General features: G+C 64.2%; 53 protein-coding genes (2 of these 53 only partly in view). 18 read left to right on the top strand and 35 right to left on the bottom strand.

Annotation, left to right across the window (positions count from 1 at the left end; genetic code table 11):
- From BM066_RS07625 to BM066_RS07605, 5 genes are all read left to right on the top strand, one after another.
- A protein-coding gene (locus tag BM066_RS07625; protein WP_018062428.1) for an SDR family oxidoreductase crosses the window boundary here: on the top strand, positions 1-243 show its 3' portion. 429 nt of this gene lie to the left of the window's left edge; the window shows 243 of its 672 coding nt (coding positions 430-672); the start codon falls outside the window, past its left edge; the stop codon is at positions 241-243.
- A 297-nt stretch (positions 244-540) separates the two neighbouring features.
- Entirely contained in the window at positions 541-1050 is a 510-nt protein-coding gene (locus BM066_RS07620) for a flavin reductase family protein (protein ID WP_026176623.1), read from the top strand.
- 858 nt (positions 1051-1908) lie between these two features.
- A complete protein-coding gene (locus BM066_RS07615; protein ID WP_143093685.1) occupies positions 1909-4167 on the top strand; it encodes a TonB-dependent receptor in 2259 nt (752 codons plus the stop codon).
- A 110-nt stretch (positions 4168-4277) separates the two neighbouring features.
- Complete coding sequence (locus tag BM066_RS07610) at positions 4278-5522, top strand: acyl-CoA dehydrogenase family protein (RefSeq protein ID WP_049801134.1); 1245 nt, start codon at positions 4278-4280, stop codon at positions 5520-5522.
- On the top strand, positions 5522-6331 hold the full coding sequence (locus BM066_RS07605) for a DUF8021 domain-containing protein (RefSeq protein ID WP_018062433.1): 810 nt from the start codon (positions 5522-5524) through the stop codon (positions 6329-6331). Before BM066_RS07610 ends, BM066_RS07605 begins: the two co-directional genes overlap by 1 nt.
- A 492-nt stretch (positions 6332-6823) precedes the next feature.
- On the opposite strand, the gene BM066_RS26390 is transcribed toward BM066_RS07605, so the two are convergent.
- The 5 genes from BM066_RS26390 to BM066_RS07585 form a co-directional block, all read right to left on the bottom strand.
- On the bottom strand, positions 6824-6976 hold the full coding sequence (locus tag BM066_RS26390; RefSeq protein ID WP_018062434.1) for a hypothetical protein: 153 nt from the start codon (positions 6974-6976) through the stop codon (positions 6824-6826).
- A 126-nt stretch (positions 6977-7102) separates the two neighbouring features.
- A complete protein-coding gene (locus BM066_RS07600; RefSeq protein ID WP_013078862.1) occupies positions 7103-9181 on the bottom strand; it encodes a TonB-dependent receptor in 2079 nt (692 codons plus the stop codon).
- Between the two features lie 83 nt (positions 9182-9264).
- A complete protein-coding gene (locus tag BM066_RS07595; RefSeq protein WP_018062436.1) occupies positions 9265-10062 on the bottom strand; it encodes an SDR family NAD(P)-dependent oxidoreductase in 798 nt (265 codons plus the stop codon).
- A 43-nt stretch (positions 10063-10105) separates the two neighbouring features.
- Complete coding sequence (locus tag BM066_RS07590) at positions 10106-11395, bottom strand: acyl-CoA dehydrogenase family protein (protein WP_018062437.1); 1290 nt, start codon at positions 11393-11395, stop codon at positions 10106-10108.
- A gap of 66 nt (positions 11396-11461) precedes the next feature.
- Entirely contained in the window at positions 11462-12361 is a 900-nt protein-coding gene (locus BM066_RS07585; RefSeq protein ID WP_255367513.1) for a DUF8021 domain-containing protein, read from the bottom strand.
- Positions 12362-12696: 335 nt separating this feature from the next.
- Between BM066_RS07585 and BM066_RS07580 the strand changes: the two genes are divergently transcribed.
- The gene (locus tag BM066_RS07580; RefSeq protein ID WP_018062439.1) at positions 12697-14190 is read left to right on the top strand and encodes an aldehyde dehydrogenase family protein; all 1494 of its coding nucleotides are present in this window, start codon (positions 12697-12699) and stop codon (positions 14188-14190) included.
- Positions 14191-14507: 317 nt separating this feature from the next.
- Here the strand turns inward: BM066_RS07580 and BM066_RS07575 are convergent, their stop codons facing one another.
- Both BM066_RS07575 and BM066_RS07570 read right to left on the bottom strand, forming a co-directional pair.
- A complete protein-coding gene (locus tag BM066_RS07575; RefSeq protein WP_013078857.1) occupies positions 14508-15962 on the bottom strand; it encodes a GntR family transcriptional regulator in 1455 nt (484 codons plus the stop codon).
- Entirely contained in the window at positions 15959-17143 is a 1185-nt protein-coding gene (locus tag BM066_RS07570) for an MFS transporter (protein ID WP_255367512.1), read from the bottom strand. Before BM066_RS07570 ends, BM066_RS07575 begins: the two co-directional genes overlap by 4 nt.
- Here BM066_RS07570 and BM066_RS26940 point away from each other — a divergent pair.
- Complete coding sequence (locus BM066_RS26940) at positions 17127-17267, top strand: hypothetical protein (protein ID WP_018062441.1); 141 nt, start codon at positions 17127-17129, stop codon at positions 17265-17267. The genes BM066_RS07570 and BM066_RS26940 overlap by 17 nt on opposite strands.
- Here the strand turns inward: BM066_RS26940 and BM066_RS07565 are convergent, their stop codons facing one another.
- On the bottom strand, positions 17268-17672 hold the full coding sequence (locus BM066_RS07565; protein ID WP_013078855.1) for a nuclear transport factor 2 family protein: 405 nt from the start codon (positions 17670-17672) through the stop codon (positions 17268-17270).
- 34 nt (positions 17673-17706) lie between these two features.
- The gene (locus BM066_RS07560) at positions 17707-19167 is read right to left on the bottom strand and encodes a carotenoid oxygenase family protein (RefSeq protein ID WP_018062442.1); all 1461 of its coding nucleotides are present in this window, start codon (positions 19165-19167) and stop codon (positions 17707-17709) included.
- Between the two features lie 288 nt (positions 19168-19455).
- Between BM066_RS07560 and BM066_RS26935 the strand changes: the two genes are divergently transcribed.
- On the top strand, positions 19456-19581 hold the full coding sequence (locus BM066_RS26935) for a hypothetical protein (RefSeq protein WP_018062443.1): 126 nt from the start codon (positions 19456-19458) through the stop codon (positions 19579-19581).
- A gap of 7 nt (positions 19582-19588) precedes the next feature.
- Here BM066_RS26935 and BM066_RS07555 read toward each other — a convergent pair whose 3' ends face one another.
- The 3 genes from BM066_RS07555 to BM066_RS07545 form a co-directional block, all read right to left on the bottom strand.
- The gene (locus tag BM066_RS07555; protein ID WP_018062444.1) at positions 19589-19981 is read right to left on the bottom strand and encodes a hypothetical protein; all 393 of its coding nucleotides are present in this window, start codon (positions 19979-19981) and stop codon (positions 19589-19591) included.
- Positions 19982-20096: 115 nt separating this feature from the next.
- On the bottom strand, positions 20097-20312 hold the full coding sequence (locus BM066_RS07550) for a KTSC domain-containing protein (protein ID WP_018062445.1): 216 nt from the start codon (positions 20310-20312) through the stop codon (positions 20097-20099).
- A gap of 17 nt (positions 20313-20329) precedes the next feature.
- The gene (locus BM066_RS07545) at positions 20330-20512 is read right to left on the bottom strand and encodes a hypothetical protein (RefSeq protein WP_013078852.1); all 183 of its coding nucleotides are present in this window, start codon (positions 20510-20512) and stop codon (positions 20330-20332) included.
- 112 nt (positions 20513-20624) lie between these two features.
- Between BM066_RS07545 and BM066_RS07540 the strand changes: the two genes are divergently transcribed.
- From BM066_RS07540 to BM066_RS07530, 3 genes are all read left to right on the top strand, one after another.
- On the top strand, positions 20625-20816 hold the full coding sequence (locus BM066_RS07540; RefSeq protein ID WP_013078851.1) for a DUF3606 domain-containing protein: 192 nt from the start codon (positions 20625-20627) through the stop codon (positions 20814-20816).
- Positions 20817-20824: 8 nt separating this feature from the next.
- Positions 20825-21547 carry an exodeoxyribonuclease III gene (locus BM066_RS07535; RefSeq protein WP_049801135.1) on the top strand — a complete coding sequence of 241 codons (723 nt, stop codon included), beginning with the start codon at positions 20825-20827 and terminating at the stop codon, positions 21545-21547.
- A gap of 130 nt (positions 21548-21677) precedes the next feature.
- Positions 21678-23036, top strand: a complete 1359-nt coding sequence (locus tag BM066_RS07530; protein WP_018062446.1) for a hypothetical protein — start codon at positions 21678-21680, stop codon at positions 23034-23036.
- 15 nt (positions 23037-23051) lie between these two features.
- Here BM066_RS07530 and BM066_RS07525 read toward each other — a convergent pair whose 3' ends face one another.
- The 7 genes from BM066_RS07525 to BM066_RS25915 form a co-directional block, all read right to left on the bottom strand.
- A complete protein-coding gene (locus tag BM066_RS07525; RefSeq protein ID WP_177218399.1) occupies positions 23052-24344 on the bottom strand; it encodes a VRR-NUC domain-containing protein in 1293 nt (430 codons plus the stop codon).
- A gap of 1 nt (position 24345) precedes the next feature.
- Complete coding sequence (locus BM066_RS07520) at positions 24346-26163, bottom strand: UvrD-helicase domain-containing protein (RefSeq protein WP_026176628.1); 1818 nt, start codon at positions 26161-26163, stop codon at positions 24346-24348.
- 41 nt (positions 26164-26204) lie between these two features.
- On the bottom strand, positions 26205-28280 hold the full coding sequence (locus BM066_RS07515) for an ATP-dependent nuclease (RefSeq protein WP_018062449.1): 2076 nt from the start codon (positions 28278-28280) through the stop codon (positions 26205-26207).
- 273 nt (positions 28281-28553) lie between these two features.
- Positions 28554-29444: a 3'-5' exonuclease gene (locus BM066_RS07510; protein WP_018062450.1), complete on the bottom strand. Its 891-nt coding sequence runs from the start codon at positions 29442-29444 to the stop codon at positions 28554-28556.
- Positions 29445-29607: 163 nt separating this feature from the next.
- Positions 29608-31593 (bottom strand): UvrD-helicase domain-containing protein, encoded by a 1986-nt coding sequence (locus BM066_RS07505; RefSeq protein WP_018062451.1) that lies wholly within the window; start codon positions 31591-31593, stop codon positions 29608-29610.
- Positions 31590-33536: an ATP-dependent nuclease gene (locus BM066_RS07500; RefSeq protein WP_018062452.1), complete on the bottom strand. Its 1947-nt coding sequence runs from the start codon at positions 33534-33536 to the stop codon at positions 31590-31592. Before BM066_RS07500 ends, BM066_RS07505 begins: the two co-directional genes overlap by 4 nt.
- A 243-nt stretch (positions 33537-33779) precedes the next feature.
- Positions 33780-33962 (bottom strand): hypothetical protein, encoded by a 183-nt coding sequence (locus BM066_RS25915; RefSeq protein ID WP_018062453.1) that lies wholly within the window; start codon positions 33960-33962, stop codon positions 33780-33782.
- Positions 33963-33998: 36 nt separating this feature from the next.
- Between BM066_RS25915 and BM066_RS07495 the strand changes: the two genes are divergently transcribed.
- The 5 genes from BM066_RS07495 (at position 33999) to BM066_RS07475 (ending at position 38608) form a co-directional block, all read left to right on the top strand.
- On the top strand, positions 33999-34412 hold the full coding sequence (locus tag BM066_RS07495) for a nuclease (RefSeq protein WP_255367511.1): 414 nt from the start codon (positions 33999-34001) through the stop codon (positions 34410-34412).
- 216 nt (positions 34413-34628) lie between these two features.
- On the top strand, positions 34629-36068 hold the full coding sequence (gene hxsB / locus BM066_RS07490; protein ID WP_018062455.1) for a His-Xaa-Ser system radical SAM maturase HxsB: 1440 nt from the start codon (positions 34629-34631) through the stop codon (positions 36066-36068).
- Positions 36065-37207 (top strand): His-Xaa-Ser system radical SAM maturase HxsC, encoded by a 1143-nt coding sequence (hxsC, locus tag BM066_RS07485; RefSeq protein ID WP_018062456.1) that lies wholly within the window; start codon positions 36065-36067, stop codon positions 37205-37207. The genes hxsB and hxsC overlap by 4 nt, the downstream gene beginning before the upstream one ends.
- Complete coding sequence (locus BM066_RS27335; RefSeq protein WP_018062457.1) at positions 37194-38234, top strand: TonB family protein; 1041 nt, start codon at positions 37194-37196, stop codon at positions 38232-38234. Before hxsC ends, BM066_RS27335 begins: the two co-directional genes overlap by 14 nt.
- Positions 38235-38404: 170 nt before the next feature.
- Positions 38405-38608, top strand: coding sequence for a hypothetical protein (locus BM066_RS07475; RefSeq protein ID WP_026176629.1), 204 nt, complete (start codon positions 38405-38407; stop codon positions 38606-38608).
- A 95-nt stretch (positions 38609-38703) separates the two neighbouring features.
- Here BM066_RS07475 and BM066_RS25910 read toward each other — a convergent pair whose 3' ends face one another.
- The 15 genes from BM066_RS25910 to BM066_RS25900 form a co-directional block, all read right to left on the bottom strand.
- Positions 38704-38898: a hypothetical protein gene (locus BM066_RS25910; RefSeq protein WP_143093684.1), complete on the bottom strand. Its 195-nt coding sequence runs from the start codon at positions 38896-38898 to the stop codon at positions 38704-38706.
- Positions 38899-39020: 122 nt separating this feature from the next.
- Positions 39021-39737, bottom strand: a complete 717-nt coding sequence (locus tag BM066_RS07470; protein WP_089925937.1) for a SprT-like domain-containing protein — start codon at positions 39735-39737, stop codon at positions 39021-39023.
- Complete coding sequence (locus BM066_RS25905) at positions 39728-41581, bottom strand: hypothetical protein (protein WP_143093683.1); 1854 nt, start codon at positions 41579-41581, stop codon at positions 39728-39730. The genes BM066_RS07470 and BM066_RS25905 overlap by 10 nt, the downstream gene beginning before the upstream one ends.
- 41 nt (positions 41582-41622) lie before the next feature.
- Positions 41623-42528 carry a TniB family NTP-binding protein gene (locus tag BM066_RS07465; RefSeq protein WP_018062460.1) on the bottom strand — a complete coding sequence of 302 codons (906 nt, stop codon included), beginning with the start codon at positions 42526-42528 and terminating at the stop codon, positions 41623-41625.
- Positions 42525-44717 carry a Mu transposase C-terminal domain-containing protein gene (locus tag BM066_RS07460; protein ID WP_026176630.1) on the bottom strand — a complete coding sequence of 731 codons (2193 nt, stop codon included), beginning with the start codon at positions 44715-44717 and terminating at the stop codon, positions 42525-42527. Before BM066_RS07460 ends, BM066_RS07465 begins: the two co-directional genes overlap by 4 nt.
- The gene (locus BM066_RS07455) at positions 44714-45553 is read right to left on the bottom strand and encodes a TnsA endonuclease N-terminal domain-containing protein (protein WP_143093682.1); all 840 of its coding nucleotides are present in this window, start codon (positions 45551-45553) and stop codon (positions 44714-44716) included. Before BM066_RS07455 ends, BM066_RS07460 begins: the two co-directional genes overlap by 4 nt.
- A 716-nt stretch (positions 45554-46269) precedes the next feature.
- Positions 46270-47190, bottom strand: coding sequence for a glycosyl hydrolase (locus BM066_RS07450; RefSeq protein ID WP_018062463.1), 921 nt, complete (start codon positions 47188-47190; stop codon positions 46270-46272).
- A 121-nt stretch (positions 47191-47311) separates the two neighbouring features.
- A complete protein-coding gene (locus BM066_RS07445) occupies positions 47312-48208 on the bottom strand; it encodes a 3'-5' exonuclease (RefSeq protein ID WP_026176631.1) in 897 nt (298 codons plus the stop codon).
- Positions 48209-48406: 198 nt separating this feature from the next.
- A complete protein-coding gene (locus tag BM066_RS07440; RefSeq protein WP_143093681.1) occupies positions 48407-49093 on the bottom strand; it encodes an HNH endonuclease family protein in 687 nt (228 codons plus the stop codon).
- A 736-nt stretch (positions 49094-49829) separates the two neighbouring features.
- Entirely contained in the window at positions 49830-50711 is an 882-nt protein-coding gene (locus tag BM066_RS07435; RefSeq protein ID WP_018062466.1) for a ComEC/Rec2 family competence protein, read from the bottom strand.
- Positions 50712-51479 (bottom strand): hypothetical protein, encoded by a 768-nt coding sequence (locus BM066_RS07430; RefSeq protein WP_018062467.1) that lies wholly within the window; start codon positions 51477-51479, stop codon positions 50712-50714. It abuts the gene before it with no gap.
- A complete protein-coding gene (locus tag BM066_RS07425) occupies positions 51476-51889 on the bottom strand; it encodes a hypothetical protein (protein WP_018062468.1) in 414 nt (137 codons plus the stop codon). The genes BM066_RS07430 and BM066_RS07425 overlap by 4 nt, the downstream gene beginning before the upstream one ends.
- Positions 51886-52491, bottom strand: a complete 606-nt coding sequence (locus tag BM066_RS07420; RefSeq protein WP_018062469.1) for a hypothetical protein — start codon at positions 52489-52491, stop codon at positions 51886-51888. The genes BM066_RS07425 and BM066_RS07420 overlap by 4 nt, the downstream gene beginning before the upstream one ends.
- Positions 52492-52613: 122 nt before the next feature.
- Positions 52614-53579, bottom strand: a complete 966-nt coding sequence (locus BM066_RS07415) for a hypothetical protein (protein ID WP_026176633.1) — start codon at positions 53577-53579, stop codon at positions 52614-52616.
- 32 nt (positions 53580-53611) lie between these two features.
- On the bottom strand, positions 53612-54091 hold the full coding sequence (locus BM066_RS25900) for a hypothetical protein (RefSeq protein ID WP_143093680.1): 480 nt from the start codon (positions 54089-54091) through the stop codon (positions 53612-53614).
- A gap of 250 nt (positions 54092-54341) precedes the next feature.
- Here BM066_RS25900 and BM066_RS07405 point away from each other — a divergent pair, with 250 nt between their 5' ends.
- Both BM066_RS07405 and BM066_RS07400 read left to right on the top strand, forming a co-directional pair.
- Positions 54342-55298, top strand: a complete 957-nt coding sequence (locus BM066_RS07405; protein ID WP_143093679.1) for a hypothetical protein — start codon at positions 54342-54344, stop codon at positions 55296-55298.
- A 24-nt stretch (positions 55299-55322) separates the two neighbouring features.
- Positions 55323-56279 (top strand): OmpA family protein, encoded by a 957-nt coding sequence (locus tag BM066_RS07400; RefSeq protein ID WP_018061208.1) that lies wholly within the window; start codon positions 55323-55325, stop codon positions 56277-56279.
- A gap of 132 nt (positions 56280-56411) precedes the next feature.
- Here the strand turns inward: BM066_RS07400 and BM066_RS07395 are convergent, their stop codons facing one another.
- On the bottom strand, positions 56412-57671 hold the 3' end of the coding sequence (locus tag BM066_RS07395) for a TrlF family AAA-like ATPase (RefSeq protein ID WP_369823232.1). The gene runs 1614 nt beyond the window's last position; 1260 of the gene's 2874 nt are visible here — the last part of the coding sequence; its start codon lies beyond the right edge, outside the window — the gene reads right to left on this strand; it ends in the stop codon at positions 56412-56414.

The raw sequence follows: 57671 nt of genomic DNA, 5'->3' as shown, positions 1-57671 counted from the left end.
CGCGTCAGCATCGTCTTCCATGACGGTGCGGGCGGCGAAGATCTTTCGACACGCTTGACCAACGTCCTCGCGGCCGGCCCGCTGTACAGCCTGTCGGCGGATATCTCGCCAGATCGGATCAACGCCTATTTCGAGCCCCTGCTCGACGCGATCGCGCAGACGAGCGCGGGCCCACCGCTTCCGGACATCGGCCCCATGGCGGCGGTCTACGATCTGGCGGCGGCGGGCGCGCCGTCTCGCTAGCGCCAAGGTCGACCTGGCCGCTGTAGAAACCCTGGCCAAAATCGCGCGGACATCAATCCGTCCCCTCGTTTTCGACTGTCGCTGGACGCCTACTGAGTCTCACGCAGCGGCTCGGCCGCGGATCACTGGAGGCCCTATGCCCATCCACGAACGCGATATTTCAAGGCCATCTCGCACGAAGTGTCCGGCGCGAATGGCAAACTCTGACGGACGCGTTTGCGCGCCTCGCCCGGCTCATTTCTCACCGCATGCCCAACTCCGGGCAGGCGATCGCAACGCGCAGTGCGGATGCGGCGCATGACGATACAGGTTCCACAACCTCCGTCGCCGACACGGGACGATTTCCTGGCGGCCATGGCGAAGGTCGCCAGCCCGGTCGCCCTGATAACGACGGGAACCTTGCAAAGCCCAGTCGGCCTGACGGCAACGGCCACCTGTTCGCTCTCTGCCGACCCGCCTTCGGTGCTGATCTGCATCAACAAGTCCGCCAGCACCCACGATGAGCTGCTGCGGCATCAAACTTTCGCGGTCAATTTTCTGCTGGCCGACCAAGGTGATGTGGCGGCGCGGTTTGCTCGGAAGGATGTCGACCGTTTCGCGGGCGAGACCTGGACGGCCATGGCCACGGGCGCGCCGGTCCTGCAATCGGCGGGGGTCGCCCTCGATTGTCGCCTGCACGCCGCGATCGACGCGTTCTCCCACTCAATTCTGATCGGGACCGTGATCTCAATCCTCACGGATGAAGGCGAACAGAACCCAAGCCTTGTCTGGCACCAACGCCGCTTCTGCAGAACAGCCGAAATCTAACCCCGGTGCGCCGATAGCCTAGGGCGCGGCCGGCCCGGTCGATTGGCGCGGCGGTGGCCCAGCACACTCACGCTGGCGCGCTTGATGCTTGGCCCCGCGATGCTTGAAGGAGGACAGTCAGGGGTGAGCGCAAGCGCCGGACGCCGAGCGCCGGAAAGCCGCTTGAAAGGCCGCTATGAGCTCTGGAGGGTGGCTTCTCGCGGCTAGCATAGGCCCGAGGCGATTGGCTCAGCGACGCGCGGCCACCGAAAGGCGCTGGGTGATCGGCGCCAGAGCGCCTTCGGGCGCATTGATCGCGCCGAGGCCTTCCCGACTGGGCCGCCCGACGGTCACCGAGGTTGGACCAGGGCTCGCCTCGAGCCCTTGGCCGCTGCAGACCCGTTCAGACCAGGGCTCCGACCAGGTCATGGCCGTGGCCAAACATTGTCGGATTTCCATCATCATCTCCCTGAAGGCGGCCACACCCATGGCGACGACGGGCGCGGCCGCCAGCCAAGACCGTGCGTTTCAGCGCTAGCATCTTGGGCCATGTAAACCAGGCGGAGGAATTGGCTGGCGGCAGCGCCCAGCGTCGGCCAGCGCGATCTCGCAAAAAAGCGCGCCTCCCCTGGCGCGCATCCTGGTCGCGTCGATTTTGAACGCTCCGCGCCGCCCCCGGCGCAGCCAAGCGTCACCTGAATTGCGCCCACTAGTTTTCCGGCCGCGGGCGCCAGCACAGTGGCGACATCAGCAGGGCCGCCACCACAGAGAAGCATCGCCGAGCCGCCGCCCAAAGGTCGTTCAACGATAGCTAACGGCCCCATCATGGGTTGGAAAATGACGAGAACCAGCAGAGACAATTCGTGCCGCCGGAGCCTTTTGGCGGGCACGGCGGGCCTGACCCTAGCGATGGGCGCGGCGTGCCTGCCGGTCCAGGCCCAGGCCCAGGCCCAGACGACGAAAGCCGCCCCCACCAGCCAGGACGCTCCCCAGGCGCTTGATGAGATCGTCGTCACCGCCGAGCGTTTCGAGCGCAACGTGCAAAAGACGGCCGCATCAGTCACGGTCCAGACCGGGCAAGACTTGCTGACCCAGGGAAAGTTCACCCTGAGCACCATCCTGGAAACCGTGCCGGGCGTTTCAGGCGGCGAGTCCGAAGGCGTGTCAAACGAGCCGACTGGAAACGACAGCCCGGCCGCCGGGATCACCATTCGCGGCGTCTCATCCAATGGCGGGCTCTCAGGTCAGACGCTGTCGGGCGTTCCGGCGACGGCGCTCTATGTCGACAATGTCTATAACGGCATCGGCGGCGGCTACGATGTCGATCGGGTCGAAGTGTTGCGCGGTCCCCAAGGCACGCTCTATGGCCGTAGCGCCACCGCCGGCGTGGTGGCCATCCATACGCGCAATCCCAACCTCGCCGGCTATTCGGTCGACGCCTCTGTCGAGGCGGGAAGCTATGATTTGCGTCGCGCTTCGGTCGCGGTGAATGCGCCCATCGTGTCCGACCACCTGGCCCTGCGCGTGGCGGCCAATCACTACGAACGCGACGGCGCCGACGTTGACAAAGGCTTTGGGGCCAGCCGGGGCGATGACGTCAAACTGAAGCTCCTGGCCCTGCCTAGCGACGGCGTCTCCCTCCTCATCGGGGCCTCGATGCAGGATCGCACACTCTACAATGGCGGCGCCGCAGGCAACCTCGTCGCCCCCAACACGGTCGAGTACACGCCCTACTCTGTCGGTACGGCGAAATTGAAGTCTCGGCAGGTTTGGGCGGAGCTCAACGTCGATCTGGGCCCGGCTCGACTGACCTATCTGCCCGCCTATCGCTCGTTCAATCAGGACGCGACGGTCTTTGTGGTCGGTCCCGGCGGCAACTCGATCAAGCAGATCGTCACCACGCCCGAGGACGACTTCGTCACGCACGAGCTTCGCCTGACGTCGCAGCCGGATTCGATGATCAAGTGGCAAACCGGCCTCTTCTACTATTCCAACGGCATTCGGAGCTCCAACCGCAACGTCTGGGAATCGTCCGACGGTCTGCTGTTCAGCGCCGACATCGATCGCAAGACCCGTGACCTCGGCGTCTTCGCCGAAGCGACCGTGCCCGTGACGCAGGCCCTGAGGCTTACAGGCGGCCTGCGCTGGGACAAGACCACGGTGACCACCGCGGAAGTTTACAGCTCCAATCTCAGCGTCTTTTGCAATACCCCCCTCGGCTTCGTTTCGGGATGCGCGGTCGCGGGTCAGAACTCGCCCCTCGCGGGCCTGCCGGAGTCTATTTCCACCATTAAGGTCTCGGGGAACGCGGGCCGTCGCGCGTTTAAGAACCTGACCTACAAGGCGCGCGTCGAATACGACTTGGCGCCGGCCAATCTTCTCTACGCCTCAATCTCCAGCGCCTTCCTCCCCGGCGATGTTCAGATCGGCACGGGTGCGGGCAACGTCCCGACCGTCTATCCCTACGACTCAGAAAAGCTGACCGCCTACGAGATTGGCAGCAAGAACCGTTTCTTTGACCGCCGCCTCCAAGTCAATCTTGGGGCGTTCTACTATGACTATGCTGGATACCAAGCCAGCGTTCAGCTCGATCAGAGCAACCCGGCCTCGGCCGTGCTGTTCAATGTGCCCTTGCGGATGGTGGGCGTCGAACTGGAAACCTTGTTCCAACTCTCGCCTGCGGACCGGATCGGCCTGAACGTCTCGCACATCGATTCTAAATTCCACGACCTGCCGGCCGGCTTTGCGGACGCCGTCGCCCAGCGCGAACTTTGGGGTTTCGCGCCGACCAGCCTCACGCTCCTTTACGACCACCAGATCCGGCTCTCAGGCGGTTCAACGCTCAACCTGCACGGCGACGGCGCCTGGCGATCGGCCTATGACGTTCGCTTCACCACGCCGGGCTTGGCGGCGCAGGGCGGGCTGGACTACGAGCGCCAGAAGGCCCTGTTCCAAGGCAATCTCAATCTCACCTGGGCCTCGGCGAACGACCGTCTTTCAGTGACCGGCTACGTCCGTAACGTGACGGACAAACGCTACAAGACCTATGTGAATCTGCAGTCGATCTCGCCGTTGCAGGCCTCGGCCACCCTCTCGGATCCGCGGACATTCGGCGTGGTGCTAACCGGAAAATTCTAGATCCGGCCTGCGCCAGGCTCAGCGTCCTTCGCGTCCTGCTCAACACCCTCCGCCCCGCCTTCGCTCTGAAGGCGGGGCCCTCACCGTCAACGAGCCACAGAGTATCGATCATGATCGCTGAGATGCGCGGCCAGCGCCCTAATCCGACGATTTCTGCTATCTCGCCGCCCGAGCCTGACCTGACGCCAGACCAGATGATCGCGCGGGCCGACGGCATGCGGGATCTTCTTCGCGAGCGTCAGGCCGCCGCCGAGGCGGCGGGCAACATCTCCCAGGAGACGAACCAGGCGATGGTCGACGCCGGATTCTACCGCGTCATCCAGCCGCGCACCTTCGGCGGCTACGGCTTTGATCTGCCGACCTATGTCCGGCTGGTGACGGCCGTCGCGCGCGGCTGCCCGGAAACGGCCTGGGTTCTGTCGCTCGTGCTGGGCCATGTCCACCAACTGGCCACCTATAGCTTGGAGGCCCAGATCGAGGCCTATGGCGAGACGGGCGACTTTCGCGCCCCCGAAGTCGCAGCGCCGCAGGGACGCGGCATCCCGGTTCCAGGCGGTTTCAGCGTCACCGGCGCCTGGGACTACGCGTCTGGTTGCGCGCATGCGACTCACATCCTGCTGACCTTCCTCGTCACGGATCCGCAGAGCGGCGCAACGACCATGCGCATGGGCCTCTTTCATCGCCGCGACTATGAGATCGTGCGTAACTGGGAGGTCATCGGCATGCAGGGCACGGGATCCGACCGGGTCGTGATGACAGACGTGTTCGTTCCCGACTATCGCGCCAAACCCTATCCCCCGTTCGACGCCGTCCCGCCGGCTGAGGCCTATGCCGAAAGCCCCCTGTTCTACGGCCCTGCCCGCCCCTTCATCGTCACCGAATCCGCCTCGGTGATCGTCGGCGCCGCCGAAGGCGCGCTCGACCTCTACGAGGAGAGCTTTCGGGCGCGCAAGGCGACCGGCCCGACCGGGGCGCCTCGCCAGGAACTGGCTGAGTATCAGTTGAACTATGGCCGCTGCCGGGCGCTCGTCGACACCGCCCGCGCGGCCCTGCTGCAAACCGCGACCGACTACATGGAGATCGCGCGGCGCACGCACGAAACAGGCCAGCCGTGTTCGGAGGAGGTCTTCCGGCGGCTGACCCTGGTGATCCTGCAGAGCATTCATCTGGCCCACGAGGCGGTCGACATCATCTTCCGGACGGTGGGCACCGCCGCGTCCAAGAAGGACGCCATGCTCGGGCGCTACTGGCGCAATGTCGGGGTGCTGCGCGGCCATCTCGCCCACCAGTCCGACAGCGCCTCGATCAACTATGGCCGCACCCATTTTGGTCAACCGCCGGTGGGGATCGCCTGATGACCAAGGCCGCGCTGATCGACCAGATGGACGCCTATCTCTGCGCACTCGCCGTCGGAGACGGGGCTTCGCTCAACTTGAGCCCGAACTTTCGTTATTCGGAGAACGGCGCCTTTCTTGCTGTCGGCGAGGGCCTATGGGGCCGCGCGCCGCGCTTCGAGGGCATCCAGGCCTTCGCCGACACCGAAACGGGCCAGGTCGTGTGCATGGGCGTGGCCTTCCTCGACGGACAGCCCCGGCCCTTTGCGCAGCGCTTGCTGGTCCAGGACGGCGCCTTGGCGGAGGCCGAGACAATTGTCAGCACCGATGCGAAGGGGCATTTCGCCGATGTCGAACAGCTCTTGAAGCCCGACATTCTCTATACTGCCGTTGTCCCCCCATCCCGTCGCGTCGACCGAGCCGGGCTGCGCGAAGCGGCTGACCGCTATTGGGAGGGCCTGGAGCAAAGCGACGGCCTGATCCCGCGGTTCAACTATCGCTGCGACAAGTACGATAACGGCGCCAAGACCACGAACACCTTGCGCACGCTGCTCTCGCCAGACGGCAAGGTGCACAGCTGCGCCTCGGCCCTGAATGACACCCGGGCGGCGCGTCCGCGCGCTCGCGAGCGTCGCTATCCGGTGCTCGACACCGAACTGGGTGTCGCCGGCAGCTTTGTCGTCGTCGATTTTCACCCTATTCCCGACCATCCGCGGCCGGACGCCGGCGCCATGTACATGCTCGGTGTTTTCAAGGTGGTGGATGGCGAGCTGCGCATCATCGACGAGATCCGCGAATTCCTGCCCTTAGGGTCGTCCGCCGGCTGGTAGGAAGGCGAAGCCTTCAGCCCACTTAAGGCGCTGTTCTCGCGCTCACGCGGCGTGAAGACGGATGCGCGATGGACGCCGCATAATCGACGGCTCTCGCTGAACGGCGCAGATCATCAAGGCGATGACCAAGGCGCACTGATGTGCGCCGCGAAGCCCTGACTAAGCCGCTAAGCGCACGTCAGGTCCCCCCTTGAACGCTGGCGGCCGGGGGCCGACCGGCACGGCGGACCTTCCGGTGAAGGCGGCAAATCGGAAATTTGTAGCCACGCCAACCCCGACTCCGCGCCGGGCCGCTTGCCCCCCGGAGGAATCCGCCAAACCTCGTCGCCGGGGCGATAGCAATGTTGGATCTCTGGAAAACGGATCGACGCGACCGAAGGAACCTTGCTCCGCGAGGCGCGCCCTTCTCTCGGTCGAGGCGCCCTTCTCTCAACCAAGGGCGCGGCTCATCGGAGCGCCCTCTCGAAGCCCGGTGGGGCGGCCGGCGTAACGTCAGCGCATTTGCGCCAACGCCGCGAAGGTGTCGCGAGCGGCATAGACTGGCGGGCCCTCATGGCCGCTCACGACCACAGCGCCCTCATGGGACGGGCGCGGCGCGTCCGTCATGACCAAAGCCAAGATCAGGCTCAACAGCAGAACTTTCATATCAGATTTCCGCGAGGCTCAACCGTTGGGCGGCAAGGCCGGGCAAGGGGTCGCGAGGAAGGCATACGCAAGAACCAAGGGCGTCGGGCCGGCAGTATTCCCCCGGTCCGACGCGCTCGGCGGCGCCTAGCCCTTCACGTTCAAGGTCAGGCCAAAGGTCCGCGGCGGCTGCAGGCCGTAATCGCCGACGGCGGTGTTGGCCTTGAGGCTGACGATCCAAGCGTCCTCGAGGTTGCGCACGAAGAGACCGACCGACCAGCGGCTCTCATCGGCCGAGTAGGTCAGGTTGAGATCCGTGCGCGTATAGCTAGGCCTTTGGCTGTAGGCGGCCTGGGTGAACTCCGTGAAGTATTTCGACGAGTAGTTGGTCTGGATGCGTCCGGTCAGCGAGCCAGCCTGGAGGCGCCATTCATGCTGATAGGCCGCCATGCCGCTCAAGGAGGGCGCGTGCGGCAGCTGCTTGCCGCTGACGTCGATCATGGCGCTGGCCGGGGTGGCCGGAATAACGAAGGCGCCGAACTTCGACTTCATCGGCGAGAGCGTCAGCTCGAACTGGTCGCGCTCGGTCGGGCGATAGATGGCCTGGAGCTCGGCGCCGTAAATCTTGGTGGTTCCCTGGCTGTTGAAGACGAGGGCGCTCAGGCCGCCGTAGTGCGCCAGGCCCAGGGTCGAGGTCTGGTAGTTGTCGTAGCTGTAGTGGAAGCCCGACAGGTTCAGCTGAAGGCGCCCGTCGAACAGGCGGCTCTTGATCCCGGCCTCCACCGAGCGAAGCTTCTCGGGCTTATAGGTGTCATAGCCGGGTTGGTCGGGGAGGAAGCCGCCCGCCTTGTAGCCCGTGGCGTGGGTGGCGTAGAGCATCACGTCCTGGGCCAGGTCGTACTGGACGCCAATCCGATAGTTGACGGCGTTGGACCGCAGCTTGCCGTCGAACGGCCCGACCGTGACGCCGCCGCCCGAGACGAGCGTGCCGATCTGGCTCTTGCGGTCGGCGGTGTAGCGAAGCCCGCCGCCCAAGCGCAGCCGGTCCGAGAGCGGAACGGTGATGTCGCCGAAGACGGCGTAGGACTTGGTCACCAGGTTGGGCTGGTCGTTGATGACGCCGTAATCGGGCAGGTTGGCGTAGTTGCTCAGGTCGCCGTGGAAGTAGTAGAGCCCCGAGACCCACTGGACCTTGGCGTCGCGGCTCGACGAGAAGCGCAGTTCGGTCGTGGTCTGGTTTTCCCGGGCCCGCTGCTGCGAATAGATGCTGTAGTTGGTGCCGGTGTAGTCGTAGACATAGCGCGAAAAGGTCGGGAGGAAGGTCACCCGAATGGGGCCGGCGTCCCATTCGGCCTTGCCGAACACCGTGACGAAATCCTGGTCGAGCGTGCCCGCCGGCTGGTGACTCACCACGGCGTGACGGGAACCTTCGGGCTCGGTGGCCAGGACCGAGCCAGGCCCGACGCCGCCCTCGTGCGCATAGGAGACGCCGGCCAGGACATCGAAGGTCGAGGTCGGCTCCCAGAGCAGCTTGAGCCGTCCGGCGAAGCGCTTGGCGTCGTCCTGCCCCGTGTCAAGGTAGCCGTCATGGGACTCGCTGCCGAAGGCCGCGCGCAGGGCCAGCTGCGAAGAGACTGGGATGTTGAAGGCCCCCTCGGAGCGAATGAGGTTGTAGTTCCCGACGGTCAGCGACCCGCTGTAGCCGAACTCATAGCCCGGGTCGTTGGTCAGGATATTGACCACGCCGCCGGTGGCGTTGCGGCCATAGAGCGTGCCTTGAGGTCCCTTGAGCACTTCGACGCGGGCGACATCATAGAGGCCAGAGACGATCGTGCTCGCCTGACGCAGGTAGACGCCGTCGATATTGGTGTTGACGCCTGGATCGCCGGCGGCCGAGTCCAGCCCCGTGCCGACGCCGCGGATGTCGACATTGGCGCCCTTGTTGTTCACCTGCAGATAAACGCCGGGGACGTTGCTTAGCGCGTCATTCAGCGAGCCGACGCCGCGCTTGACCAGCTCGTCGCCGCCCAGGACGCTGATCGTGGCGCCGGTTTTCTGCACGGTGCTGTCGCGCCGTTCGGCGGTGACGATGATGTCGGCCACAACGTTCGAGCTTGGCGCCTGCGCACTCGCCGTTTCGGCCGCCGGCGCGGCCGTCTCCGCCATGGCCGAGCTGCACGCCGCCAAAGCCAGACCCGCGGTTAGCAAGGTTTTCTGGTACTTCATGGTACCCCTCCCTAGGTTTTTATTTGTTATCCGGAGAGTTTGGCGCAGCGCCGCCGCGAAACTAGACGGCGCTACTGCCGAGGTCACATCCCCCCGTCGACGACGAGATTGACGCCGGTAATGAAGTCCGCCCGGGGGCTGACCAGGAAGCAGACCGCCGCGGCGATATCCTCGGCCCGGCCTATGCGACCCACGGTTTGACGGAAGACCCCTAGGGCGATCTCTTTCTCGTTATCCTGCCAGTCGCCGGCCATGCCGACCTCCTTGGCGATGCTGGCGATCTCGGCGTCGGATCCCGGCGTATGGATGATCCCGGCGCTGATGGCGTTGGAGGTGACGCCCGTGCCCGCCAGGCTGCGCGAGAACGAGCGTGAGAGATTGATCTCCGCGGCCTTTGCGGCCTGGTAGTCGGGGAAATTGGGCGGCTGATGGATGGCGATGGCGCTGGCGATCTGCAGCACGCGCCCCCAGCCGCGCTCGATCATGATCGGCGCCAGGCCTTCGATCAGCGTCACGGTCGAAATGACATTCTGCTTATAGGTGGCGATCCAGTTGTCGCCGCCGGCGCCCATCCATCCGTTGCGTTCCCAGCCACCATGGCGGCCGCCGGCGTTGTTGACCAGGATATCGACCCCGCCCAGGGCCCGGACCCTCTCGACGGCGGCCTTGGCCTGGTCGGCCTCCATCAGGTCGCCAAGGACGACGAAGGCGCGACCGCCGGCCTGGGTGATCTCGTCGGCGGTCTTGTTGGCGCGCGCCTCGTCGCGGCCGTGGACGACCACCTCGGCGCCTTCGGCGGCTAGCTGCAGGGCGATGGATCGCCCGATCCCTGAGCTGCTGCCCGTGACCAGGGCGCGTTTGCCGGTAAGTTCCAGTTGCATGATACCTCTTCGCGCCGCTGCGGACGCTGTCTTGGAAAAAGGATTAGGCGGCCTCGGAGGCCTGGCGCTGGGCCTTATCGACGCCGGGGACCGCGGCGGCGAAGGCCGCGAACGGCGGCAGGCCTAGCTGCTGGCGGCCGCTGATCTCGGCCGACGGATCAAGCCGGGTCGAGCCGTGGGTCAGGGCCACGCGGGTGTCGCGCGCGAACCGCTGGATGGGGTTTTTCAGGCTGACGGTGGCCGAGCCCAGGGTGAGCTGGATGAGATCGATGGCCGCGCCGCAGACATTCCCGGCATGGACGAAGTCCATCATGATCTCGGCCTCTTCGGCCGGCTCGAAGCCTTCGCCGGCGATCGCCTTGCGGTCGATGTAATCGGCGCGTGCGAAGATCAGCGCCTGGGCGGCGTTGATCATGGCGCGGGCCTTGCCGGCGGCCACCTGGATGGACGGCGTGGCGGCCAAGCTGTCGTAAGGCAGGTTGAAGGGCTTTTTGTTCTCGGTCTGCTCGACGAAGCAGTCATAGGCGCCCTGGGCCATGCCCAGGGTGATGGCCATGGTCTCCATGGCCACGATCAGCATGAGGCCCAGGCCATCGAGCTGATAGCCAAGGCCCGAGAACCGCTGGCGCAGCCCATTGAGCTTGTCGGGCAAATGCGCCAGGTCTGCGAAACGGCCCTCGGGAACGAAGATGTCGTTGGGCGCGGTGACGCTGTTGCTCGACGAGCCTGAAAGACCCATGACCTTCCAGTCGTCGAGGATCTCGTACTGGCCCTTTTCCAGCAGCACCATGCCGCGCACGTCGTCGACCTGGACGCCCACGACCAGGAAGGCCGCGTGCTTGCAGCCGCTACCAAAGCCCCACTTGCCGCCGGCTTCGACGACATAGCCGCCCTCGACCTTGCGCGCGCGCTGGATGCGCTCGGAAAACAGCGAGGCGCTGGCGACAATGGGACCGCGCCAGTCGCGGGTGGCCGCGTAGACCTCGGCGACGATCGCGTCCGGGAAGGTCAGGAACACGCGGGCAAAACCCGAAGCGATCATCGTCGTCCAGCCGGCCGAGCCGTCGCCGCGGGCGACCTCTGTGACAATCTCGGCCAGATCGCGGGCGCCCAAGGCGGGGCCGCCGAACGCCGGCGGCGCCGAAATATTGAAGACCCCGGCCTCGGCCAGGGCGTTGAGGGTGGCGGGCGGCAAGCAGCCTAGCGCTTCCCCCTCGGCCGCATGTTCGCGAATGAGCGGCCGCAGGGCGCGGACCTTATCGCGGATCTTCCGCCCCACCTCGGTCGACAGTGGCGACTCGTGGATGGCGCTGTCTTTCTTTGCGGTCGTCATGGCCAAACCTCCCAAAGCTGTTTGGCCAGGAGCGTAAGGCGGGGGTCAGCCTAAACCAGACGGCGGTTAGGACGACGTCGTCCAGACCTCTTCGGCGCCCAGCGGGATGATCTCCCGGATCTCGTCAAGGCTGCGGATTTCCCCGTCGCTGATCTTGAAAAGACCCGCCATGTAGAAGGTCCCGCAATCGGGCCGATCGATATGGGGCGCGGGATGGAAGTCGACCAGGACGAAGCTCACCGCCACCCCCAGCCGTGTGTCCAGGACAGGAAAGCGCCGGTTGCGCGCCAGCGGGCGGGCCGGCCGGGTGGCGTTGATGCAGCTGGCGGGCGTATGCACCGCAGCGTCCTGCGACAGCAGGATCGACAGGTTGTTGGTGATCTTCTTGCCGTTGTCATAGCGGTCGCAGCGATAGGCAAAGCGCGCCAGGCTGCCGTCGCTCTCCTCGAGCGCCTGCCAATAGCTGTCGGCGGCCTGCCGCAATCCGTCTCGATCGACGGCCCGGTGAGCCGGAACGGGGGCCTCGTAGAGCACGTCGGGCTTGAGCAGCTGGTCAACGTCGGCGAAGTGCCCGTGGCGGGCCGAGCTGATGATCTCCTCGACCTCGACGACGGTGTCATCTGCGATCATCAGGCGAAGGGCGTAGGGCGTGGGCGTCCCAGCGATCTGCGCCGCGCCGAAGACGGCCACCTGCCCTTGCGCCGGATCATCGAACATCTGCAGGCTCAGGATGTCTTCGATCAGCGGCGCCTGACCTGGGCTCAGCAGCCGATTGTTCAGCGAGTGACGGAGCGCCCCGTCAGAGGCTTTCCCCGACAGCCTCTGCTCGAGGAACAGCGCCGCCCGCGAACGGAGGACCGCCGAAGGTCCTGCGCCAATGTCGATCCCCTGCACGCGTTCTCTCCTGATTGAAACCTCAACCGATGGCGCCGCTGCGGGTAAAAACCAGACGGTGGCACTGCGCACCGCGCCTCGGGCCCGACGACCTGGCGCCCCGGGGCCAAGCCCTCGAAGCCGTCGCGGCAGCGCGCACGACGGCTCATAACGCCTGGCTTCGGCGCGCGGTCTTGCCGCGCTCGACAACGGGGTGAAGAGGTTGACCCGCGCCGTCTAGGGTCGCGAAACGCTGCGGATCCATCGCCCCACGGCGTCAGCTTTGGCGCGTTGAGCAACGCCGCGCCTCCGCGTCCCTTGGGCTTGGGGCGCGGGCGGTCAGTGTCGACCGCCCGATCGGGTTTTCCTACGTCTAGTTTAGGCGTGCGCCTTCGGGTCCTGTGTCACCAGCAGATCAACAAAGAGCAATGGCCGGCATCGAGAGCCGTTGCCCGATCGGGCGGGAGACTTACATGGCGCGAAATGACAGGAAGGCATTGCACCTGATCGGTGGCGAATGGATAGACGCCGGCGAGCCAGGCGAAAGCTTCGATCCGGCCACCGGAGACGTCATCGGTACGTATAGTCTTGCGGGAGCGGCCGAAGCGGGCCTTGCGATCGCGGCCGCCGGCCGGGCGTTCACCGACACTGGCTGGAAGGACGATCATCGCCTTCGGGCCAGCGTCCTCAACGCAATGGCCGATGCGTTCGAAGCTCGGTTCGACGAACTGGTGGCGCTGACCGGGCTCGAAAATGGAAAAGTGAACCTCCATGCTCAGATCGAGATCGGCATCGCGCCGCAGACCCTTCGCTATAACGCCGCGCTGGCGCTGACGGAGGCTGGCCGCGCGGCGGAACGCGCGCCGGGGCAGATATCGCTGACTCTGAAGCAGCCCGTGGGCGTCGCCGGCATCATCGCGCCGTGGAACTCCCCGTGCGCCCTGGTGACCCGTTCCCTCGCGCCGGCTCTGGCTGCCGGATGCACAGCGGTGATCATGCTGCCGCGACAGACCGCTCAGCTCAACCACCTGATCGCCCAGATCATCGCCGCCACCAAGGGTCTTCCTGCGGGTGTGGTGAACCTCATCACCGGAGGCCAGCAGGCGGGCGAAGCGATCGTCGCATCACCGCAAGTGCCCACGATCAGCTTCACCGGCAGCACCGCCACGGGCCGGGCCATCGCCGCCAATGCTGCGCCACGGGTCAAGCGCCTGGGACTGGAGTTGGGCGGGAAAACGCCGCTGATCGTGTTCGACGACGCCAATCTGGATGCGGTGACGCCCACCGCCGTGGCGGCGTTGACGGTGTTCTCCGGTCAATTCTGCATGACCGGCAGCCGCCTCTTGGTGCAGCGCGGCGTCGCCGCCAAGGTTGCTCAGGCGCTGGGCGAGGCGCTGTCGACCGTCCGCGTTGGTCCAGCCTCCGACCCTGCATCCGAGATGGGCCCACTGATCGACAAGGCCAATGTCGAGCGGGTCGACCGCATGGTCGAGGCCGCGATCGCCGCCGGCGCGAAGGCGATTGTCCGGGGCGGTCCGGTCACGGACGGCGAATTGGCCAAGGGCGCATTCTATCGCCCCACGCTGCTGGAAGTGACGGATAACCAGGCTGACATCGTTCAGCAGGAAGTCTTCGGTCCGGTGCTGGCGATGCAGGTTTTCGACACCGAAGCCCAGGCCGTCGCGCTAGCCAATGGCACCGAATATGGCTTGGCCGCCAGCGTATGGTCACGCGATCTGGATCGCCAGGTCCGTATGGCCAGGGCGCTTGACGCCGGCACGGTGTGGATCAATGGCTGGGCGGCGCTCTCGGATCAGTTCGAGGAGGGCGGGTTCAAGCAGAGCGGTCTGGGGCGCATGCGCGGCCTGGCGGTGCTGGAAGACTTCATCGAGCACAAACACATCTCGTTCGTCACCAGTTGAGCTCGACTGTTCGACTTGAGCTGAAGCAGGCGGTGCGTGACCGCGAGGATCTCGCACCGCAAGAGGTAGAGACGATCGACAAGCCGGGTCAGACCTTCAATCTCAGAAACACCGCTCGCGACGACCGTTTCCAATCTCCGCCTGGGCGTTTTCGACCGGCCGTCAGTCCGAGCGTGAGCTGTCTATTCGGACCGCCCCCGTTGCAGGCCGCTGCCACCGACGACCGCAAGCCCTCGCTTCAGTCAATGAGTGAGGCGATCCTGGCCAAGCCGCGACGTCCGACGTCATTGTCGCCCCTGCGTTCTCGCGTTGTGTTTCTAGGAGCCGAGGCTCGCCTTGCGCGCTCGCGCCAGGCCTTCGAGCTTGGCTTGCTCGGCGACCATCGCGCCAGCCCTGTCCTGAGCGCAGATCGCCCGAACCACCCGCTGAGTGTGCATGCGGTAAAGGCGGGTCACGGCTTCAGGCGCGACAAGCTGGCGATCCATGCGCCAGGTCATGAACGCCTTGACGCTGTCGATGCAGAGGCCAAGGAGAATGTTGTGCGCGGCATGCTGCTGGAAACGCTCGAAGCTTTGGAGCACCGCCACCGGCAAAGGCCCCTGCAAGTCGCCCAGGTCTTCGCGCAGTTGCAAGAGCGCGATCCGGTCATCGAGATCGGCGCGATCGGCGGCCAGACCGGCGCATTCAATGCGCAGGGCGCCAAAGACCCGCTCGCCGTCTGCTTCATCCAGGCCGTGGGCCACGAAATAGGCGCAGAAGAGCCGGCTGAGCGGCGCGGTGCTGGGCAAGCGGGTCACAAGGCCCCTGCCCCTTCCCGGCAGCGCCACGGCGGTTTCGGCGTCCTCCATCAGGCGGATGGCCTGGCGAATGATGCTTTTGTCGACGCCGAACCGATCGGCCAGGTCGAATTCGTTGCCGATCAGGTGGCCACGGTTCCAGACGTGGGGCGGCGTGGTCGACATCAGGCTGTGAACCACCTGCATCGCCTGAGCTTTGAAACTTTGGTCTGGAGGCGCGCTGGGCGGATCGACATGACGCTCGTCCGACGCCTCGCCCACCTGGGCTTGGGTCCAGGGCAGTTGGACCTGGTGGATCCAATCAAGCCAGGCCGCGGCATCGAGGCCGAAAGCGATGCGTCGCCAGGGCGCCCCGCACCATTCCGCCTCGAGCGCAGTGTTCGCCGAGCGCGGTAGCAGGCTGGCGACGCAGGCGCCCAGCTCGGCCAGCAGAGGACTGGCGCTCGCGGCGATCAGGTCGGTTCCCAGCCCGCGCAGACTAAGGTCCGGCCGCGCGAAGAGCGCGACCAGCCGGTCCCTGGCCGCAACGGGCGTTTGCGCTGACGAGAACAGCAGCCGCACCGCGACCGCCATCAGGATCGTCCAGGTTTCAAGGACGCTGACACGATCGAGTTCGGAGACATAGGCATAGCCGTTGAGGCGGCCGCAAAGGTCTTCCAGGTCGGGGCGGATGACTTCGAGACCACCTTGGGGCCCACGCCGCATGCGGGCGTGCCGTCGACCTTCCAGCACGCGCACGACCTCTCGCAGAACATCGCGGCCCACATCGTATCGCTCGGCGAGGGCGGCCTCGCCGCCGAAGGACTGGCCCGCGGGCCAGCCGGCGCGCAGGAACTGGGTCTCCAGATCGTCTGCGATCAAGAAAGGCCGCTTGCTGCGCAGCTGGCCGCCGGTGACGCTTCGCACGAGCTCCGCCAAGGTCTGGCCCGCTTCGTCGGACGCGCCTGCGCAAGGGGTGGGCGCCGTCGTCTTCATGACACGCGTTCCGCGACGATCGACAGGCCGTGATCATCGTGGGCGGGGCGGGCCGGAGCGTTGGCCCGCGGCAGCAGGCCTATGGCGATGGTCGCGATCGCTACGGCCAAGGCCGTGAGCGCAAGGGGCAAGACGTAACCGCCCGTGCGGTCGAACCCAAGGCCGATCAGCAGCGGCGCCAGGCCGATCGAGGCCATCGACATGGCCATCACGATCCCGAAGATTTCGGCCGACGCGCCAAGACCGAAATACCGGGTGACCAAGAAAGGCGCGAGGCCGGTGACGGCGCTCATGCCAAGCCCGACCAGCGCAGCCCCCAGGACCATGGTCGGCAAGGCGTTGGACGCCGCCATCAGCCCGAGCCCCGCCAGCGGCAGAGCGTAAAAGATTTGGATCGGTCGAATGCTGCGCGAGCGATCGGCGACATAGCTCGACAGGAAGGTGCCGGCGACACCCGACAGGAAGAGCGCCGACAGGACCAAGGCCGCCTGCGCGGGCGCGACGCTGCGGCCCGTCAGCCAGCTGACGACATGAACGCTGAACCCGATCAAGGCGCCGCTGGCCAAGGCGCTGGCGATCGCCAGTTGCCAGAAGGTGCGAGTCCTAAGGGCCTGGCCGGCTGTCACGTCGACCGGTTGAGGCCCCGGCATCTCCGAACCGCCGGCGGAATTGCGCCGCAAAAAGAGGAGCGCGGTCGCCGCGCCGACTACGGACACGACAAGCGCCAGCATCTGATAGCTCGTTCGCCAGCCGACCGTGGCGATCAGATGCTGGGCGAGCGGGGCTACGACGGCCTGGGAGCACATCGGCGCGATCGACAGGACGCAGCCCAAGGCCAGCGCCCTGTTCTTGTCGAACCAGGACGACACCACGCCCACAAAGGCCGGCGGCCCCGAAAGGGCGGCCCCCGCGCCGAGCAGCAGGGCGGCGACCCAGAACACCGCGCCATTGGAGCGGATCAACGACAGCAGGCCCATGCCCGACGCGACCAGGATAAGGCCCAAGGCGACCGGAATGCGCACGCCGATCCGATCAACGAGCCTTCCGCACAGCGGCATCAGGACCGCCGCGGACAGGGAGATGACGGTGATGATCTGGGGCAGGACCGCGCGCCCCCAGGCCAGGTCTCGCGAAACCGGTTCGAGGAAAACGGGGAACGAGCTCATGAACACGGCCGACATGCCGACGGCCATGCATATGGCGCTCGCCGCCATCGCGCTCCATCGCCGCCAATCGATCATCTTCCTCTCCGTTTCCTCATTTGCGGCGCTTTTTGCCGTCGTTCTCAAGCGACCCCGAACCTGATCAGGGCTTTAGGGCGCCATCCCAGTGCTCGGCCAGCTTGCCGTCTTCGATGCGCCACATGTCGAACCAGTGGGTCCGGTAGGTCTTGGAGGGATCGGCTGGATCGGGCACATCGCGCGGCAGGATCATCACGATGCGATCGCCCTCGACCACGAACTGCGGCGGATCGGCCGCAGGGCGCATCTCATTTCGCGCGCGCTCGGCTTCGGGCGAGCGCGTGAAGGCGATGATGGCGTCCGCCCCGGAGGCGATGGCCGGATTGTGCTGGATGTAGCTTTCGGTCAGGTACGGCCTGGCCTGCTCGGCCGTGGCCGGATCGATGAGCAACTCCATCACCTTGAGGACCAGCGCGCAGGCCTCGTCCCTGTTCAGGGTCACGGGCTTGGCTTTAACGGCTTCTATCATCTGAGTTTCCTCCTCCTACCTTGTTCTTTTGCCATCAGGACCAGGCCGGAACCTGTGTTCCGTCGATCCAGGTGGAATGAATTCCCAGCCGCATTCGCATGGGCAGCTTGATCCTGGCGACCGGACCGGCCGACAGCCTCAAGCTCTCCAGCACGACCAGTTCGCTGCGGCCTTCCAGGGGATGGTTGAGCAGCGCAATCAAGAAGCCGTCGCCCTCGGGCGCGTCCTGCGACCGGGGGAAAAACACCGGATCCTGAAAGGTGGCGGCCGGACCCGGGTACCAGTCATCGCGCGCGCCGGTTTCTAGATCGAAATGGCTGAGCTGGTTGAACATCACCGGCTGCGGGCGACCGTTCTGGTCGGTGGCGAGCTTGCTGCGGTCCAGGGTCGGGACGAACACGTGACGATGCGAGCGCAGCTCGCGCCTGGGGTCGATATGGGGCCCCTCGCCGTTCACCGTGGCCAGGACCGTCCGGTCGCTCAGCGTCAGGGACGCGTCGTTATAGTCGATCCGCCAGCGCACCAGGGCGCTCGATACGCTTCCCGGGGGCGGCGCCTGACCGGCCCGATCGGTGATGACCGGCGCAAAGCCATTGCCGTCGGCTTCCAGGACATCGAAGACGATCTTGCCGTCCTCGTCTTCAAAGGCGTTGACCGTGTGGCCGGTGAAGCCGGGCGGACCACGAAACCAGCGAACGGTGTCGGCGTCGCCGTAGCGCGGCAGAATTCCGAAAATCTGCGGCATGTCGGGATCGTAGATGAAGTGCGGCCCGCCCGAGCGCAGACGCTCCAAATCGCTGGTGATCGGCATCAACGGCAGGATCGTGTAGTTCTCGGTGGCGGCGCAGTCATGGATCATGGCGCCGACGGGCGCCTCCAGCCAGGCCTCGTGCTCCACCTTGCCGGCGTCGTCGATCACATAGTAGGCGATATCGCGCGTGGTCTCGCCCTTGGCGGCGTAGCCGAAACCAATCAGTTTGCCCCGCTCACGATCGGTCTTCGGGTGAGCGGTGAAGGTCTTGCTGGTGATCCCACCCTCCGCGGTCCAAGCGCCTCGGGTTTCGAGGGTACCTGGATCAACCTCGTAGGCCAGGCCATCCTCCTTGCAGGCGAACAGCCGATCGGCATGGAAGAAGAGCGCGGTGTTGGCGGTCGTGCGGCTCTTGCCGGCCACCGAGGGGTCGTCGGAGAACGGGTCGCGGTAGTTGCCGAACAGGGAGCGGCGCGCCTGGCGCTCGAGGACGAAACGTTCGGTGCGGACATAGCGCGTGCGAAAATCGGCATGGCCATCCTTGAACCGGAAGGCGCGGACCGCGCCGTCGCCGCCAGCAGCCACGGTCATCAGATAGAGGTGGTCGACCTCAGGCGGAAAGGCCTGGTCGGGCACGGCCTGCACGAGGAGCCCGTCAATCTCCGCTGGAATCGCGCCGTCAGTCACTTCGAGGTCGTACACCTCGCCTTCGAACCGGCTGGGTTCGTCGATGCCCTGGGTCATTACTGCGGGAAACGGCCTCGTCATGCTCCAACTCCGTGACACGGCTCAAGCCGCAGGACACGTCGCAGGCTTAGGTCAGCGCAGGGGTTAAACCAGACGGAGGATAAGGGCCGAGGGGTCGATCTGTGAGCCGCGTCGTGAATCGAAGGCCGCCCGGCGCATTTCCCGCCCATCGCGAGCTTCCAAGGCCGCGCCGCGGGATCATCCTAACTTCTACGAGTTGGCCCGGGCCTCTCGGTTCGGCCGCTATTAGAACTTGAAAATAACCGCGAGGCTGCCGACCGGCGCTTGCCTCGCACGCCTCTGGCGCGGTGCCCGCAAGGCGCGCCCCAGGCGCCGGCCCTGACCGATTGGGCCTGGCCCGATTTGAGCCGCGCCCAGTTGCGCGAGCACGTCATCGAGCCGATCGGCTAAGACCCGATCACCCCGCTTGGCCCAGGTCCAGCGACACCAGAAAGGCTTCGATCAGAGGTCGGGCGAGGCTTTCGAACCTGGCCGCCGAGATCCTCGGGATGCGGGCGGCCAAACCGCCATGACTTTTTGCGATGCTCCCACCCGTGAGGCCCACAATCAGCTCTAGCTGGGCGTGGGCGTCGCGCGGACCAGCGCCCGCGCCCAGCCCCTCGATCCTGGCCCCTGCGGGGAACACGAAGCCGTAGACGATGACCGGCCGCGACGCCTCGGCATAGGCCTCCAGGCGCTCGCGCCTCTGGGCGACATCATCAAAATCGATGAGGACCGCGTCGTCGCGCAGAAGCGGTTCGGCCTCGGCGTGCGAAGCGTCCGCGGTCAGGACCGCATGGCGTTTGGGCATGACAAGGATGTGGGGGCTGGCGCCCGTGCGCGCCAGGGGTCGGCCGGCCCGCGGGCGCTAGAGGGCGAGCAACACGGGCCGGCTTTCCATCCACCAATCTCCCCAGAGGCGGACCTTAGAACAGCGATCGCGGCTGGCCAGGGGTTCCTGCGACGGCCTCGGCGTCAAAGCGATCGCGAATAGCCTTGTTGAAATACTCACCCTTGGCCAAGGCCAGGCGCAGCCCCTCGGCGACGTCGGCGGGCACGGCGCTATAGGCATAGGCGCGCCCGCTCACGAAGGTGATGGTCAGGACTTGGTTCGCCGCATCGTAGGCGAAGGCCTTGATCACCGCGAGGGCATCGGCGCCTAGTGCTTTGGGCGGTCGCCGCGGTCGCCTTGGCCGCGGCCGGCGTCGTACTTGGCGTGCTGGCGCTGGTCGGCGGCCAGCGACTTGCCGACGTCGACGGACTCCGTGATGCGGCCTTGGTCGTCGCGCCGGATATAGCGTTTGTCGCCAGGATTGGGCTCGATCAGTTCGCGTTTGGACATGGCTGTAAGTCCTCCTTCGAAAAGGCGAATCCGCAGGCTGCCCAATCTGTTCCACGCATCGGCCCATGGAACGCGGTCGGTGAGATGGCGCTTGTGCTGTCCGGAGGACGCCATGACCCGCCAGCCTTATGACGAGCCAGGCCAGGTTGGGCCAATCGATGTGGAGGACGAGGCCGCCCTCGCGCGATGGGCCGAGCGCTTGGGCTTTGACACCGACGCGGTGCGTAACGCGGTCATCGCCGTGGGACCTGACAGTAAGGCCGTGGCGTTGCGGCTGAAATCGGCGCGCGGCGCGGCCGACTAGGTCCGCCCTTGCGCATCGCCACCCTGAACATCAACAATGTGCTCAGCCGCTTTGACCCACTGATCGAATGGCTCGATGACACCCAGCCCGACGTCGTCTGCCTGCAGGAGCTCAAGGCGCAGCAGGGCCGCTTTCCAGCCGAAGCCCTGGGACAGATGGGCTATGGCGCGGTGTGGAAGGGCCAACGCGCCTGGAACGGGGTGGCGATCCTGGCGCGCGGCCCGGTCCTGACGCGCAGCGCCCTGCCCGGCGAGCCCGACAGGAGCCAATCGCGCTACATCGAGGCGGCGGTAGACGGCGTGCTGATCGGCTGCCTTTACCTACCCAACGGCAATCCAGCGCCCGGCCCCAAGTTCGACTACAAACTGGCCTGGTTCGAGGCGCTCCTGGCCCACACCCAGAGCCTTCTGAATACCGGAGCCCCCGTCGTCCTGGCCGGCGACGACAATGTCGTGCCGACCGAGGCCGACATCTATCCCAACCATTCCTATAGCGGCGACGCCCTGCTGCGCCCTGAAAGCCGCGCGGCCTTCCAGCGTCTGCTGGCCCAGGGCTGGACCGACGCCCTGCGCGCCATCCATCCGACCGCCGCGCCGTGGCCTGCGCCAACAGCTGTCGGGCTGGGCTTTCGGCCACGACGCCCAGTCGCTCGACCACGGCATTGGCCAGCCCGAAAAAGTCGGCCAGACCCGCGCGGGCACGCGAGACGCCGGCCCCGCAGAAGAAAATGACCTGTCCCTCGTCGCGGGCGACGAGCAGGTCATGGGGAAGGTCGGGGCCATCGGCTACGAAGCGCATCGCATGCGATCATGCTGCGCACGCTCCCCTGGCTCAAGGTGAAGCTGATGCTATCTTGACCTTATGGACCACTTCCGTATCCGCCCGATCGCCGAGAGCGACCTCGACACCGTCGTTCTGGAAGCTGGTGGGCGGCGGGCTCATCCCGACCACGACCGCCGCGATCTGCGCGGCGCCGATTTTGTCCTAGGCGATCTGGTCATCGAGCTGAAGGCGCTGGACGAGGACGGCTTCGACAAGCCAGCCCGTCAGCAAAAACTCGCCACGCTTTTCCGGGGGCGCGATCCAGAGCGCCCCGTCGTCGTCGTTGACCGAAAGCGCCTGTCCGAAGACGACCAGCGCACCTACGACCGGATTGTCGAGGGTCCGGTCAAGAACGCGATCAAGTCGGCAAAAGGCCAGTTGGAGCAGTCGCGCACCGAATTTCCAGATACCAAGCTGTCGGTCGTCCTGCTTCTCAACAACGGCTACACCGCGCTCGACCACGACGCGCTGCTGGAGCTTGCCGAGCGACGCGCCCGCAATGACAGCAGCGACATCGACGGCGTCATCGTCGCGGGCTGCTACTTCTACAGCGACACCTTCGACAGCTTTTTCACTTGGCCGATCGACTACGTTTCGGTTCGCGGTGCCCCAGAGCCCCCGGAATTCGAGGCGCTTCGACAAGCTTGGCACGGGCTGGCCAACAGCGCGATGACGGCGCTGATGCAGAGCGGGCATGGCCCGGACGCGATCAAGGGCCCCGTCGTGGACATGCAGTTCGACGTCGACGGGGTGACCTACGTGAAGCCCGCGCCACCGATGGGTCGCAAGTCGGACTTCTTCGTCAACGGACGACCGCGCAAGGACAGCTCGGGCTTGAAACACTGCCCGCCTGTCGCGCTCACGCACCCTGGCCTTTCGCTGGCCGAATGGACCCGTCTGCGAAATGTGCTGAGCGGTGATCCGGGGCTTGGCGAAACCTATGAGGATTGGCTGCGGCAGAAGGCCAAGGGTGTCGAACATGGGACACCCATGGCCCCCTTTATTCCGGTTGCGGTTACTGCCGCACCCTTCAAGATCTGGTTGGCGACAGAGCGCCAGCCGGCCACCTTCGGCGCCCTGCTGAACTATGCCAACGGGCTATTCGATACGCGCCTGCGCGTGCTCCTGGCCGGTGCCCGCGAGCGCACCACCAAGACCCTTTTGCCGCCGCGCTACGTGTTGGCGGTTACCCAGGAGATTGGTCAGGACCGAGCCAACGATGTCTCCGACATCGCGATCGTCCACGAGCTTCTAAACGGCGAGACCAAGATCTATCCGGTTCTTGAGAACGTCCGGATGTTCCACGAATACGCCCTCACTTTGGCTTGCGCCCATGCCTTGGCCAACGAACTGGAAACGGTGCTATGGCAGAAGAACCGCACCTACGGGTGGTCCTGACACGTCACCGCCAAGCTAGGTGCGCGTGGACGCGCTGGCTTTGCGATCGGGATTGCTCCGATGGATCTTCACGATCCGAAACGGGAAGCCCAGGTGCTCATCGTTGTCGGCGATCCAGCGCTTTTGCTCTTCGCTGAGGGAGTCCTTGGAGGACTTGACCTCCGCAAGGAAGAATGCCCCGTCCTCGCCTCCAAGCACCAGAAGGTCAGGCCACCCCAAGTGGCGGCCCCAGTAGTCACCGATGAGGTATTGCAGGATCTTGACGATCGCGGCGGGCGACAGCCGCTCGATCAGCATCCGCCCACGGTCGAAATCCACGTCCTTATGGACCCAAAGATATTGCCGCAGCTCGTAGCTGACGCCCCGGAAGTAGTCGTAGGTCCATAAGAGCGTGAAGCGATCGTCTGGCAGCTCAGCGAAGAAACGCTTGAGTTTGGCGGCGCGGCGGTCGGCGTAGGTTGGCTTTCCGAAGTCCTCCGGGAGGCTGGCCCATATCTGCCGGCACGGTCGTCCGGCCTCATAGTCGTCGCGATTGCCAAAGCCGCAGAAACGGACCTGATCATCGAGCGTATCGCAGATGACCAGCGCCATCATCACCGCGAAAAGCGACATGAACGGCACGCTCTCTAGCGGGATCGCTTCCAGGCCCTGCGCGCGATAGTGCTCTATCGCGAAAGCTTCGGGCGAGATCACTTCGTCGCCGACCTGAATGATCGCACCCTTGCGCCCCTTCGGCGCGTATTCTGCGGTGAGGTTCTCGATCTCGACCTTGTAGCGGGTTAGCACCTCCTGGTCGGAGACCTCGGTGTAGACGTACTTGGGTGAGGCCTCATGCAGGGCCTTGATCTCGGCGAGCACGGCCGCCGCGATCTCCGCCTGGGCCAGGACTTTTGCGTCTTCGTCCGCATCGGGATGCGCGACTTCCCAGTCGTCGAAGCGCCGCATCTCCTCGAAGAACAGCTCGCGCCAGTAGTAGCGCTTGATCTTCGACGTCGCGCCCATAGACGGCGCCCTAGGCGCCGGCTGGGCTGGAAGGCCTCTGCATTCGGGGCAAATCGCAGGTTGGAACCCCAGGGTCACGGGAATCCGCTGCTGCGACTCCAGGACCGTTCCCTCTCGAAGTTGATGCGCCAGAAACCGCCTGCCAAACGCCTCGTCGCAGGCGCACATCATCAGCGCGTCACATGAGCCGCAGGCGTACTTTCGGATCAGCTCGTAGGGGTTGATGCAGACGGCGTCAGCATGGTTGCAATTGCTGGTCTTGATGATTTGCGCGTGGTCGCCGGCGGGACGTTTCGGAAGCGCCATCTCAAGCCACACCCAAGGCCGCGCCGATGTCCTGCATCCCGGCCGCCTCAACCATGTCCCACAGCGCAGCGACATTGCCGCGCGCCGAGTTGGTCGAGGTGACAAACAGCCGCTCGCGGGCGCGCGAGACGGCCACGAAGAAGAGGAGCGCCTCCTCTTTAAGGTCGGGCGAGCTGAAGAAGCCGTCGTTCTGCAGATGCAGGAAGAAGACGGTGTCGGCCTCGAGCCCCTTGCTCTTGTGCACAGTCATCAGGCGGACCTGGTCGCGCCCCTGGAACTGGGCGACGGCCGCCGTCCACGTCGCGGCGCTGTTCAGGCATTCCTGAAGGAAGGCCGCGGTAGCGGCCTTGACCGTCTCCAACCACTCGGGATTTTCGTAGTCGGGCGACAACTGCGGTAGCAGCCTGTCCCCAACGGTCTTGAGAATATCGTCCATCAGGAAATGGGCGTCGATCTCGCTGGTCGCGGAGGCTGCAGCCTTGCGGGCTACCGCGACAGCCTCGCCGATCAGCTTCTCCACACGCGCCTCGGAGGCGGGCCGGTCGTCCTGGTTCCCCAGCACCGGGCCAACCATGTTGCGAACGCGATGGAACGGTGCGTCGGTCCGGTCGTCGATCGCCATCTGGATAATGCCGATCACCAGGTCGGCCAGGGGCTCGGTCATCAGATCCTGAATGGCGACGCCATCGACGTTGCGCGCTTCGTTGCGCAACACCAGGCCTTGGCGCGTAAAGGCGTCCGTCAGATCGGTCTCGATGTCGCCGGCGTTCTGACGGACGAGAAGCAGGTAGTCCTGAGCTTTGGCGCCCTTCTCCCGAATTTCCCGTGCGATCAAGCCCGCCAGCCCGGCGGCTTCGGCTTCAATGCCCGGGAACAGAATGTAGCCGTCCGTCGGCTGGGGAAGATCGTCAACGATCCGGCCGGCGACGACCGGGATGGCGTCCGGCTCGATGGACCGGGCCATGGTGTTGACGATCTCGACAATCCGAGGATTGGACCGAAAATTCGAGGTGAGCGGGATCAGATCCGCTCGGAAGTCGTCGCGGAAGTCCGTGAACACCGAGGCGCGGGCACCGGCGAAGGTCATGATCCGCTGCTTGCTGTCGCCGACTGCGGTGATGATCGCTGGCGATCTCTGAAAGGCGACCTTCAGCAGAGCATACTGGAGGTGGGTGGTATCCTGGAACTCGTCGAGAAAGATGTGGGAATAGGTCGCCCGCAGCGCCGCGGCGATCTGTGGGTTGTGGGCCAAGATCGTCATGGCCAAAGTGCTGATCATGCCGAAGGTCAGCTGAACCGGCTTTCTAGCGCCTAACTCAGCCCACCATGCCAAGCCCGGTTTGTTCGTGAGCAGATCCTCGTCAAATGTCCGGGGCAAAGGGCCCGGCGAGGCCGTCAGCGTCGCGTGCCCCTGCTCCAGCTGGCGGCCGTTGACGCCGTAACCCGAGCGGTCGGCGAAATCGCGCCACTCTCTGGGCTTGAAGAAGCCAATGCTGTAATCGCGCGGGACGCGGCACCACTCGGGCAACGCCGAGCCAAACCGGTCGAGGATGCTCTTGGCGAAGGCGTCGAAGGTGTAGCTTTCCAGCCGCCTGGAGAGCTCTTCGCCCACGCGGACGGCCACCCGCTCGCGTAGATTTCTCGCCGCGTCACGCTTGAAACTGATGGCCAGGATTCGACGCGGCGCCGGGCATGTGTCGGTCTGAAGCAGATAGGACGCGCGCTGCGCCAAAAGTTCGGTCTTGCCCGCGCCGGGCCCTGCGACGATGACCGCATTGGTAGCGCTCTGGACAGCCTCCCGCGTCGGCACGTCGAGCACGACATGGCTCGGCGGGGCCCAATGTTCGGGTGCCAAGCGCATCAGAGGTCCCCCACGTCGAGACCCAGCAGGGCTCGGCAGCGATCGAACAGGGCCTTGAGGGGCTCGGGACAGCGGGCCTTGATCGCTTCGACCTCCAGCTCGGCCAAGGCCTCAACGTGGGCGACGGGCTTGCTGCCCTTCTTGAAGAGCGCGTCGTACTGGGCCAGGTGCAAGGCGGTCGGTGCAGTCAGCGCATCGAACATCTCCAACCCCTTCCCTTTGCCAAAAACCGACTCCTCATAGCCGTCGGTCGAGATCGGGGCGGCGACGCCGGCGACGGCGCCATAGGCGGCCGGGAAAGCCTGGAGCATCATCATGTCGAGATCGACGTCGCGGGAATAGAACACATCCCGTGTCCTGAGCCATTCGATCCAAGCCGCGATGTAAGCGCCATCCAAGGTGTCCCAATCGGCGGCCTTGGTCGGTCGCGGCAGCAACGGGATTTCGACGCCAATCACCTCAAGCTGGTCGACGGCGTACTTCAAGCGGCGCGGCCCGCCGCCGCTGCGGCCCAGGTCGTAGTCGAGCAGCGTGACGTAGGGAATTTGAAGCCCATCGAGCAGACGCCAGAAGTGATTGACGTGCCGCCCGCCCAGCGGGACGAACGCCACGAAGGCCGGATCCAGTTCGAGGTCGGCGTGAAGGGCTCGCGCCACGCGCGGCAGGACCATTTCTTCGGACCGCCCTTCCCCCAGAATGACCAGACGCGAGAAGTAGAGTTCGGGGTGGCTGACGACCGCTTCCTGGACGAACTTATGGGCGTCGCTGGCGATGGGCGGCAGCTTGATTGGATTGACCTTGGAGGTCAGCGTCGCGGCGTTATGGCGGATGTGGCGCACCTGCTGGGGGGCCACGCGGCGCAGGGCGCTGGCCGAATGGGTGGTCAAGAGACCCATCACCGCCGGGCTGCGGGCCTGCTCGGTCATCAGACCGACCATCCGCGACAGGTAGAACGGCGCCAGGTGGTTCTCTGGCTCTTCTAGCGCCAGCACGGTCAGCCAAGGCCGCACGGCCTCGACCTCGCGGAAGCCGTCCGGCTTGGCCTTGGCCAGTTCGGCGTCGAGCTTGAAGAGCGTGACCACCAGCGCAAGGTAGAAGAGCGAGGCCTGGCCTTCGCTCAGTTCATGGACGGAGCGATGGCGGCCGCCAGGCCCCGGGCCCAAGGTCAGGGAAAGATCGCGCAGCGCCCGCTGTATCTCCCGGGCCAGGACGGTCAGCCGCGGCGCGCGCAGATGCGGCCCGTCGAACAGCAGACCCCAGTTGACCGCGAGTTCCGACGTGACACGGCTGATGGCCGGCATGTCGTCGAACAGCTGCTGCATGCCGTCCCACTGCTTAGCCATGGGCTCGCGGCCGCCGCTCCAGTCGCCGAACTTCTCCAGCCAGACCAGAAGCTCACGCAGCGCCTGGCGCAGTATCGCGTCGCCGTCTCGGGTGGCCGGCAGATAGCGGACCTGGAAGCGTCGGCGATCATTGGCCGAGAACGCCAGCTTGGCGACATCGCGCTCGCCGAAGGGCACGTCGCCCATCGACGTCACCCAGAACATCTCGGTCTGGATGTCGTCGTCGTCGACGCCATAGGTCCAGGTCGCCTCCAGACGGATGCGCGCCTTCAGGGCGTCCCCGGGGCCGGCCGCCGACATCGCCCGGAAGATCTCGGCCACCGCGCCCATCCGATCGAGGACCGGATCGTCCAGTTCGGGGAAGGCCAGGATCACTTCGATCAGGACCTGCCGGCTGGAGACCAGCACCGTCGGATCAGGCTCGACGGGATCAGCCGCGCTCGCTGCTCCGGCCTCGCTCAGGATGTCGCGCAGGCCGCTGACCGCAGGCGGCGGCGCAACGACCTCCCGAGTGGCCCCGGGCTCTTCGTCTCGGCCGAAATGAACGTCTTCACGGACCAGGCGCCGGTCCTCGGCGCGGGTTCCGAACAGCTTCTGAAGCGCGCCGATGATCGCGGTTTTGCCCGCGCCATTGGCCCCGACGATCGCGGTCAGGGTCTCGTCGAACTCGATCTTCGCGCCCTGGTCGCCGAAGCAGCGGAAATTCCGCAGGTAGAGGCTTTCTATGAACATCGTCGAGCCTTTTGCGCTCTCCGGATGCGCCCATAGCTCCGGGGCAGACCAACCCTTAGGCGATCAAGCTTAACCACGCAACGCCAACAGGTGCGCCGTCCCCTCGCGATCCTTGAGGTTCTCGAGCCCCGAAGCTGGGTCGAAGCCGGCGCGAAGTGCGCCAGGGGGCAGCGCCCCAAGCCCGCACACAGCAGCGCGCCCACAGAGAATGAAGTTTGAACAAGGGGCGCACAGCAGGCGCGCGAGGCGCCAGTCCATCTGTTGGCGCACGCATCAGCAGCGCTCGGAGAACCGGTCGTAAGCGTCGATCTTGCGGGCGAGCAGATCAACGTCGCCGCCGTAGATTTCGCGGCGCAGGAAAAACAGCTCCGCGTCCTTGTCGGCCTCGGCGACATCGACGTACCAGCAGCGCGGCGGGACGACATCGTCGCCGCCCCAGCGATAGCCGCGCGCCTTGAGCTTATCCTTCATGGCGAACGGCGAGTTCTCCGCCCAGATCCGCCAACTGGCGGTACGGGCGCTTTCCAGCAGCCGCACCAGGCCCGGCGCGCCGCTCCTGGGCAACGGCAGGGCCAGCAACTCGATGGCCGCCAGACAATCGCTGGTCGCCCGGTGGCGGTCGTAGAAGAAGCCGGCCCCTGTCGCCAGATAGGCCAGCTTGGCGCCCTCGTGCCCCTCGGCCTTCCAGTCGATCTGGCTCATCGAACAGGCCCAGGGCTTGGTGCGAAAGACCGGACTGAACTGCTCGAGGAAGCGACGGTCGAACGCGGCGTTGTGGGCGATGACCAAGGCGGCGGGCGCGGCGAAACTAGCCACCGCGTCGGCGTCGATGACCTGCCCCTCGACCATGGCGTCGTCGATTCCCGTCAGTTCGGTGATTTCCAGCGGGATCGGATCGGTGGGCTGGCGGTAGCCGTGGAAGGGCTCCAGCACCTCGTAAACGACGCCATCCAGGCCGTAGCGGAACGGGATCATGGCCAGTTCGATGATCTCGTCGCGCTTGGGATCAAGGCCGGTGGTCTCGACGTCCACGAAGAGACCGATCCGGGTCTTCTCGCCGTCCGGCGGCGAGATCTTGGGGCGGGCGCCGAGTTTGCGCAGCACCCGATATTCGCCGCTTGCCTCCAGGGCGGCGGCCATCGCCGGTAGGTCGAGCGAGGCCATGGCCGCCTAGCCGGCCTTGGCGAGCGGCTGTCGCGCCGTCTGCGTCACGGCGATGTCCGGTAAGGCGAAATTGGTCATCTGGCCCTCACCTGCAGGGTCAGCCTGACGCGCGCCTCCGTCAATTGCGGTCGCCCCGCCTGGACGGTGCGCCCACCCGCGGGCGTCAAAGCCACACCTCCCCCGTGGACGAGACGCGGGCCACGGCCCATTGCCTGGCGATCATGGCGTCGACGTCTTGGTCCGAGAAGTCCGCGGCGTCCATGGCCATGCAAAGAAGATGACTCGGCCGCGTCATGGCGACGTAGTGTTGTTTCAGACTATCGCGGATCGTCGCCGAAGTCTGCTCATCTCCGTGTCGCGCGCCCAAAAGCCAAGGCTTCAGTCGCGCGAGGTTGTTCCCCCGATAGAAGGTCTCCAACACCAACGTGGCGGTATGGGTCTCGCCCTTGGCGGCATGGATAGAACCGACATCGATCTCCAGCTTTCCGGCCGCATGGGCGTAGCTGAAAGTATTGGAGGCAGGCGTTTTATCTTGCTGGGAGCCCAACGGGGTCCAGTCGAGAAAGGCACCGACATCCCCCGGCTCACATCCAGCTATCGCAGCAGCCACGCGCGTCCAACGCGGCACCCATTTCTCGGCCCACTCTTGTTCGTCGGCAGGCAGACGACCTCGCGCCACCAGTTCGACAAGGCCAAGATAGATCCGCCGGGCTGTATCATCGTCGCCAAGCGCATCCAGGACCTCAAGATGTCTTCGCTCACGCCGTGAGACCTTGGCGTTGGGGTCTGCCAGACGCGCTAGATGCAACACGGCTCCGGCGATCTGATCGACCGTCTGACGAACGTCACCATGCTTGGACCTCGCCGTGGCCAAGGCCTGAACAAAGCGCGTGGGCCGGGGGTCCAGGCCGGATCGTTCATGGTCGTAACCGGGGCAGTAATCGCCAACCACAAGATGGTCCGATCCATCGACGCGAGGCTTGTGGACGTGGCCGATCGCCTTGAACCGACCGTCCTTGAGCATGCCCGCCGGGACATGGGCGAGGATTCGTCGCGCGAACGTCGGCAGGACTTGCGCTGCCGCGGCGCGTTCGAACAGAAAGATCGCGTGGCCTGGCGTCGGCGAGGCCTGCCGCATCCCCACCAATCCGGCCGGCTTCGGCGCCACTGGATCGGCCAGCGCCGCAATGGCCGAGCAGAACCGATGACTATTCGCGATCGGCCAGGCGCAGCCGTCACGTGGAAAAGCATCGGTGGACGCGACGGCATCGCTGGCGTCGGCATGGCCGAAGATGGCCTGGTTCATGTCGCCGAACCGCTGCCTTACCGCGCTGCCCTCCCCCGCGGTGAAAAGGCGATGGAGAATCCGAGCCTGAGGCTCGGTCGTGTCTTGAACCTCGTCGATGAAGACGATCGGAAAACGCCGGCGGATATCCCCCAAGAGACTCGGCGAGCGCGCCAGCAGGCTCTCGGCCCAGAGGAAAATCTCGTCGTAGCGGAGATAGCCTTCCGCCATTGAATCCACGAACGCCGACCGGAGCGCCTGATAGGCTTCGCCGTCCTTTCGCAGGTTCCCCCTGCCCCATTTGACGTCCCCAAGATCGCCATCGGCATCCAGCACCTGGAGCTTTCCAAGCTCGACCCCGGCTGTGGCCATGCCGGACCTTGTCTTGAAAGGCAGCTTGGCCGTCCTGACCCGATTGGCGAACGCATCGTCGATGAACCGCGGTACGATGCCTTGGGATCGAAGCGCGGGTCCGGCCAGGAACTGGTTCACGAACCCGTGGATCGTGCCGACGAAATGCGGATAGGCCAGCAGACGATGCCCGCCAGCGGCTGGTGCCAGCCTCGTCTCGATCTCATGTCGCGCGACATTGGTATGGGAAATGACGCAGATGCCCTGACCTCGCCCCTGCCAGTCGCGAAGCATCAAGGCGAGTTTGGCGACAAGCAGGGTGGTTTTCCCGCTTCCCGGACAGGCGGCGACATCGAGATCCCCGAGATGCGCCAGAACACCTCTGCGCGCATCGGCGCCGTCCTCGCCGAGGAACGCGTTGTCCGGCAGGCCAAGTTGTTGCGCCGCCCACCGAAAATCGTCGTCACCATACTGGATGGTGTCCCAGCCAGCCCTGCGCGGCGCCAAGCTCATGACGCCGCCGGCGCGACATGACGAAGGGCCGAGACGAGGTAGCCCGGCAACCGCGCCAGCAGATCAGTCTTGGAAAAGGCGCCGCGAACGACCTTGTGTTCGAGGATTCCGGCCAGGTATTGGGCCGCTATGGCCTTCGACGCCCCTTGATCGAACAAGAGGTAGATACGGGTCGCCCGTTCGTCGGCTGGCAGCCCGGCCAAGGTCGCGCGATAAAGCTCAATGGCGGCGCGTAGCGTGGCCCGGGTGGATACCTGCCTTCCATCCGCCAGCGCCAAGCTTGCGGCGAGATAGACTTCTTCGGCCAAGCCATGGAAAGCCAGATCGTACTCGAGGGTCCATTCGTCAGCTACGAAGGTCTCGACCGATTGGCCCGAGGCGCGCGCGACAATCCGTGCGCGCTGCTGCGAGAGTTGCTCGCCTGGGAAGTCCGACTTCATGCGCCAGCGGCGCCTGTTTCTCGCCGGCGCGACACCCTGATCATCAAGAAGCCCACGCAGCTCGGGTGCGCAATCGGGCATGACGTCGAAATCGGTAATGCAGGCCACCGGCGTGCCGATCACGCCGGTGGCCGGATCGGCGCGCTGGAATATTCGGGCGTAGCGCCCAAGACCTACCCCGCCCACGTTGACGATCGAAACGCCATGCTCGGTCAGGTCCAGGCCTACCAGCCGCGCGATCGTCGGGATGACGATAGCCTCGGCGTCGCCCTCGACGATCAGCACGCCGCGAGCGAAGAAGAGATTGGCCTTCGTGACGTCGAGGAAGCGTTGAAGAAATGCGTAGTCCCTGCGATCGAGGCGGGTGTGTCGCGGGCCCAAGGGAAAGGCCTTTCCGCCGCGCAGCAACACCAGCCGACTAAGATCGATGGCCGAGGCTAGGTTGGGGCTGTGTGTCGTCAGCACGACCTGCAGCGGAACCTCGTCGGCCTGGGCCTCACGGCTTTGACGCGCGAGGAACTGGATCAGCCGCAGCTGTCGCTGGGGGTGGAGATGCGCCTCGGGCTCCTCGATGAGAAGAAACGGAAACCCTTCCCCCTCGTAGCGTAGCAGCAGGAGTTCTGTGGCTATGAACAGCAGGTTGTTCGAGCCCAGCCCTCTTGCCGGTGGCGGTTCCAGACGCCCTTCGTCTCGAAGATTGAGCTCCAATTTCTCCAGCAGTTGCCGCAAGCGGACGGCATTCTCCGCCGCTGCGCCGCCGACATCGATCTCGCCCCGCAGCCGATCACCAACAAAAGACAGCGCCTCAAGGTAGTCGGTGTTCAGGCGATCGCGCGCCTGACGCACGCCCTGGTGCTGACGAAGCAGATGGTTGGCGTAGTCGCCGATCCCCAGAACGCTGAGATTGGCCGGCTCCAGATCGTCGTCGTCGGCAAACCCCACCCCATGATCGGCGACCTCCCGCGTATGTTGCAGGATCTGGGAAAGCCGCGAGCCTCGCCCTGCCGACAACGCCTGCTCGGCGTCGCGAAGAGGCCGAAGATAAGTTGCGCATAGGGCCTGACGCGCCTCGAATTCGAGCGGCGGCCCCTTCCCATCCGCGCCGGATCGGATTTCGGTCTGAATGAACCGGCGCGCGCCGCGTGACGTCGGCCACGCTCGCCAGGTCAAGCTGAGACTGGCGCGTCCATCGTCGTCATAGGTAAGGTGCTCTAGGAAGGAAGAGCGGTCAGCCGCGCTCAGATCGTCGAAGCGAACGCGAATTCTCGCGTCCGTGGCGGCCGCTGCCGCGCCAGGCGGCTGATGAAAATCACTGTCCGAGACACGGAGCGTTTCGAGGCCCCGCACACCCAGGACCAGCCGAAGCCCATCGACTATCGCCGTCTTGCCAGCGTCGTTTTCACCGACAATCGCGGTCAGCCCCGCTTCGAGCGGCAGATCGAGGGCTTGGCCCCCAGCCCCGAACGCTCGGAAGTTCTCGATCCTCAGCGATGAAAGCCGCAAATCTCGCCCCGTCTCGCGGCGATTCTACGGGTCGCCGTCCGGTAGCAAGGCTATCCCGGACTCGTTTTCCATGCACGTCCGTCTTTAGAGAAGTCCCCAAGACGAGGCTGGACCCAAACCGACGCACCGACATCAGCAAAGAGTCAGGTCCGTTGGTCCTCGAGCCCGCCCCCTGGCCGCCCGCGAGCGGACCTTCCCAACGTCGGAGAAGAGTCAGTCATCGGCAGTCAGCGAAGGCCGGCCTCACTGATCGTAGAGCGTCCGCGCCGCCTGGATCACCCCGCCGATACAGTCGCGTTCGAGAAGAGGCAAGGGCGCAGGTGGCTGGGTTCCTTGAGTTACATCCAGGCCGTCAGAGGCGCGGCGATCAATGATCGTGAGCAGCGTGAGACCGCCAAGCTCCGCCGATGCGGGATGCTTCTGCATTTGTTCCGAATCCGGCCATCACCTATGAAGCGGCGCATGATCCGCCTTGTCCTCACCGCCTCCATCCTGGCTGTTGCCGCCCCAGCTCTCGCTGACCCCTGCACAGCGCCGGTCGAGAGCTACAAGCCCGGCCAGCGAATAACCGGCTTGGTCCGGTACGCTGGCGATGGCGACAGTCTATGCGTGGGCCCTTCGTCCGATCCTCGGTCATGGGTCGAAATCCGTGAGGCCCAGTGGTTCGCACCTGAGCTCAACGAGGCCGACGGACGCCAAGCCAAGGCGGTCATGGATGGTCTCGTCGGCCGTCGCGCGATCTGCACCGTCGAGCGCGGTCACAACAGGTCAACCCGCAGCTATGACCGTGTAATTGCCGCGTGCAAGGTCGATGGCCGGCCGATCGGAAAGATCATGGCCCAGGCTGGCATCGCCCAAGGCGGCCGCGGGCGATAGACAGCGGGGCTGGCCGGTCACAGAAGACCAGCGTCAGGTCAGAGACATTCCTGACCAGTGCGGGAGGCAAGCTGGTGAGGCGAGCTACGTGCCCCACCGCCCAAGCCGGACCAGCCGCATCGCTACCAACGCGAAACTTCCTTCGCGTGAGTTTCCATTTCAATCTCCACCGAAAAGCGACTAGCCTCGCCAAAGCAACGCTTTCGGGGGAAGGCCATGCTGCGGTCCATCGACCTCATGGCGAGATCACAGAGCCTGGTGACCAATGCGCGGGGCGAATACGCCATCCTGTCGCGGGCCGATCGCGAGGCTCTGCAGGCTGGACGCCTGACATCGGAGCACGCTCGTTTTCACGATCTTCTGGCGCTCGGGATGATCGAGCGACCTGGAGGAGGCGGCGTCGGTCTTGAGGCGGCCGCGGAGCGAACGCGCAAGGCTTTTCTGCTCGACGGTCCGGCGTTGCACATTTTCGTCGTCACCCTGCGCTGCGATCACGCATGCGGCTACTGCCAGGTGTCGCGCGCGGCGACCGGCGCCGAAGGCTTCGACATGTCCTGGGACGACGCTCGGGCGGCAATCGATCGCGTGTTCGAGGCCCCGGCTCAGGCCTTGACGGTGGAATTCCAAGGCGGCGAGCCGGCGCTGCGCTTTGACCTGATCGAGCGCATCGTCTTGGAGATCGAGCAGCTCAACGAGATCCACCGACGCAATATCCGCTTTTCGCTTGTCTCGACCCTGCACCACCTAGGTCATGATGAACTGGCGTTCTGCCGCGACCACCAGATCCATATTTCGACCTCGATCGATGGCCCGGCGCCGCTGCATGATCGCCAACGGCCCAATCCAACCCACGACAGCTTCGCCCGCACCGTTGAAAGCTTGGCTCGAGCGCGTGCTGTCGTCGGACACGAGGGCGTCGCCGCCATGCCGACGCTGACACGGGCGGCGATGGCGGACCCCAAGGCGGTCATCGATGTCTACCGCGAGCTTGGCTTTGCTTCGATCTTCTTGCGGCCGATCAGCCCCTATGGCTTCGCCCGCAAGACGCGGCGCGCGATCGGCTACGACATGGGCGCGTTCGTCGCCTTCTATAATCAGGCTCTCCAATATCTGCTGGAGCTCAATCGACGGGGCGAGCCGATGGTCGAGACTTACGCCTCGATCCTGCTACGCCACATCATGACGCCGTTCGGCTCAGGCTACGTCGATCTGCGCTCACCGGCCGGCGCGGGCCTGGGCGTCCTGGTCTACAACTATGATGGCCAGGTCTATCCGGCCGACGAGGCGCGCATGGCCGCCGAGTCCGGCGATAGGCGCTTTACCCTAGGCACGGTGCACCAGTCTTTCGAAACTCTGATGAGTTCACCCGCCATGCGTTGGCTAGCGACCGGCGCAGTCGCCGAGCAGTTGCCGGGCTGCCGCGACTGCGCATTCGTGCCGTTCTGTGGCGCCGACCCTGTCTATCATGCGGCGGCTCACGGCGATCCGATCGGCGACCGCGCCACCAGTGACTTTTGCACCAAGCATATGGGGCTCTTTCAGATCCTGTTTGGCCACCTCGCCGAGGGGGATCCGGAAACGCTGCGCACCTTCACCGCCTGGGCATTCAACCGTGCGCGCGATGAGGTGATCGACGCGGGATATGTGCCCCAATGACCCTTGGCCTGGCGCTGCACACCCACGGCAAGATCAGCGGCGTCGACGGCGTGCGGATCCTCAAGCTGCTGGATGACGACGAATGGGCGGCAAGCCCCTTGCCCTCGCATCAACGCGCGCGTTTCGTCGATGACGGCTGGATCGGCGGTGACCATGATGAAGTCCGCCTGAGCGCGCCGCGAGACGCGCGCGTGATCGCCGCGGGCGACGTCGTTCGGCTGCGCGAAGGCAGCAGCATGGTCTCGGTGGTCTGGCGGCGCGGCGCGCGCACCAACTCCCTCTTCGCCACCGAGCGCTGCAACAGCCTTTGCCTGATGTGCTCGCAGCCGCCTCGCGACGAAGATGACAGCTGGCGGGTGTCGGAACTACTGGCCACCATCCCCCTGATCGACAAGAGCGAGGAGCAGCTGGGCGTCACCGGCGGCGAGCCGACCTTGCTGGGCGACGGTTTGACGGCCGTTCTGGAGCGTTGTGGTCAGGAACTGCCCGACACCGGCCTGCACGTCCTGACTAACGGCCGAAACTTCAAGGATGCGACGGCCGCGGCGACCTGGATCAGGGCTGGCGGCGAGCGAACCACGTGGGCGGTCCCGCTCTACGCCGATGTCCCCGATATTCACGACGAGGTCGTGGTCGCGCCCGGGGCGTTCGACGAGACCCTGGACGGGCTCTATGAACTGGCGTGCAATGGCGCCCAGGTCGAGATCCGGGTCGTGCTGCACAAGCTGACCATTGCGCGCCTGCCTCAGCTCGCCGCCTTCATCTATCGCCGCCTGCCGTTCGTCACCCATATCGCCCTGATGGGTCTGGAACCCATGGGCTTCGCCAAGGGCAACCGCGACCGCCTGTGGATCGACCCGGTCGACTATCTGGCGGAGCTGACGACCGCGGTCTTCCATTTGGCTAATCGCGGCATGGCGGTGTCGATCTACAACCTGCCGCTCTGCGTCCTTCCCAAGACCCTGTGGCCGTTCGCCCGCCAGTCGATCTCGGAATGGAAGAACAGCTACCCGGCCGAATGCGCGCCCTGCGTGGTCAAGGACCACTGCGCGGGCTTCTTCGCCTCGGCGGGCCCCGCCTGGCGCAGCCGCGCCGTCCGCCCGCTGCAATATGAGGATCTTTCGCATGAAATGGCGTGATCAGCTGGCTCTGTTGCTGGGCACGGCCAGCCCGTTCGGTCTGGCGGTCAATCCTAGTCTGGCCGCTGAACCCATGCCGACGGACGAGAGTGTGCGCGGCGATCCGCCGGAGATCCAGAAGGATCTGTTGGTGTTTCGCGATCCGGCCGAACGCAACCGTCTTCTGCTGTTCGCTGGCCACCGTTCGCACTCAAGCCACAGCAGCCATCGTAGCCACAGCAGCCACTACAGCGGCAGCAGCGGACACAGCAGCCACAGTTCCCACTATTCCAGTTCCGGCGGCTATGTGACCCCAGCGCCGGTTTACACGCCCCCTCCCGCACCCAAACCTCGGCCGATCGTCCGCCCGCCAGCGCCCAAACCCCATCCCGCGCCGTTGAAGGCCTGGGAAGATCCGGGTGTGCCGGATCTCACCGAGGCGGAGGCCAGCACAGGCGCCGACACCGTGGCGTCGCGCCAAAGGCTGACGACGGGCGAGGTCGCGTCAATGGTGACCAAGGTGCAGGTCGCGCTCGTCATTCGCGGCTATGATCCCGGGCCTGTTGACGGGAAATTCGGAGCGAAGACCAAGGTGGCCCTGGGCCGCTTTCAGGCCGCCAACAACTTACCAATCAGCGCCGCGATGGATCTGGAGACCCTGCGTCTGCTCGGCGTCGAAATTGGCATGCCTTCGCGAACTGAGGTCAAGCCCGCTGCCGCGCCGGCCAGCGCCACAGCTGGCAAAATGCCGACGATCATCAATCCCGACTGGGCGCGCCGACCGACCGGCGAGGACATGGCGCGCTACTACCCCGATCGCGCGCAGCGGATGGAAGTCGCAGGACGGGCGACGATCTCATGCGTCGTCAACGCCAGGGGCGCGCTGGAGGCCTGCTCCATCGTTTCGGAAGATCCGGCGGACTATGGTTTTGGTGAAGCGGCTCTGAAGCTGTCGCGGCTTTTCCGAATGAAGCCGACCACACTCGACGGGACGCCCAGCGATGGCGGTGTGATCACGCTGCCCATCATCTTTCAGGTTCCCCGATAGACAGAACTTGAGGGTCGCTGGCGCCTTGGCGTCGAGGCCACGGAGCGGCCCTTCAGCACCGTCTGGCGTGCTCCCCCGCTCCCTAAACCCATCTCGCGCGACCGGCCTTGAAAGCGTCACCACGACCATGAAATGCTCTCGTTGTCGGATCGCCCGACCGGAGGAAATCCATGCGCCGTTCCATCGTACTTGCCGCGACCATCGCGTTCGCCCTGACCTCCTCAAACGCCGCGTTCGCAGGCGCTCAATGTCGCGACGGCAAGGGCAAATTCATCAAGTGCCCACCGGCTGCAGCGGCCAAGGCCGCCAAATGCAAGGACGCCAAGGGCAAATTCGCCAAGTGCGGCACGCCTGGCGCGAAACCCGTCAAATAGCGGCCCAAGGCGGAGCGCAGCGAGTGCTCCGCCGCCTCCCAGTTAGGTTTGTCAGCGTCATGCAAGCCGCCCAGTTGGCAGGCCCGGTCATAAGTTCAGACCTGTGGCGGGAAGACGCTCAGACCGTCCAAGTACACGTCCAGATCTTCGACCTCGATATATTCGCCCGCGGCAAACTGGGCTCGCCCGCGCGCCATGCGCTGGGCATCTGACATCAGGTGGCGCGGCTTGGCGGGCGGGAGCTGAGTAGGCAACATAGTGGATTTCGGTGTGGTCAGCGGTCGCGACATGCGGAACTCCGTGAGGGAAATCGCGCTCGGAGCGGTTATCTGTTTCCGACGATAGGCCAGCTAGCTTGCGGCGGCATATCCGTCACGCCAAGGATGAACCACGCCCGTCTCGAAGTTGGACGCTAGAAGGCCGTCATCAGTTTATCGCACGGGACGCAAACGATACGAAGGGTCGGCTTCCCCCAAACATTGACCCGACACTCCTCGCAAGTGAACTTCGTGCGGGTCTTATGGGGACGTTTGAGCTGAAAAACGGGGTGAGCTGGCGGGCTCGAGCGCCTTTTCCCAGGTCGGCCATGTGGCCAATCAGCTGAAAAGCGATTTCGCCAGGCGGCGCGAAAATCCTCTGTGAACAGCGTCTCGCACGCCGCGAGAAAGCGGCCGCCGGCGATCGGATACGCGCCAATTTTCTGACCGACCTTTCGGCCTCCCGGCTTCCCAGTGTCGGAGGGCATCAGGCCGATCTCTTCCATTTTCTGAGCCCATTCCCGATTGTGGTAGCCTTGACGGCTTGGCGTGCCGAACCGCCATTGCCAAACGTGAGCGGCTTCGTGAACGAGCGCGGCCGCCACCTCCAGGAGGGGCACGACCGACAAGTATTGAGGATTGATGGCGACCTCGCCGCCAGCCTCAACGCTGCAATATTGCACGGACCTGTTGGCAACAAAACAAATCATAGTGTTCGCTCGATGCCGGAACGTGAAGACACAGCCAGGCAACCCTCCGTCAAATAGTTCTCGGTTGAAATGGTCGTAAGCCATTTCAACCTCTTGATAACCTTCCGCTGCCCGAATTTTTTTACGTTCCAATCTTGCAGGCACGTTCTCCATCATCGCCATTCAGATCGAGACAAAATTGGCGCATTGGCCTGGCGAAACATCTTTCGGAAATGGTCTTCGATTGCGTTTCTCGGCCAAAAGGGCCCTTTGCTGCGCGCAATTCCATGCTCGGCCGGCAAGCTCTCTCGAAGCGTGGGTGAAACGCGCCATCGCCACATGATTTCACGCGAACTGATGAGCTCTTGCCCCAGCGCCTCCACGGCCCGTCGGAAGGACGGGTCTGTATAGAGTGGGAGATGGCCGTGGGTTCGTAGCCACGTCAGGTCCCGCGGGTAACAATTAAGATGACTTTCGGCGTCGGATCTCGAAAACGCGCAGGAGAAACCAGCGCTGTCGGGCAAGCCCCGCACAAGTAGGAGGTTCGGCCATTTGCCCGCGACGAACTCACGCGCAAATTCCTCGCTGACACCCAGGTGTTTTATCCGAAATTGTTCGGCTTGGATTCCATTGGAGTAGGCCGCAATATTCCCCGCCAGTATGGCCGAGACAACCGCGGCCCAAGGCTTTGGCCGCGCGCCGATTCCACGAAAGACGTCCTCCAGCGAGACCATCCTAGGGCCGACGACCGGCGGCTCGCACGCGATGGCGCGAAAGTCCTCTAGCATTTTCAGCGCTTCCGCCCGTCGGAACTGCGGTCCGCTATGGAGCGCCGCGACCACGGAATCCGCGTTCAGGTGCAAGAGACCGGACGTAACCAGTTGCTCAATACCAGGAGCCGGAAGACCCAAAGTTTGCGACAGCGTTGCCAGCGAAATTCTACCAGCCAGGATTGCCTTAACTCGCTCGGCCTCCTCCGGCAAAAACCACTGGTAGCTCCGCTCAGCTCCCCGCGAGGTGGACGCCGCTATCAAATCGGCCTCCACCAATGAGCGGACCTGAGAGTTTTGAACCCCCAGATGCTCGGCGACCTCGCGAAGCGTCCATTGCCCCTCTTCCTCGCGATTGTGTTTGAGACGAGACGGCCCGTGCGCGACGGGCTCCCAGTTGTTGACAAGGTCCGTCAGTTGCCGCCCCACAGGCGCCAGCAGGCGTCCGAATTGCCGCAAGTTGGCGAAAAAGTCGGAGGTGGTGCTGTTTGGTCGCCTTTCCGCCAGCCGGCAGAACGATGCTGGATAGTCGAGAATTATCCGCGCGCCCTGGGCGAGAACGGCCGGTTCATATCCCTCTGTGTGAAGCCGGGAGCCGCCATAGAATCCGCCGACCTGATCTGGATCGGCTGCCCGACCGAACAAGGCCGCCAGATCGAAGATCATAAAAGGTGAGATTGACCGAAATTCCGCCGGCGCCTTCTGCCTCGCCGCCTCGCGCTTGGAACGATCGCGATTAAGAAGGCCGGCCATGAATGCCAGCGATGGCCGCAGTTTGGTGGGGACTGAGGTGGTTTCAGCTTGCTTGAGGTCGAAAGCGCAGCGACCGCAATGGTCCACCTGCAAGGAGGACCAGTCGAGATCGCTTTGACACGCAGGACATGTCGCAAGTAGGACGTCCCAACTTTCCGGGCAGAAAGACAGTTGGGACAAGCACCAGTACTCGCGATGGTAGTTTTGCTTTCGCAGGCCGCTTAGCGACACACGTCTGCCTCGCCCAACTCGCTCGTCGTAGCTGGCCCTTTCGGGATCGGACCACAAAAGCATCTTGTCGATGACGCTGTGATCCACTCCCAATCGCCAGACGAAATCATCATCTCTGGTTTGCGGCCTGCTTGGCCATTGTCGAGCCGGCGTCGATCCCAAGCCCAGCGCCTTCACAAGTTCTTTGGGGGCGCCAAACGCGTTCCATTCGGCAAGGCGGACAATGTAGCCCTGGAAGCTTTCCTGCTCGATCGGCTGGAGGGGGAACAGCAACCGTCCCCTCCGGCTCTCCGCCGCTATTTGAGCCGCCATACTCATTTGCCCCGCTCCTTCAGAAACGGGTTGTGATCGATAATGCCATTGGGCACCGCCCAGCGGTCGACGGCCAAGGACAGGTCGTAAATCTCGATTCTTGTGGCATCGCGTCGTAGAGCAATATCCAGCGCGATGGCGAAGAGACGAGATATTCGGCCGATCACACCGCCCGTCACAGCGTGGAGGCAGCCAACCGCCCACGGCTCAATGATCTTAGTCGGCTCGGCAACTATTCCCTGCCGGACCATCGCAGCGTCCAGGGCCGCGATATAGTTCACAAGCAGCTGGCGGTTGTCCGAAAGCGTCCAATCGAGCGGCGAAAGATCGCAGGCCTCGATGAGGCGACTGCTCAACTGTATGTTCCTGGTGAACATACCCAGAGCGTCCTCGGTGCCCATGAATATGATGGGCACCACGCCGTCGTCGAGCAGCCGCTTCAGCGTATCGGTGGCATCATTTGTGGCTGAGGTATGAAAATTCAGATGCTGTACTTCATCGATGATCATCAATAGCGTGCCAAATCGTTCAAAACACAACTTTACCCGGGCCTTTAGGACCTTCTCGTTACCATGGCTCGAGTAGCTGTCACCGAACGCGTCCAGGATGGACATCATCAACTTCTTGGTCGTGGTGGCCCGATCCAAGGGCACGTGAATGATCGGGACAAAGCTCTCCGTTGGAGGGTAGACGGCTTCGAACTGCCTAATGAAGGCCTCGGCGGCGGCCGTCTTTCCCGACCCCGAGGGCGCTAGCACCCTCATACCCTTTTGTGGTCGCCCGCGCGTCGCGCGGCCAAGCTCCACCAAGAATGCACAGCGCTCATGGAAGGCCAGCTGCGGAGGGTAAGGAATGTAAATCGACTGAAACGCGGCAATTTTGCCGGCCATGATGTCCCGAGTGGTCACAGGTCGATCTCCTTCCAGCCGGAATAGTCGATTGAGAAATCCGCCTCGCGCCCGGTTTCGGGCGCCAGGATCGATGGCTTTTGGGACGGGTTGACCTTGCGGCGCTTGGACGAGCGCTTTTGGGGTCGCGCCGGCCGGCTTGAGGCCTGGCCGTCGTCGCTTCGCATCGAGGCCAGTGTCTCGTGGGGAATTACCGCCGCCAGCCCATCGTGCCGCGACGATGCGTAGGCCAGCATGGGCGCCTCGCCCGCCAGGCTTTGAACCTTTGGCGAACTCCTTAAGCGCAGCGCGGCACGGCGATCCTTGCCCTTCAGTCCAGGAGCACTGGTTTCGATCAGCGAAATGAACTTCGCCCGCGCCACTAGGCGGTCCTCTTCGGTCGTGAACTCCAAACCCTTGAGGCGCGACCACTCCTGGATCTTGCGATGATGCCAAAGTGACATCCCGGCCGTGTACTTTTCGTCCAGGCAAGGCAGCGTCACGTACCGGTTGCGTTGCCGATTCCAGACGTGAACCTCAGACAGGTTCACGGGATTGTATTTGACCTTCACCTGCGCGGTCGCGGATCCCTTTCGCTGCCCCCTGACCGGTTCGAACCTAGCCAGCTCTTCGAGCAGACCGCCCACCGTCGCCGGGTCATGGTACTGCAGGCCGAATATTTCGATGCCCGACTTGGTCAGGCGCCGCGTCTCTACGGCTCCCAACATCTTGTCGAGCTGTCGATCGTCGATGACATCGATGCCGTAGGCGTCGACGTCGGCTTGCCACAGCTGAGCCGGCGGAGCGCCGACACCGGTGTGATGGCCGGTGTGATAGACGGTCAGCGCCTCCCAGATCAGTTCCTCGATCTCGGCCAGTGTTAGGACGGCGTCCTTGGCCGGATCGTAACCCATCTCACGAAGCAACTCCGGCTTCAGCACGCCGCCAGGAAGCTTGTGGTTGAGGAGCTTGTTGAGCGTCCCGAAGAAGCGCTCGACCATTGCCTTGTAGGTAGGGGACGCTGTTGGCGCAAAGCGCAGGGCAACGCCCACGTCCGCTAGCGCGTCCTCCAGGGAGGTGCCGACGAACTCTTTGCCGTTATCGACGACGATCTCGTCGAACCGACCGAAGATACATACCAGGGTGGGGTATCGAGCGGCGCTGCCGGGCAGATTGAGCTTGGGCCGATTGGCCCGCTTGATGCACTCCATGACCGAGTAAATCGACGGCGGCTCGAAACTCAGCACGAACCCGACGATGCAACGGGTGCGCACGTCCATCAGGACCGTAAGAGTGGGCCTGCCGACCGGAAGCATCCAATCGGCGTCGATGATCGCCACGCCGTCGAGCACCGTGTGGTCCATGCAGCCCAGCTGCAGGAACCGTTGGGCGGAGAGACCCTTGCCGCTGGCCTTGAACCGCGTCTTGGCGGCCTTCTCCCCATACTTGGCGGCATAGGTGTCGATGCATTCGTAGAGGTGGATTTCCTGGCGCAAGGTTTCGGGCGACGGCAGGGGAAGCAGCGGTAAGTGGCCGCCCGACCGACGCAGTCGATTGATCCGGAATATCAATCGCGCCAAGCGGCTATAGGCGTCGGCCTGGCTCCAACCTCGTCGTGACCAGTACCAAAGTGCAGCCCGGCGCAGGAGCTCGACGACCAGCGGGGGCAGCCGCCTCTTCCGTTCGACGCGCCCGCTCATGGAGATCATCTGCCGCAGGCGACGTTCACCGGGTGTGCCGCGCTCCGCCAGCCAGCGGCGCACCGAGCGCGGCGACGGCTTGTGACCCAGGCGAGCCGCCTTGTCCGGTTCGGCGGCCCACAGCTTTGCCAGACCTAGCCTGATCGCCCTTTCGCTGCGTGGCACCTCGCCCATCGCTTCGAGGCCTCGAACCACGAACGCACGAAGGCGGGCTTGGCTGTCGAGCTTGAGAAGGGCCTCACAGTCGTCCTCGCGGCCTTCGGCGTTCTTGCGAGCGAGAGGTCCTCGGCGGTCGGCGATCCGCCTCAGCACGCCCGACGCCAGGCCGTGCAGCAGCCAGGCAGTATCAGGCGCGAGAGAGCCGCCAAAGGCATCTTCAATCTGGAAAGGCGCCAAGGTTCTCTCGACGATGAAATGGAGAAGGCCGCCGCCGAGTTCGCGCTCAAAGCGCAGGCGCTGCCCTTTGAACTCCCAGCAATCGCCGATGGTCAAACGGACGGGAACGCTCATGACGCGCCCCCGTCCGAACGATGGCTTGCGCCTTGCTCGACTAGGCGCACCGGGCTGTCGCAGCTCAGCGGGCGCGATAGATCGATGTCGATCAGACGGCAAACCATCATGGCCTTAGCGATGGCGCTTCCGCGGCGACGATCGCCGAGCGCCTCGGCCAGCCTGCCGAGCGGAACCGCGCCGCCGGCTCGCTGGATGACCTCGACCGCCGTGTAGCCGTGCGACGCATCAAACCGGACGAGCCGGCGCGATTGCACCTCCTGCACATTGACGTAGGTCGCCGTCGGCAGGACCAGGTCATCACGAAAAACGATACGGAACGCCCAACCCAGCTTCTCGCAGGCGGCCTTTACGTAGTTGAGTTTCAGGACGTACTTGTCGTCCCGAAGGGCCCGGCCGTCGTTCTTGACCTCGACGACTTCGACCTGGTTTCCCTCCAGGAGGCGTACGCAGTCGGCGATATAAATCAGCTTCGCGCCATCGCTGACGAATTCGAAGCGGAACGGCTGGGCTCGATAATCAACGACCCGCGTGTCGACCTCGCTATGCATGAAGAAGGCGTGCTCGTTCATGCTCTCGTGCGGGAAGGTGCGGCCGGCTTTTCGGCTCGGATAGCTGCCTGTGACGATCCGCTTACGGCCGGTGATAATCGAGCGAATGGGTCGCCCGTCCGGCGTAACAACAACCCGGCCGGCGGCGCTAATGGCCTCCCAACTCAGGGCGTCGGCGGGCCTGTTGGGTCCATTTAGGATCGCCTTGGTCAGATCGACCGAGCGACCCGCGCCACATGCATATGTGACGTGAGACTCAAGTCGTCCTGGAAAGTTAGTGCTCATTTTTCCTCATCCTTTTTTTGGAAGAGGCGGAGCACCCGCACGCCATCATTCACCTCCGCAGGCGCGGTGTTGACTCAGTGGCGATGCGGGGGGAAAGTCTCCTGGTCGCACACAAACGACTTCGGATTCTTTCCGAGACAAGCCCAGGCCCTGGCAGGCCTGGGTTTTTGTCTATTCCGCCCTAGCGGTTGGTTTTCAGAAAAGCCTCGTCTTCATTGCTCCCTGTGCTGGAGATCGGCGCACGCCAAATGGCGCCTGCACATGACGCGTTGCGCCATCTGCGAAATCGCGAGCGCATCCGCACGCCTCGCGAATACGAGGTTAATTTTCGAGTCTAATCAAGATGTCTGCGGAATTTTCCCACCCCGCCACAGGCAACGGGACGCGCCTTCACTTTTGCGCACCGAGAAATTCACTGCAAAAGGAGTAGCAAAGTCCGTTGAAGTGGCAGCATTTACCGTTGAAATGGTAGCACGGCTTAGGAAGCATTTTCGATTATTCAATTTGAGAAAATAAATGGATATTTCTGCAAAAATGAAAGCAACCGTCTCTCCATAAAGATGCATATAAGCCTATATCATCCAACGCAGAGAAATGTTGCTTCGTAACTGCTCGATTTCACATCGACGAATTACACGCACATTTCACCGTCGGGCCATTTTGGAATGGCTATATATTCCGTTTCTAGCCTCTCATTTTGCCAAAACGGGATCGCCTTAAGCAAGCCTTGGCAAGCCGGCGGCCGGCAGCTCGTCCTTGGTCAGGTACCGCTCCGACGCATAGTAAGCCTTCAGGCGAGCAGGGTCGTTCTGAGCTGGATCCATTAGCCAACGGGTGTGCCAAGTCATGAACCACAGCCAATCGGCTTGAGGCCCGAGCAGCGACGGCGCCGGAATGGGGCCGTTTTCGTGCAGGCAGATCGGCACGGTGTCGCCGACGATCGCCTTCACCGCTTGGAACATCGGGGCCAGATCGCCATGATCGTCGACGTAGATGTCGGCGCCCGCGACGTCGACCTGCTCGCGTCCCGGGTACCACGCCGGATCTACGTTCTGACCTGCCCAGCCCAGCACCCAGATCAGATTGTCGAGGCCGCGACGATGGGTGAACTCGTCGTACATCAGAGCCCAAAGCGCCTTGAAAGCCACAGGGCCATGCTTGCCCCACCAAAACCAATCGCCGCTGAACTCGTGCAACGGTCGCCACAGCACCGGGACCTGCCGATCGCGCAGGACCGCCAGCAGATCGCCTATGGTCGCTAGGTCGCGGTGAAGCGCGACGTTCTGGGGCGTACCAGGCCGGAGAGCTGCGACTAGGTCGAAGTCCTTTTTCGAATTCTCGTATCCCGTGCCAATGTCCGGCGCGCCCCAGTGCCAGCATAGCGTGACGATCCCGCCCGAACGATGCCAGGCCGTCGCCCGCTCGTTGACCGCCTTGTTGTCGCGCGGCTCGATGTAGTCGAGGCCCAGGAGGGCGGGTTGGCGGCCCGTAACGCGCTCAATGTAGTCAAGTTCGATGCGCGGCCCGGCTCGCGCCACGCCGAGCTCCTGCTGGCCCGTTAGCGTCTTGCGGCCATAGAGCCGCCAGAGGAAGTCATAGAGGGCGCGAGCTTCCGCTGATGCGTTGGGGTTGCTCAAACGGCGCGCAGGCGGACCGGCCCTGGACGCTTCTGGCAACGCCGCGATCGCCAGCCCATTGGCGAGCGCTGCTCGTCTTGAAAATCGCATCGCCCTCGCCATCCAACCTGGTCGCAGACCCTCAGCACCGCTCTGAAAACCGGTCGTAGGCATCAATCCGTCGCGTCAGAGGATCGATCTGACCACCATAGATTTCCTGCCGCAGGAATGTCAGCTCCGCTTCCTTGTCGGCGTCGGCGACATCGACATACCAACAGCGCGCTGGCACGCCGTCGTCGCCGTTCCAGCGATAGCCGCGCGCCCTGGGCCGGTCCTTCATGGCGAAGGGCGAGTTTTCGGCCCAGATCCGCCAGGTCGGGGTTCGCGCTCGCTCCAGCAGCGAGGCTAGAGCAGGCACACCACTCTTGGGCAGGTCGAGGGTCAGAAGCTCGATAGCCGCGGTGCAATCGTTCACCGCCCGGTGGCGGTCGTAGAAGAACCCGGCGCCCGCAGCCAAGTAGGCAAGCTTGACGCCCTCGTGTCCTTCCGCGATCCAATCGACCTGGCTCATCGAGCAGGCCCAGGGCTTGGTACGGAAGACCTCACTGAATCGCTCGAGGAAGCGGCGATCGAAGGAAGCGTTGTGAGCGACGACGAGGGCGGCCGGGGCGGCGACAGCCGCCACGGCGTCCAAATCGATCGCCTTGCCCGCGACCATGGCGTCGTCGATGCCGGTCAGGGCGGTGATCTCAGCGGGTATTGGGGCGGCCGGCTGGCGAAAGCCCTGAAAGGCCTCGCCAATCCCATAGATCCGTCCGTCCAACCCATAGCGAAACGGGATCATCGCTAGTTCGATGATCTCGTCACGACGCCAGTCCAGACCCGTGGTTTCGACGTCCACGAACAGGCCCGATCGAGTGACGACGCCGTCTGGGATTGTAATCGGCAACCGGGGTGCCAGGCGACGTAGCACGCGGTACTCGCCGCTAGCCCGCAGCGTCACTGCCATCGCCTCGAGGTCTAGAGCCCGCTCCGCCATAGATCCCGCATATCACCTTGGACGACCGATAAGCCAGTCAATGCCTCGCGTTCCGATGTCGCAAGCAAAGGTCGTTCCGACACTGATGTCGCTGGGGACACAGACATCCACGAACATTAAGAGTGTCCGGACGATAAGCCTTCATGGCCTCCTACACTGGGTTCCGTTGGTTGGGAGGTTCCAATGTCGACAATTCCATCAGCTTGGGCCTTCTAGGACCGCGTGCCTTCGACCGGCCACACTGTCGCTCAGCCCCGTCGAAATGACGTGCGACGACAGCTTCACCAACTCCGAGGCAGAGATCTGCCCTCGGGGGGTTAGGGGGAAGCAGCGTCCGTCGAAGAGGAAATCGAAGTGTTGGAGGGGCGACTCGCGGGTCGTGTCCACCAGCAGATTCTTATCGCTTTTGCACACCTCGTCATAAGTCGCGAGATAGCGAGCCCTCAGACCTTCCACGGGGAATTGAGGGCCTTTGAGCCCCTCACAGTCAGGGCAGCTATAGACGAGGTTGCGCCATTCATAGGCCAGCCAAGCGTAATGGTTTTTGTCGTCCCCCATGATCAACGGGACCGGCTCAGCCAACGGCCGAAAATGTCCAACCCCCGCATCAGCCGAACGACGCTCGCAGTACACGCAGGAATGATTGAAGTCAGCGGCGACCGCTTCAATCAGCTCGGGATTGTGGAAGATGTCAAAATTGATGGGCGTGCGCCGCTGCTGCCGTCGGCGCGCGTCTTGTCGCAGCCAGTCGATCAGCTCACGGTGCTCACGCGCAAGATGCAGCCGCTCAAACAGTTCTTGCGGCGCGGCACTCCTAACGATCCTTTGCACTTCCCCCCCAAGCCAATCGCACATCACCCAAATATCTTGATGAGGCTCGCTCACACCTCAAACGGCGCCTCACGCACCAGATCCGCAAGCTTCAGCATATTAAATCTGCAATTGCTCTGCGCGCCAACACAATTGAAAGCAGCGGGGAGAACGCGCCAGTTGCAGACCTTAGCGCGCCTCCAGAGAGGCGACCTTTGCCGGATCCCTGCGGATTGACGGCGGACCGGCCGCAACACTCAGCTGGGCTGCACCAAGTCGACAAACCAGCGTTCAAACCCTTCGCGTGCGCTCGACTCTTCGGCAGGGCTGGGCGTTCCCCGCAGGCGGGACCCAGTAAGGGCGTCTCCGAACGCGGACGTCGCGCGGCCGATCGGCCGCTGTCGCCTCTGCTGAGCATGAGTACCGCGACGCCAAGGCGTCCTACTACGCCCTGCGGCTGGCGGGGGAGCCGGCCAATACCGAGACCGCGACCGAGGGCTGAGCGCCCTCCTCACCGTCGGCCTTTCCACCTCGTCGCCCAGGCTTGGGGCGCGCCGCCTTCTGGGCAGGCTGGAGACGTCGAGCACGCCGATCACCGGCTGGGGCGCGTCATAGGCCTGGCCGTGGATCGCCCGGGCCGGGCCCTCCAACTGGCCACGACTTCCTCGAAGCTCAGGGTCCGGCCGGTTTGCGGATGACGCTACGTCGCACCGGGTCGGACTACTGGTAGATCAACAGCATGAGATTTGAATGCGCGACTGATCGCCTGCCCTTCACATCCCTAGTAGGCCCACTATCGGCGGGCTCTGGCCTATAGACGTATGTGGATGGGCCCGATTGTACGCTGGCGCACCTGCGGCGTTGCGAAAAAGGCCGACGCCCCAAAGTAGGGTTCGTAGTTGTCCAACACCGGATGATCGTAGGTGTTTGGATCTCCGTACGAGAACACGACCTTCTGGTCCATGTTCGGCGAGGCCCAGGTCTTCAGGAACTCCTCAGTGGCGTTGCGCCAGTGGTTACCTGAGCCATGATGGAACGCCACCAGTCCGACCATTTTGCGACCGTCCTCCTGATGGAGCCTGTAGTGGCGGATGCGGTCGAAGGGGGCGTCGCCGGGCAGAAAGATAACCCGATCGCCCCGGGTGACCGAAAAGGCCAAGCCGGTCATGTTGCAGTCTTCGCCCTCCCCCGTCGGGTCGAAGTGGTCGATCTTCTCCCACCACACCGTGTCGCCGTTCTGGGCGCGATACTGAAACACCGTGCCGACCTCGGCTTCGGGCACGCAATTGATCGTGGCGACCTTGGCCGACAACCGCACCGCCCGCGGCGAGGTCCGTTGACGCGGAACGATCCACCGTGCCTTGGTCAGCACGTCGGTGTGACGGCGTGCCGAACACCAATGATCCTCATCCCAATGGGTGAGCATGAGCGGGGCCGCCTGAAGGATGGGCAACTTCGCATTGATGGAGCCAGCTCGCGCCTTACCGGTCTTACCCTTGAAGGGACCACTCTGCAGGCCACCATAGTCGATCCGCAGTACCGGCCTTTCGTCGGCGTCCAGGATGCTGATGGCGTCGCCCTGGCCAACGTCATGCACCAGCACGGACGACAAGCCAGCGACATCGGCTAGGGGATCGGAGAAGCCCTGCAGGTCGTCCGCATCGATGACCTCGCGCTCGAGAACCTCAGCCATCTAGTAGCCCGCCAGGAGCAGCCGCGCCGCTTCGGCCTGCGCGACGACGTCGTGATCATAGTCGTAAGCGTAGACGTCCTGCTCGACCTGCTCTTCCTCAACCACCTTGCGGCAAATGATGCGCACGCGCAGCTCGTCGAGGGGCGACGGCGGCAGAGGCGTCGGCTCGGGATCGCCATCGGGATCTTCTTCCCGACCAAGATCAGCCACATGGGCCAGCGAGAATATGTCGGTGAGACGCGCCAGGCTCTCCGGATCCGGCCGCGCCAGAACGGAAAGCCACAATGCCTGGTCCCCGCCACCAAGGTCCGCATTGCCCAGCAGCGCCGGCGGATCGCCCCCCGCCGGTCGTCGCTTCAGTCCCAGCAAGTACCAACCGCCCAGCCTCATGGCTTCCAAGAGAGCCCCGCTCCAGGGCTCGCTCGGCGAAATGAAGAGATCAACGCCGCTCAGGTCTATCCGGGCGAACATTTCATTGAGCGCGGCGCGGCGCGCCTCGCGCTGCTCTCGCCCAGCGCCGATCAACGGAATGGGCGCGATCCGCGCGCGCATGGCGGCGAAATCATGCCAGTCGACAACGGAGAAGCGCAACCGGATCGCGTTCTCGTCTTGGCGAACAGGACTGCGCGGCGGGACCAGCGCACCACTGGGGCCGGTCATGAACGCCGACAGCGCCTCGTCTTGAGCCTCCAGAAAACCATAGAACCGCAGGCCTCGCGGCGTGCGCGGGCGGCGCGACAGAAAGGTTGGCCCCATCACGACGCTCATGATCGCGTCTTGCGCCTTCTGGCCTCGAGCCATCGGGCCACAAGACGGATCAGCTGGACGCTCGTCGCCGCCGCGATCAGCAGCATGAAGGCCTCGGTCAGCAGGAAGGCGGCGGCGACATCGTCGGGCCGGCAGGCTTGCCCCGGCGGGCATCGCAAGAAGCGGCCGCCGATCTCCACGCTACGGGCAAGGAACACCACGGCCGTCAGCCAAGCTCCGATGACGAGCGGTGACGCCTTCGTCAGGATCGCCGAGCGCAGCTGCCGTCGCTGTGGCAACTGAGTGGCCGGGTCGCCGCTGACGTCCAGCGCCAGGGCCGCGTCGATGGCGCCGTTCCAGACACCGAACAGGACGGCGACGACCGCCAGCAACATACTGGACGCGGCGATGGCGTTGGAGATGTCGGTCATTTCTTCTGCTTGGCCTCCTGAGCACCGAAAGCCTTGCACAGCTCGCGATAGGCGTCGGCCGCAACGCCGTAATTGGCTGTGGTACCCTTGATCAGGGCGACCTTTCTCAGGCCGCCATCGATCGACGCCAACCGCACATTGAGGTGGTCGGCCAAGTTGGCCGTCACGCCGGCGATCTCGAAGAGATTGCTGGCGTCGCTCCAGCGGGCGCGCGCCAAGGCGCTTTTCGCCGAAGCGTCGGCGGCCGCCTTAAGCTGATAACGATACTTGGAAAGCGTCGATCGGATCAGGGAGCGGCTGCTGGTCAGGGTGGTCTGGAACAGCCGCGAGACCTCGACCTCGCTGGGAATGGTCTTGTCGAAGGCGTGCTCGATCAGCAGCGCCAGGCGATGCTCCAGGATGTCCTGGCCCCGCCCCGACGCGCGTCGGCCAAGATAGGCCTCGACATACTCGCCTAAGGCAGCCCGCGCGTGGCCCGGCAACTTGGCTTCCACCTGTGCCACCTCGCAGTCCAAGGCCGACGCCAGCAGCGCGATTTCGTCAGGCGAAAGATCGATGTCGAACGTGATTTTCATGGCGGGCTCCGGCGCGACCTTCACCATGGCCAAACTCGCCAGAGGGCACAACCATCACGAAACCTCTCCTGCGTCCTTCGCGACCAGGATGTTTCGCGGCGCCGCCGCCCTTGGGGCCGCGGCGCTAAATCGCCAGCACTACTAGGCCCCTATTTCCTGGGCGATGCCAGCATCACCGAAGTCAGGGGATGGAAGCCACTGACGCATTTCATAAGAGAGCCCCCGCGGGTCATCGCCATCGTGCAGCTTGCGGGCAGGACGGCAGGCACCAGAGGGATGTCGGCGTTTGGATTGAGAAAGAGGGTCACCCCTTCGGCCCAAGTCTCCTGTGGCGCGGCCGGATCACCTACCTCGAACCCGTAGCGCCGAGGTTGGCAAGGATTGTCGCTGAGCTCGACCAGACAGTGGCCTTTACGAACCGCCCGCACCCTGGTGCGGAAAATATCGGGCGAAGACAGTCGCCAGAACTTCGAGACGGTGAAGCCGTTGCAGTAAGCGATGGCACTGATCGGCCGCGCGTCGTCGCGGCTGAAGAACCCTGCGTTCTCATCGCCGTCGCCAAAGAGGCAGGGTGCCAGGGACTCATCGATATAGAAATTGGCCCCGGCCTCGAACGCCGGCTGCGTCATAAGCACAATGGCCTTTCCGGCGACGTGAGCCTCCTGGTGATAGCCGCGGCGAACCTTTTTCTTCAGCGCGGTGTTCATCCGTCGCGGAAATTCTCTGGCGACCTTCTCCATCATGCGCTCGAGCGGCAGATCTTCGATCAGTGTCCCGCCGATATTCCGACTTGCGCTGTCTGGCGGATTTGCGGTGACCACCTCGACGGCGATTTCCACGCCGTCCTTGGCCACCATGAAGTCCGGGGCGTCGTAGGTCCGGTCCGCGACGAAGCCGGCCGCCTCCAGATAGCTAAAGCACGCAATCTCGAACAGACGCGCATGAAAGGCGGCTCCTTGGAAGTAAGCAGCGAACTGGCCGTTGGGATCGCCCATCCGCGCGAACGCCGCGTTGATGTCGCTTCGGGCGAGGTCATGCACAGGCGAGCGCAGCAGGGAGACGTAGAGAGGATCCAGCCGGTCTTCGGGCAGGACCGGATCGAAGAGATCGATCATCTGGTTCTTCTGACGCCCCACCTGCGCGGCGCCTATCGCTGATAGCCAAGATAGCGGGCGATGTCGGCGAAGGCCTCGCACAGGCGTCGGCCGTTCTCGTCGTCCAGGATCACCGTCCGATCGTTGATCGTCAGATAGAGCTGCGGGATGCCATCGTAAAAACTCGAAGTCCCCGCCTCGATCGCGACGGCTTCGCCAGCGCCGCCTTTGTCCTGAAAGACGTGGTCCAGATACATGGTAGTGGCCATGGGCTTTCCTCGTTCGAGCCTCAAAGCCTGAGCGTGCCAGAACCTGCGCCACCCGCCAAAGCTAAGATGGTCAGGGCGACGCGGCGCCAGTTGCTGACATTGGTGCGCCTCCAGGAAAGCGACCTTCGCGGGGGGGGGGGGGGGGCGCGTCGAGCACACGCCCCGCACCAGACTGGTGACACCGTGCAGGTCGATCTGCTCGGAAATCTCCAGCGCGTCATCGACCTCGATGCCAAGGTAGCGCGACCAAGACATGAAGCTCACGGCTGAGTTCAGGCCAGGACTCGAAATCCATATGATTTTCGGGCGCTGGCCCCGACCGTCGCCGGCAACTGATTTGCCGCGAACGCGCCTATTTGCGTCAACGATCGAGTTTGCCGCCTCAAAGTGAAATTTTCAGACGCGCCGCCGCTAGTTGCATTTCATCGTTCATCGAACAATAGTTTTCTAAACTATGCCTGAACACCGTTGTGGTCAGCGCAGGCGCGTACGGTCAGACCGGGAGGGGGCTGAGATGAGACTATCAAGGGCTTTAGCCAGCTTTGTTATGTTGGGTGTCGTTCTGTTTGGGGTCCGCGCACTTGCTCAGGCGCCAGCGGCTCCTGCAGCCGCGCCGGCGGCGGCCGCCGCCACGAAGGTAGATCCTTGCCCCATTCCCTATGTGGTAGGCGAAGCGGTTAAGGGCGGAGAGCTCGAGGCGCGGTTTGGCGCCGGCGCCTTCAAGAAACTCGCCGCCGCAGGAGATATCCAAGCGCGGGGCGGTTTGGAGGTGGTTCGTACAGCCTATGCGGGGATGACGAGCCAAGCCATGGAAGCGGTGCTCGCTGCCTATGCCTGCCGGATCAAGGCCTATGTCGCCAAGACCCAACCTGCTGACGCCGCCGCCAAGTCGGCAGCTGTCGACAAGGCTCTGTCGGACCTGAGCTTCGAATTGGGCATGATCCAAAGCGCAGCCTCAGACGGCGCAGCGGCTCTGGGCGTGGTCAAGGACGGCTACATGGACAAGGACGAGCGTCGGCCGGGCGCGCCCGTTCTCGATGCTGCGGTCACGATGGCGGCTCTTGCAGACGTGGACCCCAACAAGCTCTTCATTAGCCAGAGCAATTTGACGCTATGGGCCGGGCTCAACATAGGATCTGCCGTCGGCGTCGAAGGCTGCGGCGGGGTCGTTCATGCGGCAATTTCCGACGGCGGCTCGTCGCTACAGGTGTCTTTGTCGAAGGCCAAATCGATCCTGATTAACTATCTGGACCCCAACACGCCGCCGAACGTAGCGCTCGGGGCGCTCTTTCTGTCTGGCGCGGCTTTGCCGATCAAAAAATCCACGGGAGACACCGTGTCGTTCAAGGACTGCACCAAGAACGTTGCGGCCAAGGTCACCACCACCGCCACCGCTGTGGCCTCCTCGGCACCCAATACGCCACCTGTCGCCGACCCAGTTAAGACCGCCGAACAAGCCAAGAACAACTAGGTTCGAACGACGCGGGGGCGACAGATGAGAAAGCTTGGCCTGTTGGTTGGCGTGGCCTTGGTGCTCGCCGGATGTTGCACGAACAAAGGGGCCGTGGTTGACGATCCCGAGGTGGCGGCGCGCTGCCCGCCGGTACGCGATCTACTGTCGAAGAACTATCATCGAGACGCCCACGCCGATTTGGCCATTTTCGATCTGGGCGGCGCGCATAGCCGCACCGGTGCGATCTTGACCGGTGCCGAAGCCGATCGCGTCTATCAGATGGACGGGCTTTGTCGCGCCTGGGTGCGAAAGGACCTGTCGGGCAAAGACTACGCCAAGATGCTGTTGCAGATCGCCTCGGCAACCCTCGTGCAGACCAGTTCGCCAGAAGACCGCGGCGCGGCGGTCGAGGCCATGATCGAGGCGTTCAAAAAACTCAAGGAAGATGGGCTGTTGCCCGCGGAGTTCGATCCGGGCGCGCTCAAAGGACGCGTTGCGGCCGATGGTCAGCTCACCCAGGCTCAATTGGACGCGTCACTGAAAGTCGCGTTAGCGAGTCTGCCGCCGGCCGCGACCTTTTACATCGACCTTGGAACGCTTCAGCAAGGTGCCATCTTGAGCCGGTTGGAGAGCGTCGACAGCCGCCTCGCGCGGCTCGAGGTCGCCAAGCCCACTGATCAGCCGCCGCCCCCCCGTCTTACGCACAATCTCGAGATCTACTTCAGCACAGCGAGCGCGGAGCTGACCTACGATGCACAGGTTAGGCTGCGCGAGGCGGCCAAGGCTTGGGTGTCGTCGGGTTCGATCGTGACGATCTCTGGCTACTCGGACCCTCGTGGTGACGAGGCCCGCAACCGGCGGCTGAGCATGGCGCGGGCGGCAGCGGTTGCGGATACGTTGGAAAAACTTGGCGTTAAGGTCGATGACGTTCGCGGGGAAGGAGTTGGTTCCGGCGCGGACGACGACTTGCTGCGCGTGGTGCGCGTCAAGCGCCGCTGACTGCCGCTCGATCATTCCATGGATCAATCGGACCGCAGCGCCTGCATTAGCAGGTGCCTAGGTCGATCACGCCGTCAGCTACGATCGGTATCATTCCGTTCGCGGTGTGCGACCGCTGGGTTGACAATTCTTCTAGGGCTTGAGGGCGTAGCGCCGTTCACGGTCATGGAAGGCGGACTCGCCCCCTTCGAGGATTCGGCAAACCTTGGCGCGGATCCCGTCTACGGGACGATTGTCCTCAAGCGGGCCGGCCGCGTAGCTGATGGCCGGCAAGCCGTTGGCCTGCCGCCCGCAGGTGGCGACTACCACCTGCTCGGCGTCGGTATTCACAACCAGGTTCGGATTGTGGGTGATTAGAATGATCTGGCGGCGACGTTTCGCGGTCCGGAAGTAGTGGACCAGCAGATCGTAGATGGACTCGCTGTCGAGGTTCTCTTCCGGCTGGTCGATGATCAACGGCCGGCTGTCGTCAGTATCCATCCCCAGGTAGAGGATCAGCAGCACGATCCCCTTCGTGCCAGGCGATAGCTTCTCGAGATCAGTCGCATTATAGCGCAGGCCGTAGGTGAGCTTGATGTGCTCGGGCGAGAACAGCCAATCGAGCGCATCGGTGGTGCTGGCACCTTTGCGCAGCGCCGCTGACTGTGCCTGGAAGGCGGCGTTGAAGGGTTCGACGAACTTCTCCATGGCTTCGGCGATCCGTTGCGGATCACCCGAACGCCAGGCCGGCCCCAAGGTGTCCCTGATGGCCGTTGCTAGGTCTCCCACCGGCGTTCCGGTGCGACCGTCGAACAGGGCGTCACCGGTCGCGATCCAGGCGGCCGAATCGACGTCCCATCGGATGTAGAATTCGAGACTCTGCTCCTGCTTGCGACTGGTCTGCAGCCGCTGTCGGATCGGCCCGTAGAGCTGCTCCAGGATGTCCTGTTCCTGACGCAGGTTTTCGAAGTAGGCCTTGTAGGTCTCCATGCGCTCGGCCGGGAGCGCCCGCCGCCGCTCTTTTTCTGGTCCCTCGATCCGGGCTATTTCTTCGCCCAACCGGGCGATTTCGACATCGATGGCGGCGAGCCGCTTTTGAAAGCCGTCGATCCGTTCGCGCAATGCGCGGTCGGCGGTCAGTTGGCCGTTGAGCCCGGCGATTTCGGCCTCGACGCCGGCGATGGTGTCAGCGCCGGGCGCTTCGGGGGTGCCCTGGCGTGCACGGATCGATTCATTGATGCCGCGCTCCACGACCGCGAGCGGGCGCTCCGTATCGCCGCCGAACCTCGGTTCGAATAGCTGACGCGCCGTCTCGTCGAGTCCGAGTTCCACGAGCTTGGGCGTAATGGTATTGTAGAACTGCCGCATCTCGCGAGCAAAGCCCGCCATCTCGGCGCGTATATCACCGATCTT

Origin of the sequence: Caulobacter sp. UNC279MFTsu5.1 (assembly GCF_900114015.1) — a bacterium.
Classification (GTDB): domain Bacteria; phylum Pseudomonadota; class Alphaproteobacteria; order Caulobacterales; family Caulobacteraceae; genus Caulobacter.
This window is presented reverse-complemented; position numbering and strand designations above follow the sequence as displayed.

Excerpts from the sequence above, each read along its gene's own strand:
- BM066_RS07420 (WP_018062469.1), bottom strand. The coding sequence starts at position 52,491 with ATGGTGAAGGTCGCGCCGGAGCCCGCCATGAAAATCACGTTCGACATC.
- BM066_RS07445 (WP_026176631.1), bottom strand. The coding sequence starts at position 48,208 with ATGGCGGAGCGGGCTCTAGACCTCGAGGCGATGGCAGTGACGCTGCGG.
- BM066_RS07430 (WP_018062467.1), bottom strand. The coding sequence starts at position 51,479 with ATGAGCGTCGTGATGGGGCCAACCTTTCTGTCGCGCCGCCCGCGCACG.
- BM066_RS26940 (WP_018062441.1), top strand. The coding sequence starts at position 17,127 with ATGAACACGGCCGACATGCCGACGGCCATGCATATGGCGCTCGCCGCC.
- BM066_RS07425 (WP_018062468.1), bottom strand. The coding sequence starts at position 51,889 with ATGACCGACATCTCCAACGCCATCGCCGCGTCCAGTATGTTGCTGGCG.
- BM066_RS07555 (WP_018062444.1), bottom strand. The coding sequence starts at position 19,981 with ATGCCCAAACGCCATGCGGTCCTGACCGCGGACGCTTCGCACGCCGAG.
- BM066_RS07620 (WP_026176623.1), top strand. The coding sequence starts at position 541 with ATGACGATACAGGTTCCACAACCTCCGTCGCCGACACGGGACGATTTC.
- BM066_RS07605 (WP_018062433.1), top strand. The coding sequence starts at position 5,522 with ATGACCAAGGCCGCGCTGATCGACCAGATGGACGCCTATCTCTGCGCA.
- BM066_RS07510 (WP_018062450.1), bottom strand. The coding sequence starts at position 29,444 with ATGGCCTCGCTCGACCTACCGGCGATGGCCGCCGCCCTGGAGGCAAGC.
- BM066_RS07530 (WP_018062446.1), top strand. The coding sequence starts at position 21,678 with ATGGACCACTTCCGTATCCGCCCGATCGCCGAGAGCGACCTCGACACC.
- BM066_RS26390 (WP_018062434.1), bottom strand. The coding sequence starts at position 6,976 with ATGAAAGTTCTGCTGTTGAGCCTGATCTTGGCTTTGGTCATGACGGAC.
- BM066_RS07560 (WP_018062442.1), bottom strand. The coding sequence starts at position 19,167 with ATGACCCAGGGCATCGACGAACCCAGCCGGTTCGAAGGCGAGGTGTAC.
- BM066_RS25910 (WP_143093684.1), bottom strand. The coding sequence starts at position 38,898 with ATGTCGCGACCGCTGACCACACCGAAATCCACTATGTTGCCTACTCAG.
- BM066_RS07470 (WP_089925937.1), bottom strand. The coding sequence starts at position 39,737 with ATGGCGATGATGGAGAACGTGCCTGCAAGATTGGAACGTAAAAAAATT.
- BM066_RS07405 (WP_143093679.1), top strand. The coding sequence starts at position 54,342 with ATGAGACTATCAAGGGCTTTAGCCAGCTTTGTTATGTTGGGTGTCGTT.
- BM066_RS07455 (WP_143093682.1), bottom strand. The coding sequence starts at position 45,553 with ATGAGCACTAACTTTCCAGGACGACTTGAGTCTCACGTCACATATGCA.
- BM066_RS07540 (WP_013078851.1), top strand. The coding sequence starts at position 20,625 with ATGACCCGCCAGCCTTATGACGAGCCAGGCCAGGTTGGGCCAATCGAT.
- BM066_RS07590 (WP_018062437.1), bottom strand. The coding sequence starts at position 11,395 with ATGACGACCGCAAAGAAAGACAGCGCCATCCACGAGTCGCCACTGTCG.
- BM066_RS07580 (WP_018062439.1), top strand. The coding sequence starts at position 12,697 with ATGGCCGGCATCGAGAGCCGTTGCCCGATCGGGCGGGAGACTTACATG.
- BM066_RS07565 (WP_013078855.1), bottom strand. The coding sequence starts at position 17,672 with ATGATAGAAGCCGTTAAAGCCAAGCCCGTGACCCTGAACAGGGACGAG.
- BM066_RS07570 (WP_255367512.1), bottom strand. The coding sequence starts at position 17,143 with ATGTCGGCCGTGTTCATGAGCTCGTTCCCCGTTTTCCTCGAACCGGTT.
- BM066_RS07595 (WP_018062436.1), bottom strand. The coding sequence starts at position 10,062 with ATGCAACTGGAACTTACCGGCAAACGCGCCCTGGTCACGGGCAGCAGC.
- BM066_RS07400 (WP_018061208.1), top strand. The coding sequence starts at position 55,323 with ATGAGAAAGCTTGGCCTGTTGGTTGGCGTGGCCTTGGTGCTCGCCGGA.
- BM066_RS07525 (WP_177218399.1), bottom strand. The coding sequence starts at position 24,344 with ATGGCGCTTCCGAAACGTCCCGCCGGCGACCACGCGCAAATCATCAAG.
- BM066_RS07600 (WP_013078862.1), bottom strand. The coding sequence starts at position 9,181 with ATGAAGTACCAGAAAACCTTGCTAACCGCGGGTCTGGCTTTGGCGGCG.
- hxsC (WP_018062456.1), top strand. The coding sequence starts at position 36,065 with ATGACCCTTGGCCTGGCGCTGCACACCCACGGCAAGATCAGCGGCGTC.
- BM066_RS07610 (WP_049801134.1), top strand. The coding sequence starts at position 4,278 with ATGATCGCTGAGATGCGCGGCCAGCGCCCTAATCCGACGATTTCTGCT.
- BM066_RS07475 (WP_026176629.1), top strand. The coding sequence starts at position 38,405 with ATGCGCCGTTCCATCGTACTTGCCGCGACCATCGCGTTCGCCCTGACC.
- BM066_RS07505 (WP_018062451.1), bottom strand. The coding sequence starts at position 31,593 with ATGAGCTTGGCGCCGCGCAGGGCTGGCTGGGACACCATCCAGTATGGT.
- hxsB (WP_018062455.1), top strand. The coding sequence starts at position 34,629 with ATGCTGCGGTCCATCGACCTCATGGCGAGATCACAGAGCCTGGTGACC.
- BM066_RS07460 (WP_026176630.1), bottom strand. The coding sequence starts at position 44,717 with ATGAGCGTTCCCGTCCGTTTGACCATCGGCGATTGCTGGGAGTTCAAA.
- BM066_RS25915 (WP_018062453.1), bottom strand. The coding sequence starts at position 33,962 with ATGCAGAAGCATCCCGCATCGGCGGAGCTTGGCGGTCTCACGCTGCTC.
- BM066_RS07515 (WP_018062449.1), bottom strand. The coding sequence starts at position 28,280 with ATGTTCATAGAAAGCCTCTACCTGCGGAATTTCCGCTGCTTCGGCGAC.
- BM066_RS07495 (WP_255367511.1), top strand. The coding sequence starts at position 33,999 with ATGATCCGCCTTGTCCTCACCGCCTCCATCCTGGCTGTTGCCGCCCCA.
- BM066_RS07415 (WP_026176633.1), bottom strand. The coding sequence starts at position 53,579 with ATGATCGATCTCTTCGATCCGGTCCTGCCCGAAGACCGGCTGGATCCT.
- BM066_RS07435 (WP_018062466.1), bottom strand. The coding sequence starts at position 50,711 with ATGGCTGAGGTTCTCGAGCGCGAGGTCATCGATGCGGACGACCTGCAG.
- BM066_RS27335 (WP_018062457.1), top strand. The coding sequence starts at position 37,194 with ATGAAATGGCGTGATCAGCTGGCTCTGTTGCTGGGCACGGCCAGCCCG.
- BM066_RS07575 (WP_013078857.1), bottom strand. The coding sequence starts at position 15,962 with ATGAAGACGACGGCGCCCACCCCTTGCGCAGGCGCGTCCGACGAAGCG.
- BM066_RS07545 (WP_013078852.1), bottom strand. The coding sequence starts at position 20,512 with ATGTCCAAACGCGAACTGATCGAGCCCAATCCTGGCGACAAACGCTAT.